The 56,533-nt window shown below is 53.5% G+C and carries 59 protein-coding genes, 2 pseudogenes and 1 riboswitch (2 of these 62 cut by a window edge); of the genes and pseudogenes, 26 read left to right on the top strand and 35 right to left on the bottom strand.

The annotated features are described in order from the left end of the window. Window positions 1–70 carry the 5' portion of an ATP-dependent DNA helicase gene (locus AAER43_RS13660; RefSeq protein WP_050861733.1) on the bottom strand. Its footprint begins 1,841 nt before the window's first position, so the window shows 70 of its 1,911 coding nt (coding positions 1–70); its start codon is at window positions 68–70; the stop codon falls past the left edge of the window. A gap of 133 nt (window positions 71–203) precedes the next feature. Here AAER43_RS13660 and AAER43_RS13665 point away from each other — a divergent pair, with 133 nt between their 5' ends. Beyond that, window positions 204–548 carry a RidA family protein gene (locus AAER43_RS13665; RefSeq protein WP_014884272.1) on the top strand — a complete coding sequence of 115 codons (345 nt, stop codon included), beginning with the start codon at window positions 204–206 and terminating at the stop codon, window positions 546–548. 6 nt (window positions 549–554) lie between these two features. Here the strand turns inward: AAER43_RS13665 and AAER43_RS13670 are convergent, their stop codons facing one another. Further along, window positions 555–749, bottom strand: coding sequence for a YoaH family protein (locus AAER43_RS13670; protein ID WP_014884273.1), 195 nt, complete (start codon window positions 747–749; stop codon window positions 555–557). 61 nt (window positions 750–810) lie between these two features. Here AAER43_RS13670 and pabB point away from each other — a divergent pair, with 61 nt between their 5' ends. The 4 genes from pabB (at window position 811) to AAER43_RS13690 (ending at window position 5,998) form a co-directional block, all read left to right on the top strand. Further along, complete coding sequence (pabB, locus tag AAER43_RS13675; RefSeq protein ID WP_014884274.1) at window positions 811–2,139, top strand: aminodeoxychorismate synthase component 1; 1,329 nt, start codon at window positions 811–813, stop codon at window positions 2,137–2,139. A gap of 2 nt (window positions 2,140–2,141) precedes the next feature. Beyond that, complete coding sequence (locus AAER43_RS13680; protein WP_014884275.1) at window positions 2,142–2,720, top strand: CoA pyrophosphatase; 579 nt, start codon at window positions 2,142–2,144, stop codon at window positions 2,718–2,720. Window positions 2,721–2,904: 184 nt separating this feature from the next. Further along, window positions 2,905–4,269 carry an L-serine ammonia-lyase gene (gene sdaA, locus AAER43_RS13685; RefSeq protein WP_023330634.1) on the top strand — a complete coding sequence of 455 codons (1,365 nt, stop codon included), beginning with the start codon at window positions 2,905–2,907 and terminating at the stop codon, window positions 4,267–4,269. Window positions 4,270–4,399: 130 nt separating this feature from the next. Then, on the top strand, window positions 4,400–5,998 hold the full coding sequence (locus AAER43_RS13690; RefSeq protein ID WP_023330635.1) for a cyclic diguanylate phosphodiesterase: 1,599 nt from the start codon (window positions 4,400–4,402) through the stop codon (window positions 5,996–5,998). Window positions 5,999–6,004: 6 nt separating this feature from the next. On the opposite strand, the gene yoaE is transcribed toward AAER43_RS13690, so the two are convergent. Beyond that, the gene (gene yoaE, locus AAER43_RS13695; RefSeq protein WP_014884278.1) at window positions 6,005–7,564 is read right to left on the bottom strand and encodes a CNNM family cation transport protein YoaE; all 1,560 of its coding nucleotides are present in this window, start codon (window positions 7,562–7,564) and stop codon (window positions 6,005–6,007) included. Between the two features lie 461 nt (window positions 7,565–8,025). Here yoaE and manX point away from each other — a divergent pair, with 461 nt between their 5' ends. The 5 genes from manX to mntP all read left to right on the top strand — a co-directional run bounded on the left by manX (window position 8,026) and on the right by mntP (window position 12,187). Beyond that, the gene (gene manX / locus AAER43_RS13700; protein WP_014884279.1) at window positions 8,026–8,988 is read left to right on the top strand and encodes a PTS mannose transporter subunit IIAB; all 963 of its coding nucleotides are present in this window, start codon (window positions 8,026–8,028) and stop codon (window positions 8,986–8,988) included. Window positions 8,989–9,035: 47 nt separating this feature from the next. Continuing rightward, window positions 9,036–9,836 (top strand): PTS mannose transporter subunit IIC, encoded by an 801-nt coding sequence (gene manY, locus AAER43_RS13705; protein ID WP_008500490.1) that lies wholly within the window; start codon window positions 9,036–9,038, stop codon window positions 9,834–9,836. Between the two features lie 12 nt (window positions 9,837–9,848). Next, a complete protein-coding gene (locus AAER43_RS13710; RefSeq protein ID WP_006810994.1) occupies window positions 9,849–10,700 on the top strand; it encodes a PTS mannose transporter subunit IID in 852 nt (283 codons plus the stop codon). A 61-nt stretch (window positions 10,701–10,761) separates the two neighbouring features. Further along, window positions 10,762–11,220 carry a DUF986 family protein gene (locus tag AAER43_RS13715; RefSeq protein ID WP_050861732.1) on the top strand — a complete coding sequence of 153 codons (459 nt, stop codon included), beginning with the start codon at window positions 10,762–10,764 and terminating at the stop codon, window positions 11,218–11,220. A 199-nt stretch (window positions 11,221–11,419) separates the two neighbouring features. Further along, a riboswitch (yybP-ykoY riboswitch) is annotated at window positions 11,420–11,610 on the top strand. A gap of 10 nt (window positions 11,611–11,620) precedes the next feature. Further along, window positions 11,621–12,187 (top strand): manganese efflux pump MntP, encoded by a 567-nt coding sequence (gene mntP / locus AAER43_RS13720; protein ID WP_014884281.1) that lies wholly within the window; start codon window positions 11,621–11,623, stop codon window positions 12,185–12,187. Here the strand turns inward: mntP and rlmA are convergent. From rlmA to mgrB, 6 genes and pseudogenes are all read right to left on the bottom strand, one after another. Then, window positions 12,184–12,999 (bottom strand): 23S rRNA (guanine(745)-N(1))-methyltransferase, encoded by an 816-nt coding sequence (rlmA, locus tag AAER43_RS13725; RefSeq protein WP_047624818.1) that lies wholly within the window; start codon window positions 12,997–12,999, stop codon window positions 12,184–12,186. The genes mntP and rlmA overlap by 4 nt on opposite strands. 67 nt (window positions 13,000–13,066) lie before the next feature. Continuing rightward, the gene (ftsI, locus tag AAER43_RS13730) at window positions 13,067–14,785 is read right to left on the bottom strand and encodes a peptidoglycan glycosyltransferase FtsI (protein WP_050861731.1); all 1,719 of its coding nucleotides are present in this window, start codon (window positions 14,783–14,785) and stop codon (window positions 13,067–13,069) included. Between the two features lie 218 nt (window positions 14,786–15,003). Then, complete coding sequence (gene cspE / locus AAER43_RS13735; RefSeq protein WP_001062678.1) at window positions 15,004–15,213, bottom strand: transcription antiterminator/RNA stability regulator CspE; 210 nt, start codon at window positions 15,211–15,213, stop codon at window positions 15,004–15,006. Window positions 15,214–15,225: 12 nt separating this feature from the next. Then, window positions 15,226–15,370 (bottom strand): annotated as a pseudogene (locus AAER43_RS13740) (DUF2627 domain-containing protein). Between the two features lie 671 nt (window positions 15,371–16,041). Beyond that, complete coding sequence (locus tag AAER43_RS13745) at window positions 16,042–16,332, bottom strand: YebO family protein (protein WP_014884285.1); 291 nt, start codon at window positions 16,330–16,332, stop codon at window positions 16,042–16,044. Window positions 16,333–16,406: 74 nt separating this feature from the next. Next, window positions 16,407–16,550 carry a PhoP/PhoQ regulator MgrB gene (gene mgrB, locus AAER43_RS13750; protein WP_014884286.1) on the bottom strand — a complete coding sequence of 48 codons (144 nt, stop codon included), beginning with the start codon at window positions 16,548–16,550 and terminating at the stop codon, window positions 16,407–16,409. Window positions 16,551–16,710: 160 nt separating this feature from the next. On the opposite strand from mgrB, the gene AAER43_RS13755 reads away from it, so the two are divergent. Next, window positions 16,711–16,950 carry a YobH family protein gene (locus AAER43_RS13755; protein WP_014884287.1) on the top strand — a complete coding sequence of 80 codons (240 nt, stop codon included), beginning with the start codon at window positions 16,711–16,713 and terminating at the stop codon, window positions 16,948–16,950. 66 nt (window positions 16,951–17,016) lie between these two features. On the opposite strand, the gene kdgR is transcribed toward AAER43_RS13755, so the two are convergent. Then, complete coding sequence (gene kdgR, locus AAER43_RS13760) at window positions 17,017–17,808, bottom strand: DNA-binding transcriptional regulator KdgR (RefSeq protein ID WP_014884288.1); 792 nt, start codon at window positions 17,806–17,808, stop codon at window positions 17,017–17,019. A 178-nt stretch (window positions 17,809–17,986) separates the two neighbouring features. On the opposite strand from kdgR, the gene AAER43_RS13765 reads away from it, so the two are divergent. Continuing rightward, a complete protein-coding gene (locus AAER43_RS13765; RefSeq protein ID WP_050861730.1) occupies window positions 17,987–19,360 on the top strand; it encodes an MFS transporter in 1,374 nt (457 codons plus the stop codon). Window positions 19,361–19,410: 50 nt separating this feature from the next. Here the strand turns inward: AAER43_RS13765 and htpX are convergent, their stop codons facing one another. The 4 genes from htpX to AAER43_RS13785 form a co-directional block, all read right to left on the bottom strand. Then, window positions 19,411–20,292, bottom strand: coding sequence for a protease HtpX (htpX, locus tag AAER43_RS13770; protein ID WP_014884290.1), 882 nt, complete (start codon window positions 20,290–20,292; stop codon window positions 19,411–19,413). 193 nt (window positions 20,293–20,485) lie between these two features. Next, complete coding sequence (gene prc, locus AAER43_RS13775; RefSeq protein ID WP_045268888.1) at window positions 20,486–22,534, bottom strand: carboxy terminal-processing peptidase; 2,049 nt, start codon at window positions 22,532–22,534, stop codon at window positions 20,486–20,488. Window positions 22,535–22,553: 19 nt separating this feature from the next. Beyond that, window positions 22,554–23,240 carry an RNA chaperone ProQ gene (gene proQ / locus AAER43_RS13780; protein ID WP_014884292.1) on the bottom strand — a complete coding sequence of 229 codons (687 nt, stop codon included), beginning with the start codon at window positions 23,238–23,240 and terminating at the stop codon, window positions 22,554–22,556. 96 nt (window positions 23,241–23,336) lie between these two features. Next, window positions 23,337–23,834: a GAF domain-containing protein gene (locus AAER43_RS13785; protein ID WP_050861729.1), complete on the bottom strand. Its 498-nt coding sequence runs from the start codon at window positions 23,832–23,834 to the stop codon at window positions 23,337–23,339. 132 nt (window positions 23,835–23,966) lie between these two features. On the opposite strand from AAER43_RS13785, the gene yebS reads away from it, so the two are divergent. The 4 genes from yebS to AAER43_RS13805 all read left to right on the top strand — a co-directional run bounded on the left by yebS (window position 23,967) and on the right by AAER43_RS13805 (window position 29,718). Then, window positions 23,967–25,250, top strand: coding sequence for a membrane integrity lipid transport subunit YebS (gene yebS, locus AAER43_RS13790; RefSeq protein ID WP_050861728.1), 1,284 nt, complete (start codon window positions 23,967–23,969; stop codon window positions 25,248–25,250). Beyond that, a complete protein-coding gene (locus AAER43_RS13795; protein ID WP_014884295.1) occupies window positions 25,219–27,852 on the top strand; it encodes a PqiB family protein in 2,634 nt (877 codons plus the stop codon). The genes yebS and AAER43_RS13795 overlap by 32 nt, the downstream gene beginning before the upstream one ends. A gap of 77 nt (window positions 27,853–27,929) precedes the next feature. Continuing rightward, the gene (gene rsmF, locus AAER43_RS13800; RefSeq protein WP_050861727.1) at window positions 27,930–29,372 is read left to right on the top strand and encodes a 16S rRNA (cytosine(1407)-C(5))-methyltransferase RsmF; all 1,443 of its coding nucleotides are present in this window, start codon (window positions 27,930–27,932) and stop codon (window positions 29,370–29,372) included. A gap of 106 nt (window positions 29,373–29,478) precedes the next feature. After that, window positions 29,479–29,718 carry a YebV family protein gene (locus tag AAER43_RS13805; RefSeq protein WP_050861726.1) on the top strand — a complete coding sequence of 80 codons (240 nt, stop codon included), beginning with the start codon at window positions 29,479–29,481 and terminating at the stop codon, window positions 29,716–29,718. Between the two features lie 34 nt (window positions 29,719–29,752). On the opposite strand, the gene pphA is transcribed toward AAER43_RS13805, so the two are convergent. Then, a complete protein-coding gene (gene pphA, locus AAER43_RS13810) occupies window positions 29,753–30,397 on the bottom strand; it encodes a protein-serine/threonine phosphatase (protein ID WP_014884297.1) in 645 nt (214 codons plus the stop codon). 167 nt (window positions 30,398–30,564) lie between these two features. Between pphA and AAER43_RS13815 the strand changes: the two genes are divergently transcribed. Then, window positions 30,565–31,506: a VirK/YbjX family protein gene (locus AAER43_RS13815; RefSeq protein WP_023338430.1), complete on the top strand. Its 942-nt coding sequence runs from the start codon at window positions 30,565–30,567 to the stop codon at window positions 31,504–31,506. A 470-nt stretch (window positions 31,507–31,976) separates the two neighbouring features. Here AAER43_RS13815 and AAER43_RS13820 read toward each other — a convergent pair whose 3' ends face one another. The 17 genes and pseudogenes from AAER43_RS13820 to AAER43_RS13900 form a co-directional block, all read right to left on the bottom strand. Then, window positions 31,977–32,366: a S24 family peptidase gene (locus AAER43_RS13820; RefSeq protein WP_342701976.1), complete on the bottom strand. Its 390-nt coding sequence runs from the start codon at window positions 32,364–32,366 to the stop codon at window positions 31,977–31,979. A gap of 76 nt (window positions 32,367–32,442) precedes the next feature. Further along, window positions 32,443–33,930, bottom strand: coding sequence for a group II intron reverse transcriptase/maturase (gene ltrA, locus AAER43_RS13825; RefSeq protein WP_342701978.1), 1,488 nt, complete (start codon window positions 33,928–33,930; stop codon window positions 32,443–32,445). Window positions 33,931–34,380: 450 nt separating this feature from the next. Further along, on the bottom strand, window positions 34,381–35,691 hold the full coding sequence (locus AAER43_RS13830) for a phage tail protein (protein ID WP_342701980.1): 1,311 nt from the start codon (window positions 35,689–35,691) through the stop codon (window positions 34,381–34,383). A gap of 688 nt (window positions 35,692–36,379) precedes the next feature. Further along, window positions 36,380–40,234 carry a DUF1983 domain-containing protein gene (locus AAER43_RS13835; protein WP_342701981.1) on the bottom strand — a complete coding sequence of 1,285 codons (3,855 nt, stop codon included), beginning with the start codon at window positions 40,232–40,234 and terminating at the stop codon, window positions 36,380–36,382. A gap of 9 nt (window positions 40,235–40,243) precedes the next feature. Then, window positions 40,244–40,771, bottom strand: coding sequence for a tail assembly protein (locus AAER43_RS13840; protein ID WP_023234680.1), 528 nt, complete (start codon window positions 40,769–40,771; stop codon window positions 40,244–40,246). Further along, window positions 40,714–41,433, bottom strand: a complete 720-nt coding sequence (locus tag AAER43_RS13845; RefSeq protein ID WP_025913433.1) for a C40 family peptidase — start codon at window positions 41,431–41,433, stop codon at window positions 40,714–40,716. The genes AAER43_RS13840 and AAER43_RS13845 overlap by 58 nt, the downstream gene beginning before the upstream one ends. After that, window positions 41,433–42,137 (bottom strand): phage minor tail protein L, encoded by a 705-nt coding sequence (locus AAER43_RS13850; RefSeq protein ID WP_039025419.1) that lies wholly within the window; start codon window positions 42,135–42,137, stop codon window positions 41,433–41,435. The genes AAER43_RS13845 and AAER43_RS13850 overlap by 1 nt, the downstream gene beginning before the upstream one ends. A 36-nt stretch (window positions 42,138–42,173) precedes the next feature. Then, entirely contained in the window at window positions 42,174–42,524 is a 351-nt protein-coding gene (locus tag AAER43_RS13855; protein WP_057058261.1) for a phage tail protein, read from the bottom strand. 2 nt (window positions 42,525–42,526) lie between these two features. Beyond that, window positions 42,527–45,949: a tape measure protein gene (locus tag AAER43_RS13860; RefSeq protein ID WP_342701985.1), complete on the bottom strand. Its 3,423-nt coding sequence runs from the start codon at window positions 45,947–45,949 to the stop codon at window positions 42,527–42,529. A gap of 63 nt (window positions 45,950–46,012) precedes the next feature. Beyond that, on the bottom strand, window positions 46,013–46,609 hold the full coding sequence (locus AAER43_RS13865) for a hypothetical protein (RefSeq protein ID WP_052135636.1): 597 nt from the start codon (window positions 46,607–46,609) through the stop codon (window positions 46,013–46,015). A 107-nt stretch (window positions 46,610–46,716) separates the two neighbouring features. Then, window positions 46,717–47,391, bottom strand: a complete 675-nt coding sequence (locus AAER43_RS13870) for a DUF6246 family protein (protein ID WP_110820191.1) — start codon at window positions 47,389–47,391, stop codon at window positions 46,717–46,719. Between the two features lie 57 nt (window positions 47,392–47,448). Further along, window positions 47,449–48,192: an Ig-like domain-containing protein gene (locus AAER43_RS13875; RefSeq protein ID WP_110820190.1), complete on the bottom strand. Its 744-nt coding sequence runs from the start codon at window positions 48,190–48,192 to the stop codon at window positions 47,449–47,451. A 63-nt stretch (window positions 48,193–48,255) separates the two neighbouring features. Continuing rightward, complete coding sequence (locus AAER43_RS13880) at window positions 48,256–48,639, bottom strand: hypothetical protein (RefSeq protein ID WP_110820189.1); 384 nt, start codon at window positions 48,637–48,639, stop codon at window positions 48,256–48,258. After that, entirely contained in the window at window positions 48,636–49,004 is a 369-nt protein-coding gene (locus AAER43_RS13885; RefSeq protein ID WP_110820188.1) for an HK97 gp10 family phage protein, read from the bottom strand. Before AAER43_RS13885 ends, AAER43_RS13880 begins: the two co-directional genes overlap by 4 nt. A gap of 2 nt (window positions 49,005–49,006) precedes the next feature. Beyond that, window positions 49,007–49,363, bottom strand: a complete 357-nt coding sequence (locus tag AAER43_RS13890; protein ID WP_023330659.1) for a hypothetical protein — start codon at window positions 49,361–49,363, stop codon at window positions 49,007–49,009. Continuing rightward, complete coding sequence (locus tag AAER43_RS13895; RefSeq protein WP_039266643.1) at window positions 49,363–49,536, bottom strand: hypothetical protein; 174 nt, start codon at window positions 49,534–49,536, stop codon at window positions 49,363–49,365. The genes AAER43_RS13890 and AAER43_RS13895 overlap by 1 nt, the downstream gene beginning before the upstream one ends. Window positions 49,537–49,799: 263 nt before the next feature. After that, a pseudogene (locus AAER43_RS13900) lies at window positions 49,800–50,399 on the bottom strand (replication protein P); the annotation flags it as partial. A 70-nt stretch (window positions 50,400–50,469) separates the two neighbouring features. On the opposite strand from AAER43_RS13900, the gene AAER43_RS13905 reads away from it, so the two are divergent. The 6 genes from AAER43_RS13905 (at window position 50,470) to AAER43_RS13930 (ending at window position 53,155) form a co-directional block, all read left to right on the top strand. Beyond that, window positions 50,470–50,691 carry a TraR/DksA family transcriptional regulator gene (locus tag AAER43_RS13905; RefSeq protein WP_342702032.1) on the top strand — a complete coding sequence of 74 codons (222 nt, stop codon included), beginning with the start codon at window positions 50,470–50,472 and terminating at the stop codon, window positions 50,689–50,691. Next, entirely contained in the window at window positions 50,691–51,146 is a 456-nt protein-coding gene (locus AAER43_RS13910; protein WP_342701986.1) for a hypothetical protein, read from the top strand. Before AAER43_RS13905 ends, AAER43_RS13910 begins: the two co-directional genes overlap by 1 nt. After that, window positions 51,109–51,348, top strand: coding sequence for a DUF4222 domain-containing protein (locus AAER43_RS13915; protein ID WP_271095241.1), 240 nt, complete (start codon window positions 51,109–51,111; stop codon window positions 51,346–51,348). The genes AAER43_RS13910 and AAER43_RS13915 overlap by 38 nt, the downstream gene beginning before the upstream one ends. Before the next feature lie 9 nt (window positions 51,349–51,357). After that, window positions 51,358–51,669: a hypothetical protein gene (locus AAER43_RS13920; RefSeq protein ID WP_045346712.1), complete on the top strand. Its 312-nt coding sequence runs from the start codon at window positions 51,358–51,360 to the stop codon at window positions 51,667–51,669. 159 nt (window positions 51,670–51,828) lie between these two features. Beyond that, on the top strand, window positions 51,829–52,101 hold the full coding sequence (locus tag AAER43_RS13925; protein ID WP_221925498.1) for an excisionase: 273 nt from the start codon (window positions 51,829–51,831) through the stop codon (window positions 52,099–52,101). Beyond that, window positions 52,070–53,155 (top strand): tyrosine-type recombinase/integrase, encoded by a 1,086-nt coding sequence (locus tag AAER43_RS13930; protein ID WP_221925499.1) that lies wholly within the window; start codon window positions 52,070–52,072, stop codon window positions 53,153–53,155. Before AAER43_RS13925 ends, AAER43_RS13930 begins: the two co-directional genes overlap by 32 nt. A gap of 319 nt (window positions 53,156–53,474) precedes the next feature. Here AAER43_RS13930 and AAER43_RS13935 read toward each other — a convergent pair whose 3' ends face one another. The 3 genes from AAER43_RS13935 to yobA are packed head-to-tail and all read right to left on the bottom strand — an operon-like array spanning window position 53,475 to window position 55,072. Continuing rightward, window positions 53,475–53,813 (bottom strand): YebY family protein, encoded by a 339-nt coding sequence (locus tag AAER43_RS13935; protein ID WP_014884299.1) that lies wholly within the window; start codon window positions 53,811–53,813, stop codon window positions 53,475–53,477. 16 nt (window positions 53,814–53,829) lie between these two features. After that, complete coding sequence (copD, locus tag AAER43_RS13940; protein WP_023330712.1) at window positions 53,830–54,699, bottom strand: copper homeostasis membrane protein CopD; 870 nt, start codon at window positions 54,697–54,699, stop codon at window positions 53,830–53,832. Window position 54,700: 1 nt separating this feature from the next. Beyond that, entirely contained in the window at window positions 54,701–55,072 is a 372-nt protein-coding gene (yobA, locus tag AAER43_RS13945; protein WP_032636204.1) for a CopC domain-containing protein YobA, read from the bottom strand. A gap of 137 nt (window positions 55,073–55,209) precedes the next feature. Between yobA and AAER43_RS13950 the strand changes: the two genes are divergently transcribed. The 3 genes from AAER43_RS13950 to exoX all read left to right on the top strand — a co-directional run. Next, window positions 55,210–55,440: a DNA polymerase III subunit theta gene (locus AAER43_RS13950; RefSeq protein ID WP_047344678.1), complete on the top strand. Its 231-nt coding sequence runs from the start codon at window positions 55,210–55,212 to the stop codon at window positions 55,438–55,440. Window positions 55,441–55,550: 110 nt separating this feature from the next. Then, window positions 55,551–56,201, top strand: coding sequence for a carbon-nitrogen hydrolase family protein (locus AAER43_RS13955; protein WP_050861725.1), 651 nt, complete (start codon window positions 55,551–55,553; stop codon window positions 56,199–56,201). Window positions 56,202–56,225: 24 nt separating this feature from the next. Further along, window positions 56,226–56,533, top strand: partial view of an exodeoxyribonuclease X gene (gene exoX, locus AAER43_RS13960; protein ID WP_050861724.1) — the 5' portion only. Its footprint extends 355 nt past the window's final position; the window shows 308 of its 663 coding nt (coding positions 1–308); the start codon lies at window positions 56,226–56,228; its stop codon lies beyond the right edge, outside the window.

The raw sequence follows: 56,533 nt of genomic DNA on the forward strand, positions 1-56,533 counted from the left end.
GAGGTTCACGCGGTTTGAAGCCGGGAATCGCTTGTGCTAACTGACCTTCAGGGGAAAAATCGTCTGCCACGGTGCTCTCTCACTGTATTTTTGCACAGGGATTATGTCAGTCCCGCCTCTCCAGTGCCACCCCAAATAGTGACGACGCCGGCACAATATGGCAGTCTTGCCGCCTGATGACGAAAAATAACGAGGAAACGTTTATGACGATTAAGCGCATTGATGCCGAAGCCCGCTGGTCTGATGTGGTGATCCACAACCAGACGCTCTACTACACTGGCGTACCGGCTAACCTGGACGCGGATGCCTTCGAGCAAACGGCCAACACGCTGGCGCAAATTGATGCCGTGCTGGAAAAACAGGGCAGCGATAAATCCCGCATTCTGGATGCGACCATTTTTCTGGCCAATAAAGATGATTTTGCGGCGATGAACAAAGCCTGGGATGCATGGGTGGTGGCGGGTCACGCGCCTGTACGCTGCACTGTACAGGCCACGCTGATGAAACCGGAGTATAAGGTCGAAATTAAGATTATCGCGGCGGTTTAAGCCCGATCACTCCTCTTGATCTTCTGGATCATCATCTTCGAATCGCGCCACAATCCGCTCGCCGGAATGACTGGCGCGAATCTCCTGAGCGACGACGGTAATCGCCTGTCCGCTGCTCATTCCCTGGGACATCAGTTCCTGAATTCGCTCAACCGCTTTCTGCTGCTGTTCATGGCTCAGAGAAGGTAAACCTGCAAACATCGTCAACTCCTGCTAAATTATTCGCGCTAATTATTTCACGCTGCCCGGTAGTATGCCACACATGAACATGCGCTTCCCCACTGTATTGACGTTGCCCTGGCGTGCTGACGCCGCGGAGTTCTGGTTTGCCCGCATAAGCCACCTTCCCTTTGCCATGCTGCTGCATTCTGGCCATGCGGATCACCCCTACAGCCGCTTTGATATTCTGGTTGCCGACCCGCTTAAAACGCTGACAACCGATGACCTGGCGCCGACGGACGATCCCCTGATGCAGCTTCAGCAAGCGCTCAACGCGTTAGGCTTATCCGCCACCCCAGACCCGGATCTCCCTTTTCAGGGTGGCGCGCTTGGTCTGTTTGGCTACGATTTGGGTCGCCGTTTCGAAACGCTGCCCGAGCATGCGCAGGCTGATATTTCCCTGCCAGACATGGCCGTGGGGCTGTATGACTGGGCGTTAATTGTCGATCACCAGAAAAAAACGGTTTCTCTGCTGAGCCATAGTGACGTGCAGGCGCGACTGGCCTGGCTTGAAGCGCAACAGCCCGCCCCGGCCCAGACGTTCAGGCTGACCTCCGGCTGGCGCTCGAATATGAGCGAGACGGAATACGCTGAAAAATTCGCGCGCGTTCAGGCGTATCTGCAAAGTGGCGACTGTTATCAGGTGAACCTTGCCCAGCGTTTCCAGGCGACTTATCACGGAGATGAGTGGCAGGCGTTTTCCCGTCTTAATGCCAGCAACAAGGCGCCGTTCAGCGCATTCGTACGTCTGCCTCAGGGCGCTATCCTCAGCCTGTCGCCAGAGCGCTTTATTCATTTGGCCGAAGGGGTCATTCAAACCCGCCCGATTAAAGGCACACTACCGCGTCTGGCGGACCCCAACGCCGATCGCCAGCAGGCGGAGAAACTCGCCGCATCGCCGAAAGATCGCGCCGAGAACCTGATGATCGTCGACCTGATGCGTAACGATATTGGCCGCGTCGCCGAACCCGGCAGCGTGCGCGTGCCGGAGCTGTTTGTCGTCGAGCCTTTCCCGGCGGTACATCATCTGGTCAGCACCATTACCGCGCGCCTGCCCGCCACGCGCACCGCCTGCGATCTGCTTCGCGCCGCGTTTCCGGGCGGCTCCATCACCGGAGCCCCCAAAATTCGCGCGATGGCGATCATCGACGAACTGGAACCGCACCGCCGCAACGCCTGGTGCGGCAGTATCGGCTATATCAGCCTGTGCGGCACCATGGATACCAGCATCACCATTCGTACCCTGACGGCCTGCGACGGCAATCTGTACTGCTCTGCAGGCGGTGGCATTGTGGCGGATAGCCAGGTCGAGGCGGAATATCAGGAAACCTTTGATAAAGTTAACCGTATCCTGAAACAACTGGAGAACTAACGGTGGAGAAAGAGAACCTGACGCTGGATGATTTTCTGTCGCGCTTTCAGCTTTTGCGACCGCAGGTCAACCGCGCCACGCTGAATCAACGTCAGGCGGCGGTGCTGATCCCGGTGGTGCGCCGGGAGCAGCCGGGGCTGTTGCTGACGCAGCGCTCGCCGCATATGCGTAAACACGCCGGTCAGGTTGCCTTTCCCGGAGGCGCGGTGGACAGCACCGATGCGTCGCTGATCGCCGCCGCGCTGCGGGAAGCCCAGGAAGAAGTGGCCATCCCACCTGAGGCGGTCGAGGTGATAGGCGTGCTGCCGCCGGTCGACAGCGTGACCGGTTTTCAGGTCACGCCCGTGGTGGGGATTATCCCGCCGGGCCTGCAGTATCACGCCAGCGTCGATGAAGTGTCAGCCGTGTTTGAGATGCCGCTTGAAGAGGCGCTCCGGCTTAGCCGTTATCATCCGCTGGATATTCAGCGTCGAGGGCATGATCATCGGGTCTGGTTGTCGTGGTATCAGCATTATTTTGTCTGGGGCATGACGGCGGGGATCATTCGTGAACTGGCGCTGCAAATCGGCCTGAAACCTTGACTATACTTTACATTCCATCCTTTTTTGCAGGTTTGCGATCCGCGTCGCGCTATTAGCAAAACCCATCGTTAACCATTAGTTTAATTCATGTGAATAGTTAAGCCGAGGTCGGTGTTCCCTCTTACACTATGCGCAGTTATAACATCGTTACTGGAACCCCGGTAACCCTGTCAGGAGTGTGAAAGTGATTAGTATATTCGACATGTTTAAAGTGGGAATTGGCCCTTCGTCTTCCCATACTGTTGGGCCTATGAAGGCCGGTAAACAGTTCGTCGATGATCTGGTCGAAAAAGGATTACTGGAAAGCGTTACCCGTGTCGCCGTAGACGTTTACGGATCACTGTCATTAACGGGTAAAGGCCACCACACCGATATCGCCATTATTATGGGTCTGGCAGGCAATATGCCGGACACTGTTGATATTGATGCCATCCCGGCATTTATCCGCGACGTGGAAACGCGCGGACGCCTGCTGCTGGCTAACGGCCAGCATGAAGTGGATTTCCCGCAGGATGACGGCATGCGTTTTCGCAGCGACAACCTGCCGCTGCATGAAAACGGCATGACTATTCATGCCTGGAGCGGTGAAAAAGAGATTTACAGCAAAACGTACTACTCCATCGGCGGTGGCTTCATCGTCGATGAAGAGCATTTTGGCAAAGACAGCGTTGGTGACGTCAGCGTCCCGTATCCGTTTAAGTCGGCTACCGAGATGTTGGGGTACTGCAAAGAGACCGGTCTTTCTCTGTCCGGTATGGTGATGCAGAACGAACTGGCGCTGCACAGCAAAAAAGAGATTGAAGACTATTTTGCTAACGTGTGGCAAACCATGCGCGCCTGTATTGACCGCGGGATGAACACCGAAGGCGTATTGCCTGGGCCACTGCGCGTGCCGCGTCGTGCCTCTGCCCTGCGCCGTATGCTGGTGACCACGGATAAATTCTCGAATGACCCGATGAACGTGGTCGACTGGGTAAACATGTTTGCCCTGGCGGTTAACGAAGAGAACGCCGCCGGTGGCCGTGTCGTGACGGCGCCAACCAACGGTGCCTGCGGTATCGTTCCAGCGGTACTGGCCTACTACGATCACTTTATTGAGCCTGTCACGCCCGATATCTATATCCGCTATTTCCTCGCGGCAGGGGCCATCGGCGCGCTGTACAAGATGAACGCGTCCATCTCCGGTGCGGAAGTGGGCTGTCAGGGTGAAGTGGGCGTTGCCTGCTCGATGGCTGCCGCCGGTCTGGCTGAACTGTTGGGTGCAAGCCCTGAACAGGTTTGCGTGGCGGCAGAGATTGGTATGGAGCATAACCTCGGTCTGACCTGTGACCCTGTCGCGGGCCAGGTACAGGTACCGTGCATTGAGCGTAACGCGATTGCCTCTGTCAAAGCGATCAACGCCTCACGCATGGCGATGCGCCGTACCAGCGAACCGCGCGTGTCGCTGGATAAGGTCATCGAAACCATGTACGAAACCGGCAAAGACATGAACGCGAAGTACCGTGAGACGTCGCGTGGTGGTCTGGCTATTAAGGTGCAGTGCGACTAATACTCGCTTTCGCCCATCTGCAACGGATGGGCGAATTTCCCCCCTCTTTCTCGTCTCCTTTCGCTTTCCCCACTACACTTTTACTGTTGCGTCCGGCTTTTGGGGCTGGTGGCTTATCAGGCGACCGTTCATGCAAACTGCACAAACGATCATTAAACATTACCGCCGAAAACGCGTTATCGTCTGTGTGACGGTTGCGATCCTTACGCTCATTCTGACCCTGGGCGCTCGCTTTATTTCTCAGCGCAACGTTAACCAGCAGCGGGTACTCGACTTCAGCAGCCATACCGTTCGCTCTCTGGATAATCTTCTCCTTTCGCTGGAAAAACGCCGCAGCGTGTTCCAGCAGCTGGTGGGTCAGCCCTGCCCTCAGGCACATTTGGCCCTGCGAAAACAGGCGGCCATTTTGCAAACGGTACGCTCCATTGCCCTGATTAAAGACGGTATCCTGTATTGCTCCAGTGTTTTCGGCAGCCGTAATATTCCCATCCGCGACTTTCTCCCGGAATTACCCGCCAGCACGCCGAAGCTGATTTTATCGACCGATCGGTGGCTGATGAAGGGCAGTCCGATCTTGATCCAGTGGAACCCGGTGTCCCAGGACGGGGAAGATGGCGTCATTGAGATCATTAATATTGATTTGATCACCAGAATGATACTGGAGCCCGAGCGTCCACTTATTGATGATGTGGCGTTATCCGTGGGCGATCGTTTTTTGCGCTATGGTCAACGGGTCACCGATAGCCTGACTTTCGGAAAGGCTGGCGCGCTTGTTCAGCTGTCATCCACCCACAACCCCTTCTCCATCATCGTCAGCGGGCCAGGTCCAGGAGAGCTGGCCCTGAAGACCCTGCCCGCGCAGCTTCCGTTGGGTCTTATGCTGAGCCTGCTGCTGGGCTATCTCGCCTGGCTGGCGACGGCGAACAGGATGAGTTTCACGTGGGAGATTGATATGGGCATTGCGGCCCGGGAATTCGAGCTTTTCTGCCAGCCGCTGGTGAATGCCCGTACTCAGGCGTGCGTCGGCGTTGAAATTCTGCTGCGCTGGAATAACCCGCGACAGGGGTGGATCTCCCCGGAAGTGTTTATTCCTCTGGCGGAAGAACATAATCTGATTGTCCCTCTGACACGCTATGTCCTCGCCGAAACCGTACGTCAGATAGGCTACTTTCCTTCCAGCGCCGGTTTTCACATCGGCATTAACGTCGCTGCCAGCCATTTCCGTCACGCGGTGTTGTTACAGGACCTGAACCGCCTCTGGTTCAGCGCTAACCCGCGTCAGCAGCTGGTGATTGAATTAACGGAACGGGATGCCCTTCCGGATGCGGAATATCGTATTGTGCGCGAACTGCATCGCAAAGGGGTGAAGCTTGCCATCGACGATTTTGGTACCGGAAACAGCTCCCTCTCCTGGCTTGAAAAGCTGCACCCGGACGTACTAAAAATCGACCAGTCGTTTATCACCGCCATTGGCACCGACGCCGTGAATTCAACGGTGACGGATATCATCATTGCACTGGGTCAGCGACTCAATATCGAACTGGTGGCTGAAGGGGTCGAAACAGAGGAGCAGGCGCGATATCTGCGCCGCCATGGCGTATCGGTCCTGCAGGGATTTTACTATGCGCGGCCGATGCCGCTGAGAGACTTTCCACAATGGCTGGCGGGAAGTGCTCCCCCGCCAGCACAGCATAACGGACACATTGTGCCCTTAATGCCCCTGCGTTAAGCAGAGCTATTCTTCTTCATCGTGGACAGATTGTTCTTTAACAATACGGACCATATCAACGCGATAGTCGTTGGCTTCAACAATGGTAATGTGCAGCGGCGGCAACTCAATCACATCCCCGATACGCGGGATTTGCCCGTTCACGGCGATAACCAGACCGGCAACGGTCGCGATGTCTTCTTCATCGTTGACCACGTTTTCCACCCCGAGCGTGTGCGAGAGCGCGTGCAGGTCGGTCGTGCCTTTAACCAGCCAGCCTTCGCCGTCGGCGACGATCTCAGGCGTTTCGTCGGCATCCGGGAACTCACCGGCAATCGCTTCCAGCACGTCCAGCGGCGTGACCAGCCCCTGCACCACACCGAACTCGTTGGTGACGATAACGAAGCTGCCGCGTGCGCGTCGCAACACGCCCAGCAGGTTGATCGGATCCAGCGTTTCCGGCACGACAATCGCAGGCGATGCAGCCGCAATGGCTTCGACGTTGACGCCCTCTTCCAGGGCCACCAGCATCTCTTTCGCGCGCACGACGCCGATGATCTCATCCAGTTCACCGCGACACACCGGGAACAGGCTGTGCGGTGAAGAGAGCAACTGCTGACGAATTTCATCCACGCTCAGGTTCGCATCGACCCAGCTGATTTCCCCGCGCGGGGTCATGATTCCGCGCAGCGAACGGGAAGCAAGGGAGAGCACGCCGTTGATCATGTAACGCTCTTCTTCTACAAACGCCCCTTCCGGAACCGGCACCGGATTACGGTTTTCAGTATCAGACTGAACGTTCACCTGGCGACGACCGCCCATCAGACGCAGAATGGCATCCGCGGTACGGGCACGCAGCGGCTGATTCGACTGCTGCTTAATAAAGTTCCGGCGCGCAATCTGGTTGAACAGTTCAATCAGGATCGAGAAGCCAATTGCGGCGTACAGATAACCTTTCGGAATATGGAAGCCAAAACCTTCCGCTACCAGGCTCAGACCAATCATCAGCAGGAAGCTCAAACAGAGCACAACCACCGTCGGATGTTGGTTGACGAAACGCGTCAGCGGTTTCGACGCCAGCAGCATGACCGCCATAGCAATGACCACAGCCGCCATCATCACCGGGAGATGGTTCACCATGCCGACCGCCGTGATTACCGCATCCAGCGAGAAGACCGCATCCAGCACGACGATCTGCAGCACCACCACCCAGAAACTGGCGTAGCCCTTACCGTGTCCATCGTCGTGCTGACGGTTTTCCAGCCGCTCGTGGAGTTCCGTGGTCGCTTTAAAGAGCAGGAATATCCCCCCGATCAGCATGATTAAATCACGCCCGGAGAAGGTGTAATCCATGACGGAGAACAGCGGTTTTGTCAGCGTGACCATCCAGGAAATGACGGAAAGCAGTCCCAGTCGCATGACCAGCGCCAGCGAGAGGCCAATCAGACGCGCTTTATCACGCTGTTTTGGCGGCAGCTTATCCGCAAGGATGGCGATAAACACCAGGTTATCGATGCCGAGAACGATCTCCAGCACCACCAGCGTGAGCAATCCCACCCAGATTGACGGGTCCATTAAGAATTCCATGACAAGCTCCTGCTAAAGGAATGACGAAACGGTGCCCCACTCAACGTGGGCAAAACAGAGGAAGACAGAGTCGGTACATGGCGAGGATCGCCGGTGAAAAAGGCGCAAATTGGCCTGAAAGATGACTGACGTCGGTGACGGTCCATATAGTGGGCTGTAGCCCTATACTCCTGAACAGGTAAACGGAGGCTAAACATATCAGAGACACCAGGTTTTAAGCAAAGATTTACGTTCTTTTGCAAAAACGCAATAAGACTAAATTTGTGTTGAGAATTTTCTCGATCGGGAAAGCTAAATTACGGATCTTCATCACATAAATTATTTTTTCACTGTCTAAAATAATTCGCGGAAGTCTTAGTTTTTTGAACTCTAACCCTTATCTGAATCGATTCGGTTCGCCAATACGATTCTCAGTACGTCTGCCCGGCAGGCGTATTAATGATAATAAAAGGAGGTAGCAAGTGACCATTGCTATTGTCATAGGCACACATGGTTGGGCTGCTGAGCAGCTACTCAAAACGGCAGAGATGCTGTTGGGCGAGCAGGAAAACGTCGGCTGGATCGATTTCGTTCCCGGTGAAAACGCCGAGACGCTGATTGAGAAGTACAACGCTCAACTCTCGAAGCTGGATACCAGCAAAGGCGTGCTGTTTCTCGTTGATACATGGGGCGGCAGCCCGTTCAATGCTGCCAGCCGTATTGTCGTCGATAAAGAGCATTATGAAGTCGTCGCCGGCGTTAACATTCCCATGCTGGTGGAAACCTTTATGGCGCGCGACGACAACCCGACTTTTGATGAGCTTGTCGCCCTGGCGGTTGAAACGGGCCGTGAAGGCGTGAAAGCCCTGAAAGCACAGCCGGTTGAGAAACCCGCTCCCGCGGCAGCAGCACCGAAAGTGGCTACACCGGCAAAACCCATGGGTCCGAATGATTATATGGTCATCGGCCTTGCACGTATTGATGACCGCTTAATCCACGGCCAGGTGGCAACGCGCTGGACTAAAGAGACCAACGTTCGCCGCATTATCGTCGTCAGCGACGAAGTTGCCGCCGACACCGTACGTAAAACCCTTCTGACTCAGGTTGCTCCTCCTGGCGTCACCGCGCACGTGGTGGATGTCGCCAAGATGATCCGCGTTTACAACAACCCGAAATACGCGGGTGAACGCGTAATGCTGCTGTTTACTAACCCGACAGACGTTGAGCGCATTGTTGAAGGCGGCGTGAAAATCACCTCCGTGAACATTGGGGGTATGGCGTTCCGTCAGGGCAAAACGCAGGTCAACAACGCCATTTCAGTCGATGCGAAAGATATCGAGGCATTCAACAAGCTGAATGCACGCGGTATTGAGCTGGAAGCCCGTAAAGTTTCCACTGACCAGAAACTGAAAATGATGGATTTGATCGGTAAAGTTGGGAAATAAGCCCGCGCCGGTTTTTCACATAAAGCTTATGTAATAGGAGAAGTACAATGGAGATTACCACTCTTCAGATTGTGCTGGTGTTCGTCGTCGCATGTATTGCGGGTATGGAATCCGTACTTGATGAATTTCAGTTCCACCGTCCTCTGGTGGCCTGTACGTTGATTGGTGCCGTTCTGGGTGATATGAAAACCGGTATCATCATCGGGGGTACGCTGGAAATGATAGCCCTCGGCTGGATGAACATCGGTGCTGCCGTTGCGCCAGATGCCGCGCTGGCCTCCATCATTTCGACCGTTCTGGTTATTGCCGGTCATCAGAGTATCGGTGCAGGTATCGCTTTGGCCATTCCTCTGGCCGCAGCAGGCCAGGTTCTGACCATTATCGTACGTACCATCACCGTTGCTTTCCAGCACGCGGCGGATAAGGCGGCCGAAAACGGCAACCTCACGGCACTCTCCTGGATCCACGTTTCATCCCTGTTCCTGCAGGCGATGCGTATCGCCATTCCGGCGGTTATCGTTGCGATCTCAGTCGGTACCAGTGAAGTCCAGAGCATGCTGAACGCCATTCCAGAAGTGGTCACCGGCGGTCTGAACATCGCGGGCGGTATGATCGTGGTCGTTGGTTATGCGATGGTCATTAACATGATGCGCGCAGGCTACCTGATGCCGTTCTTCTACCTCGGCTTCGTCACCGCAGCATTCACCAACTTCAACCTGGTTGCACTGGGTGTCATTGGTGCCGTAATGGCAATTCTCTACATCCAGCTCAGCCCGAAATATAACCGCGTTGCGGGTGCCCCAGCGCAGGCTGCTGGTAACAACGATCTCGATAACGAACTGGACTAACAGGTGAGCGAAATGGTTGATATGACAAAAACTACCACCGAGAAAAAACTCACTCCGGGTGATATTCGTGGCGTGTTCATCCGTTCTAACCTGTTTCAGGGTTCATGGAACTTCGAACGTATGCAGGCGCTGGGCTTCTGCTTCTCCATGGTACCGGCGATCAAGCGCCTGTACCCGGAAAATAACGAAGCACGACGTCAGGCGATTAAGCGTCACCTGGAATTCTTCAACACCCATCCATATGTAGCCGCGCCGGTTCTGGGCGTAACGCTAGCGATGGAAGAGCAGCGTGCCAACGGCGCAGAGATTGACGATGGTGCGATCAACGGTATCAAAGTCGGTCTGATGGGTCCTCTGGCCGGTGTAGGTGACCCTATCTTCTGGGGTACGGTTCGTCCGGTCTTTGCCGCGCTGGGGGCGGGGATCGCCATGAGCGGCAGCCTGCTCGGTCCTCTGCTGTTCTTTATCCTGTTCAACGCTGTGCGCCTGCTGACCCGTTACTACGGCGTGGCCTACGGCTACCGCAAGGGCGTGGATATTGTTAAGGATATGGGCGGCGGCTTCCTGCAGAAACTGACCGAGGGGGCGTCAATCCTCGGCCTGTTTGTGATGGGGGCACTGGTGAACAAGTGGACGCACGTGAACATCCCGCTGGTGGTATCGACCATCACCGGCCAGGATGGTCAGACCCGCGTCACCACCGTGCAGACTATCCTGGATCAGCTGATGCCGGGCCTGGTACCGCTGCTGTTGACCTTCGCCTGTATGTGGCTGCTGCGTAAGAAGGTGAACCCGCTGTGGATCATCGTTGGCTTCTTCGTCATCGGTATCGCGGGCTACGCCGTCGGCCTGCTGGGTCTGTAAAGCAGTAACGTGAGACGCCGGGGGCTTGCCCCCGGTTTTTTATCGGTTATCCGGAGGATGAATGACTGTCACGGACATCGTACTGGTTTTATTTATTGTTGCCCTTCTGGCTTACGCTATCTATGACGAGTTAATTATGCCTCGCCGCCACGGCGAGACGCTACTGACCCTTCCCCTCTTACGCCGCGGACGTATTGATGCGTTTATCTTCGCGGGTCTGGTGGTCATTCTGATCTACAATAACGTCACCAGCCACGGTGCAATATTAACCACATGGTTATTATGTGCGCTGGCATTAATGGCGATTTACCTTTTCTGGATCCGTTCGCCAAAACTCATTTTTAAAAAACACGGATTCTTCTTCGCCAACGTATGGATAGAATATAACCGCATTAAAGAGATGAATTTATCCGAAGACGGTGTGTTAGTGATGCAATTAGAACAACGCCGCCTGCTCATCCGGGTCAAGAATATTGATGACCTTGAAAAAATCTACACATTACTCCTTAAAACTCAATAAGTTAAATTTATAGCATCGGCTATATATTACGCTATTTTCTCACCCTGAATATAGCCGTTGCTATATCTGCCATCCTCTTTTGACTTATATTCATTAACGATATTTTCACGCATAAACCTAAATGAAAATCGTTATCAAGAAAGCGAGTAAATTAAGCCTTCCTTGATGTTGTTTTATATTCTCAAAATATGTTAAGGTTGCGCCCGTCGTTGGGGAGTAGCCGATTTCCTGCACGCAGGAAATGTACGTGTCAACATACTCGTTGAAAAACGTGGCACGTACGGATCGCTTTCAGCACGCTTACGGTGCAAAAGAGATCAGGCGAGACCATAGATACATCAACTGCTGTTTACTGGGGGCAGTGATGTGTCATATGGATATCCCCGGTCTGGACGCTGTTATGAATATCTCCGCTACGATCCTTCTCGCTTTTGGCATGTCCATGGACGCTTTTGCTGCCTCCATTGGCAAGGGTGCCACGCTCCACAAACCTAAATTCTCAGAAGCACTGCGTACCGGGCTGATTTTTGGCGCCATCGAAACGCTGACACCGCTCATCGGTTGGGGTCTGGGTATGCTCGCCAGCCAGTTCGTGCTCGAGTGGAATCACTGGATCGCGTTCGTTCTGCTGGTGTTTCTCGGTGGCAGAATGGTCATCGAGGGTTTTCGCGGCGGGGATGATGAAGGTGCGGAACCGCAATACCGCCATGGATTCTGGCTGCTGGTGACAACCGCTATCGCCACAAGCCTTGACGCCATGGCCGTCGGGGTGGGTCTGGCTTTCCTGCAGGTTAACATTATCGCCACTGCGCTGGCCATTGGCTGTGCAACACTGATTATGTCCACGCTGGGCATAATGGTCGGACGCTTTATCGGCCCGCTACTGGGTAAACGCGCCGAGATCTTAGGCGGTATCGTTTTGATCGGCATTGGTGCCCAGATCCTCTGGGCACACTTCGCGGGTTAAGCGTCGCGCTGCCAGACATGGATACTGAAATCTGTCTGGCAGCTAAACGTCGTCCGGGCCGCTAGCGCCGCCCAAACTTCCGGTTTTGCCCGCCACGCGAACGGCGTCATCTGCAACAGTGCTACCGCCTCCTGCCCCTCCAGATCCATTTGATACGCCACTGACTTCTCCTGCTTCAGCGTAAAACCGGCCAGCTGTTCAGAATGGGGGGCATGCAGACGCACGTCATCATAGATAAGCCCTTTCAGTTCCATCAGATGACGCGGGCCGGGTGTGACGGTGATGACCCATCCGCCGGGTTTCACCACCCGTGCAAGCTCTTGCGCTTTACAGGGAGCATAGATGCGGATGATAGCGTCCATACTGGCATCTTCGAACGGCAACCGGTGGCTTGAAGCCACGCAGTACGTCACGTCAGCGTAGCGTTTAGCCGCCGCGCGAATGGCCACTTTCGACACGTCGAGACCGAATGTTACGGCCCCCTTCTCACGCACCACTTCCGCAAACCGCGCGGTGTAGTATCCTTCTCCACAACCGATATCCAGCATGGCGGACGCCGAATCAGGCAACATATCATCCAGCATCTGCGCAACTGTCTCCCGCAGCGGCAGATAGTGTCCGGCATCGAGAAATGCACGACGTGCCTGCATCATCTCCGCACTATCACCCGGATCGCGGGAGCGCTTATGCTGCACCGGCAGAAGATTCACATATCCTTCTTTCGCCATATCAAACTGATGTCCCTGCGGACAACGATAACTTTTATCTGAGCGCATCAGCGACGCATGACAAAGGGGGCAACTGAAGGACATGGCAACTCCGGGGCATAAACCAAAGGGCGAAGTGTACCGCTATTCGCCCCGCTATAAAACGGCTGGATTACCGCATGACGATAAGGTGGTCAGAACCGGCCGGGAGGCCATCAGGTTTTATATTCTCCAGGCGCAGCACGTTGCCCATGATTTCGCTGAAAACCGGCGCTGAAACCGCCCCACCGTAGTACGCCCCGTTTTGAGGCTCGTTAATCACCACGACCAACGCAAAACGCGGATCGCTCGCAGGCGCGACGCCCGCGGTATAGGCGACATATTTATCGACATATTTGCCGCTGTCATCAATCTTCTTCGCCGTACCGGTTTTTACCGCCACGCGGTAATCACGCACCGCGGCCTTAACGCCACCGCCACCGGGTAGCGCAACGCTCTCCATCATATGCTCCACGTCATGCGCGATCTCCTCCGGCATAACGCGGTGCCCGATAACGGGGGGATCGATGCGGGTGATCGACAGGGGACGCTCCAGTCCAAATCCGCCAATCGTCGCATAGACGTGGGCAAGCTGGAGCGGCGTCACCATCAGGCCATAGCCGAAGGCAAAGGTCGCGCGGTCGAGCTGGCTCCAGTACTTACGCTGTGGCAACAGGCCCGCGCTCTCCCCCGTTAAGCCAAGACCCGTGTTCGTGCCAAAACCAAAGTTCCGGTAGGTATCAAGAAGGTGCTGTATGGGCATTGCCAGCGAGAGCCGGGAGACTCCGGTATCGCTCGATTTCTGCAGGATCCCGGTCATCGTCAGCTCCGGGTAGTAGCCCACGTCGCGAATACGGTGTCCATCAAGTGTATAAGGATGGGTGTCAATCACGCTGTCCGGCTGGACCAGCCCCTGCTGCAGCGCCGTCATCAGCACCAGCGGTTTAACGGTCGAACCGGGTTCGAACGTATCGCTAATAGCCCGGTTACGAAAATCGTTAATTGTCGCGCCTTCCCGGTTATTGGGGTTGAAGTCCGGGTAACTCGCCATGGCGAGTATTTCGCCGGTTGGGATATTGATCAATACCGATGCCCCTGACTCGGCCTTATTCCAGGCCACGGCATTATCCAGCGCGTCTTCGGTAATGGTCTGTAGCCGCTCGTCGATGCTGAGCTGAATGTTATGCGCTGGCGTGGGCGCAACTTCCGTCAGGTTTTCAACCACCCGGCCGTAGCGATCCTCCCTTACCTGTCGGACACCCGCTTTACCCGTCAGCTGAGTATTAAAGCTTTTTTCCACCCCTTCAATGCCCTGCCCGTCAATATTGGTGAAGCCAATCAGATTGGCCGCCACGTGGCCTGCCGGGTAAAAACGGCGCGATTCATCACGCAGGTTAATTCCCGGCAAATTCAGTTTATCAATCCATTTGGCCTGCGCAGGATCAACCTGACGAGCCAGGTAAATGAACCGGCCCCTGGGATTGGCGTTAATGCGCGAAGAGAGGGTATTCAGGGAGAGATGAAGCGCGCTCGCCAGCGCCTGCCAGCGATCGTCAAAACCAACGCCCCCTTTTGCGAGTACCGTTTTAGGGTCGGCCCATACGGCTCTGACGGGCACGCTGACCGCCAGAGGTCGGCCTTCACGATCCGTGATCATCCCTCGTGGAGCATCAATCGTCAGCTGACGCAGCGATCGCATATCTTCCTGCTTCACCAGGTTGTCTGGTTTGATGATTTGTAGCCAGGCAACACGACCCAGCAAAAAAGCCAGACTGCAGAAAATAGCAAAACAGAGCAGCGCAAAACGCGCTGGTGTGAAATTGCCAGCGCTCATAATTAATTTCTTTTTCACCTGAACCCCAGAGCTGTTAAACAACGCTCTGATTTAACGGGAAAAGATGCGCTGAGGGAGGCGAAACTGTGCTTCTAACCTCGCAGCTTTGCAACAAGTTGCTAACGAGACAGAGGATAGTCATATTTTGAAAGATAAGGGCATAAAAAAGCCCCGCATTGTGCGAGGCTTTATGTCTGAGATTGAAGTGCTACGCGCTTCAGTCAGCAGCGGTTCGATCAGATAGCAGTTACGTTAACTGCAGCTGGGCCTTTCTGGCCGTCCTGAATTTCGAACTCAACGTTCTGGCCTTCAGCCAGAGTTTTGAAGCCGTTACCCTGGATTGCAGAGAAGTGTACGAACACGTCTTTGCTGCCGTCAGCAGGAGTAATGAAACCAAAACCTTTAGACTCGTTGAACCACTTAACTTGACCTTTAATCTTTGCCATTTGCAAAATTCCTTAGAGTGTTTTCTTAGCCCGCAGGCATTGACTGAGATAAAACTGAGACATTACTGCATGAGGCACTAATATAAGGTTCGGCAGAGAAGCGGTATTCAACGACAACGTGTTTACTCAGGACTTCTTTACTGAAAATGCCACACATAAACAGAACTGTACCTCGTTTGACCCAAAACGTGTTATCACACACTATGTTTAATATGGCAAGCCATTTTTAAACATGTCTCGATCCGCCGCACAAATTCGAACACTGTCTGTAAGGATTTGCACAATTATGCGCGATACACACAGACAGCTTAACGCTTTTACACAGGCTCTACGGTGCTTTCGCAAGCACTGTAATCTAAGACTTTTTTAACATAGCTCAATCATTACAATGCGTCCAGCAACCGTGAAAAGAAATCTTCGGAATTGATTGAGTTAGAACAAATTGTGAAAACTTATGCTTAAATCATTGCAACGGGGGCGTATTGTTTCAGGAAAAACTCAATGTTAATAATCCGCACCGAACTGTATTAAAATGCAGCAGGTAATAAGGAGGGTTATGCACCAAAATAATGAAATTTTTATGACGCTGCATCAAAACAAGGCAAGCAAAACGTTTCGATAAAAATAAAACATTTTTGAGCGTAGATACATACAGAATATATGCAACAATTCATCGCTTCGTTTATAAGGATAAATAATCGCCAGTTTTCAGTATCCTGAAAGTACTATTAACTGGTGCTAAATTATCTGCCTTACTACTTAACGCGTTTTCAGGGAGGGATTACACCTGGACTGAACCAGACCACAGTCCCTCCCGGGACACGGCAATCAGCGCTCAGCCACCAGACGGATAAAATCGTCCTGATCCTGGTTGTTTTCAGCGACAGCCTCTTTTGACTCGTCTTTCCCTTCCGGTTCGTTAGCCTCGCACAGACGACGCAGCAGCGCATTCTGACGCTTTTGCTGATCGAGCAGCGCTTCCAGCAGTTCAATCTGCTCGTTTGTACGGGAACTGGCACGGTTCACGAAAAACCAAATGACTAGACCCACCAGCAGAACAACCAAAGAGATCATCAGGGATGCTACATTCAGCAACCCTGAGTTCAGTAACTCACCCATTTCACCACCTCAATAAAAACGCCTATTTTACCACTGGTGCGAAGGAAGGAAATCACCTTAAGAAAAAATGCGTGCTACCACGGGATAAACTTATTGATTGCGCAAACGCCGCTAAAAAACTGTACATCCTGATCGCACATCACATTGATCGTCTGCGTCCATAACACCACGCACGCTATCAGTACGACAATCAGAATCACCCAGCGTATTTTTTTCACTCCACACTCCGTCTAAAGACCTGATACAACCAGGTTATCACGGTGACCTTAAACAAGGACTAACTGTACCAACATCAGGTCTTTTTCAGAATCCTGCACTTGTTTCATTACGTAAACCGTTTAGGCTAGCCTCATGATAACAACGATAAAAGAGGTAACAATGCGCGTAATCATTCGAACGATTATAGTACTGGCGATACTCTGGATTGGACTTTTGTTAACCGGCTACGGTGTGCTTGTGGGAAGCACCGAAAATGCAGCAGGCTTAGGTATTCAGTGTAAGTACGTAACAGCACAAGGCGTAAGCACGGCGCAGTATCTCCATTCTGACAGCGGCATCATTGGTTTAACCAACTGCCCGGTACTGAGGAAGATGTCCGTCGTGGTTGATAATGGCTAACTGGCCTGGTTAACCACTGACGAAAAACGCCGCAAAAGATGCGGCGTTTTTTTATGCTAAAACGCGTTAAAAGGGATAGTCGTGATAGCCCATCTGCTCGGAAATCTTACGCGCGGCAGTGTGCAGAATAGCCACATACTCGTGCAGACGCTCTTCTGAGAAGCGCAGGGTTGGGAAAGAGATACTTAAACCCGCGATCACCACGCCAAACCGGTCAAACACCGGAACGCCGATGCAGCGCAGCCCTTCTTCCTGCTCTTCGTTATCTTCGCCGTATCCTTGTTCACGCACCTTGTCGAGTACCGTTAACAGTTCATCAGTATTGGTAATGGTTCGTTCCGTACTGCGTTTATATTCCACACCATCAAGGATCTGCTTCACCTCTTCGCGATCGCGCCACGCCAGCAGAACCTTGCCAATTGCCGTGCTATAAAGCGGGTTGCGGCGGCCAATGCGCGAATACATACGCAGGTTGTACATGGAGTCGATTTTATGGATGTAAACAATGCTGTCTTCATCCAGTGCACCCAGGTGGATGGTCTCTTTGGTCAGACGGGAGATCTCACGCATCTGAATGTCCGCGCTGCGGATCAAATCAACGTTTTGCAGCGCCCGGGCCCCCAGTTCGAACAGCTTTAGCGTCAGAGAGTATTTTTCAGACTCTCCTTCCTGCGCTACATAACCCAGTGACTTCATGGTTTGCAAAAAGCGGTAAACGGTGCTTTTCGACATCATCACACGCTGCGACAACTCTGTAATACCAATTTCACGCTCTTCTCCGAGCGCCTGTAAGATGCCAAACACCTTCAGCACGGAAGAAACAGAATCTGGCTGTTTATCCAAATCCGCAATTGCCATTTACCACCTCATAGAGAGTGTTTTATAAAAATCAGAACCGGTTTTTATTATAAATTCCTGTGATGTTACCTGCAATCAATGCGCGTTTGTTTCGTTACAAATCTGCGACATATAACGGCGTTAACAGTGCTAAAATCGTTACCCTGAGAATAATTTCACCCTGAGCTTTTTATCCCCGATGGAAAAGAACCTTTCCGATGGTCTGCCTTTGCCCCTGCGGTATGGCGCCATTGCTACGATTATTATTGGGATCTCAATGGCCGTCCTCGATGGCGCGATTGCGAACGTTGCCCTGCCCACTATCGCCAGCGACCTCCAGGCATCCCCGGCCAGCTCGATATGGATTGTTAACGCCTATCAGATTGCGATTGTGATTTCCCTGCTCTCCTTCTCTTTCCTCGGCGACATGTTCGGCCACCGTCGGGTCTATCAGTGCGGCCTGGTGGTGTTCACCTTTACCTCGCTGTTATGCGCCCTGTCTGACTCATTGCACACGCTGACGCTGGCGCGCATAGCGCAGGGCTTTGGCGGTGCGGCGCTGATGAGTGTAAATACGGCATTGATCCGCTTGATCTATCCGCAACGCCACCTTGGACGCGGGATGGGAATAAACTCGTTTATTGTCGCGGTTTCCTCCGCCGCCGGACCAACAATTGCAGCAGCCATACTTTCTGTCGCCTCATGGCAATGGCTCTTTGCCATAAACGTGCCGCTGGGTATCGTGGCTATCTTCTTTGCCCTGCGTTTTCTTCCTGCTAATGGCCCCAAAAGTACCATGCCGCGTTTTGACGTCCCCAGCGCAGTGATGAATGCACTGACCTTTGGTCTGCTGATTACAGCCCTGAGCGGCTTTGCTCAGGGGCAATCCATGGCGCTTACCGGCATCGAGCTTATCGCCCTGCTGGTAACAGGATTCTTCTTTGTTCGCCGTCAGCTCGCCCTGCCCGTTCCTTTGCTGCCGGTAGATCTGCTGCGTATCCCCCTCTTTTCGCTCTCCATCTGTACGTCCATTTGCTCGTTCTGCGCTCAGATGCTGGCGCTGGTTTCTTTGCCCTTCTTTCTGCAAAGCGTGGTAGGACGTTCGGAGGTGGAGACCGGGCTGCTGCTAACGCCCTGGCCACTGGCGACGATGGTGATGGCGCCGCTGGCGGGTTACTTAATTGAACGTATCCATGCCGGTTTGTTGGGTGCGGTGGGACTGGCCGTCATGGCAACCGGCCTTTTCGCGCTGGCACTGTTACCGTCATCACCCAGCGATCTGGACATCGTCTGGCGCATGATCCTCTGTGGTGCGGGGTTCGGCCTGTTTCAGTCCCCCAATAATCACACCATCATCACCTCTGCGCCCCGTCACCGCAGTGGCGGCGCCAGCGGGATGTTGGGAACTGCGCGCCTTCTGGGGCAAAGCAGCGGCGCGGCGCTGGTTGCCCTGATGTTTAACCTTGCCGGGCAAAACGGTAACCACCTTGCGCTGCTCACCGCCGGCGCGCTTGCCACCCTCGCGGCCATCGTCAGCGGTCTGCGCGTTACCCAGCCCAGGGTTCAGGCATAAAAAAAGCCGGGCGGAGAATACGCCTGCCCGGCTTATTGTGACGTTTCGCGTTACTTCAGGTATTCCCCACTGCGCAGCGCTTCAATACGTTTATCCAGCGGCGGGTGAGACATAAACAGCTCACTGAGCGACTTTGATTTACCGTTGATGCAGAAGGCCATCATGCTGTTCGCTTCCTGCGGCTCGTAGCTGGTTTTCAGGCGCTGCAGGGCAGCAATCATCTTCTCGCGTCCCACCAGTTTCGCAGAGCCGGCATCCGCGTGGAATTCACGGTGGCGCGAGAACCACATGGTGATAATACTCGCCAGAATACCGAACACCAGTTCCAGCACCATCGACACGGCGAAGTAGATCAGCGGGTTACCGTTGCTCTCTTCACCTTCATCACGGTTGCCGCCCATAAAGCCCGCCGCAATCTGCGCCAGGATACGGGAGATAAAGATAACGAAGGTGTTCACCACGCCCTGAATCAGCGTCATGGTCACCATGTCGCCGTTGGCAATATGGCTGATTTCGTGAGCGATGACCGCTTCGGCTTCGTCACGGCTCATGTTTTGCAGCAACCCGGTGCTGACAGCAACCAGCGATGCATCACGACGGGCACCCGTGGCAAACGCGTTAATATCGGGCGCATGATAAATGGCCACCTGCGGCATGGCGATCCCGGCCTGACGGGATTGCTGAGCCACCGTATTCATCAGCCACTGTTCCATATCGTTACGCGGCTGCTCAATCACCTCACCGCCGACGGATTTCAGCGCCATCCACTTTGACATCAGCAGGGAAATGAACGAGCCACCAAAACCAAACAGCAGCGCCATAATCAACAGACCCTGAACGCTGCTCGACTGAATTCCTGTCAGGCTTAGCACGAGCCCGAAAACCACCATCACCGCCAGGTTGGTGAGCAGGAAGAGCGCGATTCGCATCATAATTTTCTTTTAACCTCAGTTTAACAAAGCGCACTATGCGATTACCCACATCGTATGGGTATTGCGGCTATTTTCAAGCATCCGGAGGGCGTAAGTCACCAGAAAGACACAACTTTACACAATTGGAAATCTGCCTGACGGAAGGATGCGGAACAAAAAGAAACAGGCACAATTTCTTGTGCCTGTTGGGGGATTATTTCGCCGGAACGGGTTGCTCGGCAGGCTTATCTTTTTCCAGATTCGCCAGGTCGAGGGCGATATGCACCGTCTCGTCCAGGTAAGGATCCGGCTCCTGGTAATCTTTTGGCAGATCGTCCAGTTTCTTGAGCAGAGGCTTACCTTCACGCTTGAAGCGGTCGTTGATACGGGCCAGACGCGTGGCATCGTCTTCGTTGTTCTCTTTCTCACGCTGGGCGTAGTTCAGAGAAACAATATTCCGTTTATCCTTCAGGGCATTGAAACGCGCAATGTCCTTCATGATGTACTGGAATTCCGGATCTTTCGCGATGCGGTCGTTATGCGCTTTCAGCAGTTCAGGGCCAAATTGCGTCATATCACCCGCTTTCACATAGGTCGCAGCATTGATGCTGTCCCACGGTAACGCGTTATCTTCAAACTTCTCGCCAGTTTCGGTCTCTTCCGTACCTGTCGGCATCATGATGTCCGGCGTGACGCCTTTACGCTGCGTACTGCCGCCGTTGACGCGGTAGAACTTCTGAATGGTGTACTGCACTGAACCCAGGGCAGGCCATTCCGGACGCAGCATCTGATCGTAGATACGGTTCAGCGATCGATACTGCTGAACGGTGCCTTTACCAAAGGTTGGCTCACCCACGATCAGCGCACGGCCGTAGTCCTGCATTGCCGCGGCAAAGATCTCAGACGCGGACGCACTGAAGCGGTCGACCAGCACGACCAGCGGGCCTTTGTAGTAGACCACACCGTCGTTGTCGGCATCTTCACGGACTTTACCGTTGTTATCACGCACCTGAACCACAGGGCCAGACGGGATGAAGAGGCCAGAGAGCGATACCGCTTCTGTCAGCGCACCACCGCCGTTGCTGCGCAGGTCAATGATGACGCTGCTGACGTTCTGTTTCTCAAGTTTCTGCAGCTGAACCTTCACATCGTCGGTCAGCCCTACGTAGAAGCCAGGGATATCCAGGACACCCACCTTCTCTTTACCCACGGTTTTCACCGACATTTTCACCGCGCGGTCTTCCAGACGGATACGCTCACGGGTCAGGGTAACGATACGGGTTTTAGTGCCTTTACCCGCTGGTAGAATTTCCAGACGAACTTTGCTGCCTTTCGGACCTTTAATCAGCGCAACCACGTCGTCAAGACGCCAGCCAATGACATCGACCATGCCTTTACCGGTTTGTCCGACCCCGACAATGCGGTCACCTACGCTGATCGCTTTGCTTTTGGAGGCCGGGCCACCCGCCACCATGGAATTGATCACGGTGTAATCATCGTCCATCTGCAGTACCGCACCGATACCTTCCAGAGACAGGCTCATTTCGGTATTGAACTGTTCGGTGTTGCGCGGGGAGAGATAGTTGGTGTGCGGATCGATTTCGTGCGCAAAGGCCGTCATTGCCAGAGAGAAGACATCCTCACTGTTGGTCTGCGCCAGACGACGAATGGCAAATTTGTAACGACGCGTCAGCGTGTCACGGATCTCTTTTTCATCTTTGCCGGTCAGCTTGAGACTCAGTTCGTCGTATTTGACCTTTCCGTCCCACAGCGCATTCAACTCGGCTTCATCTTTCGGCCACGGCGCTTTGCTGCGATCAAGATTGAAATTGTCGTTGCCGGTGAAGTCCATCGGACGTTCGAGCACTTTCAGGGCGTACTGATAGCGTTCAAAGCGGCGCTTTTGCGACAGGTTGTAGAGATCGTAGAAAAGATCCAGCTTGCCTGACCGCAACTCATCACCCACCTCGGATTTGCGCTTAGCGAACTGCTCGACATCACTGGCGAGCAAAACGTTATGGCTGTAATCCAGCAAGTTCAGATAGCGGTCAAAGATTTTGGCCGAAAAGGCCTGATCGAGATCGAACTGACGATAGTGCGAGCGGGTGAAACGAGACGTCACGCGCTCGCTCACCGTCGCATGCTGCGTCTCTTCCTTGAGTACCGGAATTTGATCAACACGCGTGATATCGTCCACTGCGAAAGCATGGCCTGTTATAGCAAACAGACCCGCCAGCGCGGTGAGCTTAAAAAAAGTGTTCATGCCAGGCTTGGCCTCCGTTTCAGAACAACAAGTGTTCTGCGCGTACAATCATTGACATACCAGAAGTCAGCTGTACACGAACGCCATCTTTGGTGATTTCCAGTACGGTGGCGTCCATAGCATTGTTGCCCGCTTTGACCTTCAGCGCCTGACCCACGCTCAGCGCGTTGATGTCAGAAACCGGGGTATGTCGCGGCTCTTCACGAGGCGCACGTGGGGCTTTGGCTGCTGGTTTGTCTGCACGCGGTTTGCGATCGTTATTATCGTGACGACGCGGCGCAGGGCGCGGTTTACGCTCACGACGAGGCGCTTCTTCCTGGCCGTTTGCCGCTGCGGCTTCGCGTTTTTTCGCTTGCTGTTCTGCACGTTGTGCCTGAACGCGTGCTTTGGCTTCTTCAAGCTGCTTGCGTGCGTGTTCAACGTGCTGCTCGTCCAGCTCACCACAAGGGTTGCCGTCGAGATCCACGCGAGTCGCGCCCGGTTTGATACCGTACAGGTAACGCCAGCTCGAAGTATAAAGACGTAAGGCAGAACGCAACTGAGTTTTGCTGAGGTTCATTTCCCCCTCAACGCGCGCTACCAGATCCTGAAAAATACCGACTTTCAGGGGACGAGCTTCACCTTCCGCGCTGAAGCACTGCGGGAAACGCTCGGCCAGAAATGCGATAACTTCTTTACTGCTATTCAACTTAGGTTGATTTTCCATGAAATTTCCTGATTACAACGGACGTTGCCAACAAGCGCAGGCATGAACAGGCGTCATTATAATGACGCTATCAGTAAATGCTACGTTATCCGTTGATTATCCTGCGACGCTCGCAAAGAATTTTTGATAATCGGTGCCGGCAAGGACGTTTTCCAGATTCGCCACCAGCTCGCGCAGCCCTTGCTCGTCCTCGGTTGTGAAGCGACTGAAGACGGTGCTGTCGATATCCAAAACGCCAATAATCTGATTTCTTACCACCAGCGGCAGTACGATCTCAGAATTACTGGCGGTATCACAGGCGATATGCCCGTCAAACGCATGAACATCTTCCACACGCTGTACCTGATTCTCGGCCACCGCAGTACCGCATACACCGCGCCCGACCGGAATACGCACGCAAGCCAGTTTGCCCTGGAACGGGCCAAGTACCAGCGTGTCACCTTCCAGGAGGTAAAAGCCAGCCCAGTTCACGTCAGAGAGACGTTCGAACAACAATGCGCTAGTATTTGCCAGAGTGGCTAAGAAGCTGGTCTCACCCGCCATCAATGCCTTAAAATCGCGGTTCAGATCCGCGTAGAATTCTGTTTTGTTCATTATTCAATCACTTAGTTGTCTTACAAAATTACCGCATAGCCTATTAAAATAAGCATTAAATGCGCTCATGCTCAAGATGAATCCGTTCATGAGTTAATATAACGTTCAACAATACTTATTTGTGCGCAGCTGATGGCCTTAAAAACAACCAAAATTACGCCGACAAAAAAGATAACGGTCCATACGGTAAGAGACGCTTTGCCTCGTGCACATTATCAGCGTTGCCCCCAGTGCGATACGCTTTTTATGTTGCCGAAGATGAAATCGCACCAAAGTGCCTTTTGCCCCCGATGTGACGCGAAAATTCGTGACGGCCGAGACTGGTCGTTAACCCGTCTGGCCGCCATGGCCGTCACCATGCTGCTGCTGATGCCCTTCGCCTGGACCGAGCCCCTGCTGAAGCTCTACCTGCTTGGCGTACGCATTGATGCCAACGTGCTGCAGGGGATCTGGCAGATGACCCGCCAGGGCGATCCGATTACCGCTGCCATGGTGCTGTTTTGCTCCGTTGGCGCGCCACTGGTGCTGGTTGCAGCCATTGCCTATCTGTGGTTTGGCAACATCCTGGGGATGAATCTTCGCCCGGTGCTGCTGATGCTGGATAAACTCAAAGAGTGGGTGATGCTGGATATCTATCTTGTCGGTGTGGGCGTGGCATCAATTAAAGTGCAGGATTATGCTTTTCTGCAGCCGGGCGTCGGGCTTTTTGCCTTTATCTGCCTGGTGCTGCTCAGCATCCTGACGCTGATCCACCTGAACGTTGAGCAACTCTGGGAGCGTTTTTACCCTCAGCGCCCTGCCACCCGTCCGGATGAGAATCTCCGCGTCTGTCTGGGATGCCATTACACCGGGTTGCCCGATCCCCGTGGGCGCTGTCCGCGCTGCCACATACCCTTGCTGCATCGACGCAATAACAGTCTGCAAAAATGCTGGGCGGCACTGATTGCCTCCCTGGTGTTCTTGATCCCCGCCAATATGCTGCCGATTTCCATCATTTACGTGAATGGTGCCCGTCAGGAGGATACAATCCTCTCCGGCATTATCTCCCTGGCACACAGCAACGTTGGGGTGGCGGCCATCGTCTTTATCGCCAGTATCCTGGTTCCTTTTATCAAAGTCGTGGTGATGTTCACCCTGCTCATCAGCATTCACTTTAAGTGTGAACAAGGATTACGAACCCGAATACTGCTTCTGCGATTTGTCACCTGGATTGGCCGCTGGTCCATGTTGGATCTGTTTGTGATTTCGCTGATGATGTCGCTAATAAATCGCGACCAGTTACTTGCTTTTACTATGGGACCCGCAGCTTTTTATTTCGGCTCTGCGGTGATATTGACTATTCTTGCTGTGGAATGGCTGGATAGCCGCTTACTTTGGGATGCACATGAGTCAGGAAACCCCCGCTTCGCCGACTGAAGCGAGAATTAAAACTAAACGCCGCATTTCGCCATTCTGGTTGCTGCCTGTCATCGCCCTGATGATTGCTGGCTGGCTTATCTGGACGAGCTATGAAGATCGCGGAAGTACCGTCACCATTGATTTCCAGACCGCCGACGGCATCGTCGCCGGACGAACCCCCGTTCGTTTTCAGGGGGTTGAAGTCGGTACGGTTCAGGACATCTCACTCGGAAAAGGGCTGAACAAAATTCAGGTGCGGGTCAGCATTAAATCGGACATGCAGGACGCGCTGCGCAGCGAAACGCAGTTCTGGCTGGTTACGCCGAAGGCGTCTTTGGCGGGTGTCTCGGGGCTGGATGCGCTGGTTGGCGGTAACTACATCGGTATGATGCCAGGCAAGGGCGAACCGCAGGATCACTTTGTCGCGCTGGATACGCAGCCAAAATACCGTCTCAATAACGGCGATCTGATGATCCATCTGCAGGCGCCGGATCTCGGCTCACTGAACAGTGGCTCGCTGGTCTATTTCCGAAAAATTCCGGTGGGTCGCGTTTACGATTACGCCATCAATCCGAACAAACAGGGCGTGACCATCGATGTGCTGATCGAACGCCGATTCACCAACCTGGTGAAAAAAGGCAGCCGCTTCTGGAACGTGTCTGGCGTAGATGCCGACCTCAGCCTGAGCGGTGCTAAAGTGAAGCTGGAGAGCCTGGCCGCGCTGGTAAACGGGGCGATTGCCTTTGACTCCCCGGAGAACTCCAGCCCTGCTGCCGCCGATGATACGTTCGGGTTGTACGCTGATCTGGCGCACAGCCAGCGAGGGGTGATCGTCAAACTTGTTCTGCCCGATGCGAAAGGTCTGAAAGCCGGATCAACACCGCTGATGTATCAGGGTCTGCAGGTAGGTCAGCTCACCAAAATGACGCTCAACCCTGGCGGCTCGGTGACGGGCGAAATGACCGTCGACCCCAGCGTGGTCGATCTCCTGCGCGAGAAAACGCGTATCGAGATGCGCAGTCCGAAGCTCTCTCTGAACGATGCCAGTCTCAGCACTTTGCTGACCGGCAACACGTTTGAACTGATCCCCGGAGAAGGAAAGCCAAGCAACAACTTCGTGATCGCCCCGGCGGATAAAGCCCTGCTGCAAAAACCGGGCGTTGTGACGGTTACGCTAAATGCCCCCGAAAGTTATGGTATTGAAGCCGGTCAGCCGCTGATCCTCCACGGTGTCCAGGTGGGTCAGGTTCTGGAGCGAACGCTTTCCGAAAACGGCGTGAGCTTCTCGGTAGCGATCGATCCGCAATACAGCAACCTCGTCCATGGCGACAGTAAATTCGTGGTGAACAGCCGCGTCGATGTGAAGGTAGGCCTGGACGGCGTAGAGTTCCTTGGTGCCAGTGCCAGCGAATGGGTTAACGGCGGCATTCGCATTTTGCCGGGCGATAAAGGCCCCATCCGCGAAAATTACCCGCTGTATGCCAACCTGGACAAAGCGATTGAAAACAGCCTGAGCGATCTGCCGACGACCACGCTGACCTTGAGCGCCGAGACGCTACCGGACGTCCAGGCGGGTTCTGTGGTGCTGTATCGCAAGTTTGAAGTCGGGGAAGTGATCGCCGTTCGCCCGCGTGCGGACGCGTTTGATATCGAACTGCATATCAAGCCGGAGTATCGCAAGCTGCTGACGCCAAACAGCGTCTTCTGGGCCGAAGGCGGCGCGAAAGTTCAGCTTAACGGTAACGGGCTGACCGTGCAGGCCTCCCCGCTCTCACGCGCGCTGCGCGGCGCCATTAGCTTCGATAACCTCAGCGGTGCAGGCGCAAACCTGCGTAAGGGCGATAAGCGTATTCTCTTCCCGTCCGAAACCGCCGCGCGTGCCGTGGGTGGGCAGATTACCCTGCATGCGTTTGATGCCGGTAAGCTGGCGGAAGGCATGCCGATTCGCTACCTGGGCATTGATATCGGCCAGATCCAGAAGCTGACGCTGATCACCTCCCGCAACGAGGTACAGGCCACCGCGGTGCTCTACCCGGAATATGTGCAGACCTTCGCCCGCACCGGTTCCCGCTTCTCGGTGGTGACGCCGCAGATTTCGGCCGCAGGCGTTGAACATCTCGACACTATTCTGCAGCCCTATATCAACGTCGAACCCGGCCAGGGCAATGCACGGCGTGATTTCGAACTGCAGGAAGCCACCATCACCGATTCGCGCTACCTCGGTGGCCTGAGCATTGTGGTGGAAGTCCCGGAAGCAGGCTCACTTGGCATCGGCACGCCGGTTCTGTTCCGCGGTATTGAGGTAGGTACGGTAACGGGTCTGACGCTTGGTACGCTCTCCGATCGTGTGATGGTGGCGTTACGTATCAGCGACCGTTACCAGCACCTGGTACGAAATAACTCGGTATTCTGGCTGGCCTCTGGCTACTCACTGGACTTCGGCCTGACGGGGGGCGTGGTGAAAACCGGTACCTTCAACCAGTTCATCCGTGGCGGTATTGCGTTTGCCACCCCGCCGGGCACGCCACTGGCGCCAAAAGCGCAGTCAGGGAAACACTTCCTGCTGCTCGAAAGCGAACCGAAAGAGTGGCGTGAATGGGGAACGGCCCTGCCGCGTTAATCTGAAAGGCTCCGGTGTCAACGCGCCGGAGCCTTTATGTTACACTGCGCACCTGAACTTTTCCCTGTGGTGTGCACGTGGCTCAAAACTCCGTATTTCTTCCTGAACAATTCCTTGCGCAAATGCGCGAGGCGCTCCCCTCTCACCTGTCGTTAGATGATTTTATCGCCGCCTGCCAGCGTCCGTTACGCCGGAGCATTCGCGTCAACACGCTGAAAATCAGCATTGATGATTTTCTGACGCTGGTTTCCCCCTACAACTGGCAGCTTACGCCGGTGCCCTGGTGTGCAGAGGGGTTTTGGATCGAGCGCGATGACGAAGATGCCGTGCCGCTGGGAAGTACCGCAGAACATCTGAGCGGTCTGTTTTATATTCAGGAAGCCAGTTCGATGCTACCGGTTGCCGCCCTGTTCGCAGAGGGCAACGCACCTGAATGCGTGATGGACGTTGCCGCTGCGCCCGGCTCGAAAACCACACAAATTGCCGCCCGGATGGGTAATCACGGGGCGATTCTTGCCAACGAATTTTCCGCCAGCCGCGTGAAAGTCTTGCATGCCAACATCAGCCGCTGCGGTATTCAGAATGTCGCCCTGACGCATTTTGACGGACGCGTGTTTGGCGCCGCCTTGCCGGAAGCGTTCGATGCCATTCTGCTCGACGCCCCCTGCTCCGGCGAGGGGGTGGTGCGTAAAGATCCCGATGCGTTAAAGAACTGGTCTGTGGAAAGCAATCTTGAGATCGCTGCCACGCAGCGCGAACTGATCGACAGCGCCTTTCACGCCCTGCGCCCCGGCGGCACGCTGGTATACTCCACCTGTACCCTCAACCGCGATGAAAACGAAGACGTCTGTCTGTGGTTGAAAGAGCAATACCCGGATGCCGTTGAGTTCCTGCCACTTAACGATCTGTTTGCCACGGCAGATGAGGCCGCCACGCCGGAAGGTTTCCTGCACGTGTTCCCACAGATTTACGACTGCGAAGGGTTCTTTGTGGCTCGTCTGCGCAAAACTCAGGCGGTGGCTCCCCTGCCAGCCCCGAAATTTAAGGTCGGCAATTTCCCGTTCGCCCCGCTGAAAGGCCGCGATGCTGTGCAACTTAAAGCCGCCGCCAATAAGGTTGGGCTGATCTGGGATGAGAATCTGCACCTCTGGATGCGTGATAAAGAGATATGGCTGTTCCCGGCACCCATTGAGCCGCTTATTGGTAAAGTCCGTTTTTCACGTATCGGGATCCGCCTGGCGGAAGTGCATAATAAAGGGTACCGCTGGCAGCACGAAGCGGTCATCGCCCTGGCGGACAGCGATAACACGTTTGAACTGACGCATCAGGAAGCCGAAGAGTGGTATCGTGGTCGCGACGTTTACCCGGAAACTACCCCGTCTCAGGATGAGGTTATTGTGACGTATCAGGGCTTCCCGTTGGGTCTGGCGAAAAAGGTCGGCTCGCGGCTGAAAAATAGTTATCCGCGGGAGTTGGTCCGCGATGGCCGGTTGTTTACGGGTAACAGTCCCACCGACTAAAAAAAAGCGCATTTTTTTACTGGCGATTTTGCTCTCCTTGTCTACGATCAAAAATGGATGCCCATACTGGTCATACCAGATTCTGAAAACCGACCCGGAGAGCACTATGACGAAAACCAGCGTGCGTATTGGCGCTTTTGAGATCGACGACGCAGAGCTGCGCGGCGAAACACAAGGCGATCGAACGTTAAGTATTCCCTGCAAGTCCGACCCGGATTTGTGCATGCAACTCGACGCATGGGATGCGGATACCAGCGTCCCGGCGATACTTGATGGCGAACACTCTGTTCTTTACCGTGAGCATTACGATAGCAAAACCGATGCCTGGGTCATGCGCCTTGCCTGACCTAAAGAGAACCCGCCCGAAGGCGGGTTATTTATTACTGTAGCTGTGCCAGCGTGAAGTAACCGTCGAACACCGCTCCGGTATCAATATAGTGCAGGTTATCAAAATCATACCGCCTGTCGACGGGCGTATGCCCGAACCAGAAATGATCCGCACCGCTAATCCCCTGCCCTTTGCCCACCATAAAGCCCATCAACCTGTCGCGATCCCACAGCACGCGCTGGGCGCTCACCGGTTTTTGCCAGCGATATTCCGCGGCGGGGTAATCTGCGTGCGCAATAACATTGAGACCGTTTGCGCAGGTTATCTCGATAATATGCGGCAATTCGCGGCAGGCGTTTAGTAACGTTCGCGCCAGCGCCTGCTGCTCGCGATCAAGGCGCGTAAACCACACTCCACCATTCATCGCCCACAGCGCAGAATCGTTATTGTCCAGACTATCCATTGCCATTTGCTCATGGTTACCCCGCACGGCTCTGAACCATTTCTCATTGATGAGCTGCAGTGTTTTTACGCTGTCAGGACCGCGATCGATCAAATCGCCAACGGAAATAAGCAAATCCTCATACGGATTAAAATGGCGGCGTTTCAGTTCGTCCATAAGCCACTGATAACAGCCATGTATATCGCTGACAACCCAGACGTGACGCCACATCCCACCCTCTATTCGCTGATACATAAGGCCTCCTTTAAACAGTATAGCCGCCGTATAAAAAGCAAAAGACGGGAGCGGTCCTGACAAAGTCAAACAAACGGTAAACCAACCAGAAATAAAGATCCTCACGCTATTAATCCCTTATTCCTGGCTCCTTAGAATAGAGGCAGAAAAAAACGAGGGATCTTCACGTGTCTAATACACACCTGCATAACGATGTGTTCTACCCACATCGCACAAATATAATTTCCGAGCTGGTGAACGGCGAACGTGTCCCGGGACCCATCTGGCGGAAACGCGATTATCGGCTGAAGTTCCTTTTACGTTCGCTTCTGTTCTGGTCTTCCACCCGTCGCATGCTGGAAGCCCTTTCAGGGCGTGACGATTTCGACAAACTGCTCGCCGCTCAAATTACATTGCCCAGCAAGACCCATCGGCAGTATCTGATGCGTGGCCTGACCGCGAACGATCGCGCCGACGCTATCGTTAACCATTATTACTGGATCGATAGCCTGAAAGAGCGCACCCTCGCCCAGGCGCTGACCAGCCCGCAGGAACAAACCGTTGTTCAGTTCCATGCAAAAGAGGGCGTGATCTATACGGTTAATGCATCCTCTGCCGGGAAAGCCGAGCGCGAAGGTGAGAGCACGCTGTGGCTGCGCGATAACGAGGATACGCTGCTTGCCAGCCTGACCTTTAGCGTAGCCCGCAGCAACGGACAACGCGTAATAGTAATTGGCGGGCTTCAGGGCCCCCGCCGCTGCGTGTCGCGGGACGTCATTAAACAATCCACCCGCGCCTGTCACGGCCTGTTCCCTAAACGCGTGCTGATGGAAGTTCTTTTCCAGCTGGCCTTACAGTCATCTGTTAAGGCGATTTTTGCCGTCAGCGACGAGGGACACGTTTTCCGCGCATTGCGCTATCGCCTCAGCAAAGGCCGCCATTTCCACGCCAGCTATGACGAATTCTGGGATTCTCTGGGCGGTAAAAAGGTCTCCGGCTTCTGCTGGCAACTCCCGCTGCAGATGGAACGCAAATCTCTCGACGAGATCGCGAGCAAGAAGCGTGCGGAATACCGCCGTCGTTTTGAATTGCTTGATGAAATTGAGGCGTCGGTAAAATCCCGCTTTTAAGCACGGCGCTGACTTTCCTTAATTGCTCACAAAAATTTAACAAAACAGGCAAAAAGGGCTGGACTTCCGCCTGCGGTGTTGTGATATGTTTTACGAAGTCGCACGGGATGCATCCGCTGCATAAAGATGATAAAAGGCGTAACGTATTGTCTTTCATACAGATAAAAAGAGACCGAATACGATTCCTGTTTCCGTCACAACCAGCCTTTTTTGATTTAATTCAACCGTTTACACTTCAGAAACCCGTTAAATTCGGGTTTCAATGCTTACCAATACATCCATTCAAGATCAAACCGTTGCCATCTTTTTCGTGTGGTCGACGAGTGAACTTCGGGATCGCTTCGATCCGAAATCTCCCAAATTTTGCGTAGCTCCTTCCAGTTTCGCAACACGCAGCTTTACGCCTACCTCAGCCATCAGCATAATCCCCACCGATCCGTTTGTAAGACTTATCAGGTGCTCACTTATTCTTACATCACCGGGCGGTCGTCGAACTCACCAGAACGCGCATCGTTGATGCTGTAGGTGATCACCCCAAACACCGGACGCGATGTATCCGACACATCGTCTTTCAACGGTAACGACTCCCTCCTTCCATTTTCAGGGTTTTCCAGACAAGGCTGCGGATGCGTCCTGTAACGCATAATCCTGAACTCACCGTCTATAGCGCACACCAGAAGAGAACCGTCTTTTGGTGTCAGCGACGAGTCGACGATAAGCATTGCGCCCTTCATTATGCCAGCTCGCAGGTATGTAGAGCCCGCTATCATCATGTACGTGGCTGCCGGATGCGCGATAAGCCGCTTGTCTAGCGATATGCGCTCTTCTACATAGTCTGCTGCTGGAGATGGGAATCCCATGTTCTGCACCTCTTTAGTGTCGCGGTAGGGATACCCGTTACCGGATACCCCCCGCACAGATCCCGGCGTGCGCGATTTACGCACCGGGCTCCTGCCTCGGGTGTCTGGCGGTGAACCGCTCCACAGGCCATGGATGAAGAACCCGAACCCTTGGTAGCCATGCGGCTGCCAGTTTGTTTGCTTTCGTCCAGGTCGTATCATCCTTCTGGCTCCTGCGCCTGAGCGCCCGGCGCCAGAGGTTTGTTACGTGTGTCCTGAACTTCTGCATGGTGGGGAAGTTGCCCGGTACCGAGTGATAGTTCAGGTATCCCTGAACCACTCTCCTGAGCCATTTTCCCTGTTCGGGGATTGAGTAATGCCAGCGCCTTCGCAGACCGTCTTTGATGGCTTTCAGAGTTGCCGTCATCCGATCCCGGCGGGTCTTTCGTATCAGCATGAACCTGCCGTTGCGATCTTTCCCGCTGATGTGCGTGAACCCGAGGAAGTTGAACGTTTCTGGTTTGCCTTTTCCCCTGATGGCACGGTTTTCGGCAGCGAAGCGGCCGAACTCCATCAGACGGGTTTTCTCCGGGTGAACCGTGAGTCCGAACTCCCTCAGTCTGCGCTGCATGGCTATACGGAAGCGCCGGGCATCGTATCGTTTGTCGAACCCGATGACGATGTCATCGGCGTATCTGACCATTACCACATTGCCTGTGGCATAGCGACGTCGCCACTGATGCGCCCACAGATCGAAGATGTAGTGGAGGTATATGTTTGCCAGCAGCGGTGAGATGACCGCACCCTGTGGGGTGCCTTCCTCCGTTGCTCGCCATTGACCCTCCTCCGACGTCCCGGCTGTGAGCCACTTACGTATGAGCCTGATTACCCTCCGGTCGCCGATCCGATGCTCTGTGAACCTGATCAGCCATTCGTGGCTCACCCTGTCGAAGAACTGACTGATGTCGGCATCCAGTACCCAGTTTACGTTAGTGCGTACCAGCCCTGTGGCCAGTGCGTCCAGTGCATCGTGCTGGTTTCGCCCGGGTCTGAACCCGTATGAGAACCCCATAAAGTCGTTTTCATAGACTGCGTTCAGGATTTTCACCAGCGCATACTGGACGATCTTGTCCTCCAGCGAGGCGATGCCGAGCGGGCGTTGTTTTCCATCCGCTTTTGGGATGTAGTGACGCCTGCCGGGCTGCGCCCTGTAGCTGCCCTGATGTAGCCTCCGGTGCAGATCTGTTATGTTGTTCTTCATGTTTCCGGCGTAGTCCATCCACCTGATGCCATCCACTCCGGCGGCCGCTTTCCTGCTCAGGGAGAGGAATGCGGCTTCCAGTGCTTCGACTGTCAGCAGGTGGAACAATGCTGTAAACCGTTCTTTCTTCCGCTGCTTCGCAGCTTCCCGCACGCGTGACAGCCTCTGTGACATGCTTTCCCGGCTCTGTGTCCGGCGCATGTGTGGCTGTTCCGCGTTCCCCTTGGCCCCGCTCCTTCGCTCCACTGACTCCGCTCCTTTCGGGTTGTTCGCCTGCTTCGCCGCTACTATGAGCGAGTCCGACTTCTCCTCTCCGTACATCACCGGCTATGACTCCTCGTCTTCCCGGTGCGGGCCATCTCCGACACTGGCAGATGGTCAGAGGGGAGATCTCCCGGTTCCCGCGTAGAGATCGTATTGACATGCCAGGGTCTCAGACCCCGCCGGGTCCATGTGGCACTCGCAGTATCGCACCCTATGATGTTGCCTTCCGTTAACAGTACAACGTCGGCACCCGGTAATTTAATATACATTTCGTGGCTCAATGGCTGGCCTGTCAACACCCCTGTCAACGCTTCGCCCCATACCTCGCGGTATGCAACGCATGACTCGGGGACCTTGTGGATTGCTGGTCCTTCAATGGTCGGGGACTTTCACCCCTTGATCTCTACCGGTCTCCCGGCGCACACTGTTTATACATACAGTACTATTAAAGGAGGTGTAGATCTATTTGGGTTCGCCTATTAATTTTTAAGGCTGAATTTCGGCAGGTTGTCACTGGAGTTCGAGAGAAGAACCGGAAACTTTGGTGTTCCAGATGCTATCCGCTGGCATATCCAGACGAACATCGATCCAGCTGTTCGCCGGGACGTCAATCGGTTCACCTTTGGTTTTGATGACCTCACCTTCATCGCTCAGGATATATTTTCGCTTGAAAAGACGGATTGTCAGCTCGCCGCTATCGGTTTGTTCTGCCTCAACCACTCCCAACTCTCCCATGCCGCTAGGGTCAATTGGCGGCAGTAATTGCCAGCCTGATGAGGCAAGACCAGCCGAACCGGTGAGCATGTAAACCCCAACATCGAGGCGGGAAATGGTTATTCCCTCCGCCTCGGCGTTCGCCGTACCACAGCCGCACCAGACAAAGCCTGGTTCATCAATATCAGTGCGCTGGTTTTCCTCCTTGGTTTTCACGATTCTGGCGACTGGTGAGGCCGCTTTCAGAGTACCGTCTGATGCTTTAGTGGTGTTAGCCTCTGTATACACTTTCACCCATGAAAAAGTATTATTAGCGGTCCCGCTTTTTATATAAGCGCTCCCTATTCTACTCCATACAAAGGCAGTAACTGACGGAGAACCATCATATGCAGCCTGGATTCCTACCCCTCCCTGAGTATCAGGTGCATATTGAGTTCCGCCAGTGTAGCGAAAAACACCTGTTGTCATACTGGCAAAGGAAGATAAGTGCCTTGCTGAAGCAAATCCTAACGAACCGGCATCAAGAAGCTTTCCTCCATCCATACCGGGAAGCATCTGCTCTGATGTTGCAACATCACGTGTAGCGCTACTTCCTAAACCGAGGTTTGTGCGACTGCCTTCTGCCGTTGTTGCCCCGGTGCCACCCTGCGCAATAGAAAGCGCAGTAGTGAGCCCTTTCAGCTCCGTGATATCGCTATTTGCCCCCTTTCTGGCAAGTGCACCTATGCCCGGAATATTTACGGAAGAGCCGTTGATAGTAACGGTGATAGTCTGGTTTGCGGATGTGGTAGCGAACGTCTCCCAGGCGCCGATATTCTCATCATACTCTTTGATGAGCTGCGACATCGCCTGCGCCAGGCCGTCGACAGAGATATTGTCTGATATCAGAATGCCATACTTCTGGCCGCTCAGCGCCGGGGAAGCGGTAGGCGTAACCGTCATTGACGTGGCGCTGTTCACGGATGAAATCTGGAACAGCTGCACCGGGTTAGACATGACAATAATCGTCTGGCCAGCGCGAACCTGGCTGGCGGGTGCCGTCCAGTTTGTACCCGTCCCGGTGGCGGTATTTCCATTAATGGCGATGGTGCCGGTGTTATAAATCATATTTTCTCCAGGTAATAAAAAACCCCGCAGGAGCGAGGTTGATTTAATTAGGCAGTGTATTCAGACGTACATATCGGGGATAACTGGAAGCGAAATAGGCGTAACGCCTTCGTTTGCCAGCTGACGATCAGACCATCCAACATAAGCCCCCCTCCCAGCCCTAAGAGAACCGTTCTGCATAACCAAGCCGTAATGGTAGTGATAAATACGACCACCACTGTAGCTGGGAACCCTCATACCAAATCGGCCAACTGGGATATATCCCCCACCAGGTACCGCTTGTAATGTTGTAGAAGGTACAAAATTAACACCAAGATAAACGAACGGGCGGCGCGAAGTTGAGAAGGTACATTGCCCAGCCGCATTATATATATTAAGACCTGGATTTGCAGGAACCGGTGAGATACCTCCAGCAAATATAACAACATCGACAGTTCCGCTCATAGGCTGATCACCAGTGTTTGATCCGTCATTCAAAAATAGAAGTCGGTTTCCGTCATAATCTAATGTATAAGGGCTGTTCCACTTACAACAGACTAGATATTTTTTGCGATCAAATCCTCCAATGGCGGGGCAGTGGTGCCATGAACTTGACCACAAACTTCAGCGAATTGGTTCTCCTTCGAACTGTGTAGCTAACTATTAAAAATAACAGCAGGCAAGTAGCTTACCCGCCTGCTGTTACAAATCAAGAGAATGCGCCGCTACCACGAGACACTAAGATCGTCACTGATGACATGTTAGCGGTTACTACGTTGTTACCGCTAATACTAATTGTTATTGTGACAACACCTGAATAAACTGACCCTCCGACAGTTATCGTTTGAAGTGCGTTTGTACCTTGATTATATCCAGCGACGTTTGCATTGGCTCCATTAATTGTCACAATAGGTATTGAAGACGACTGACAGTTAATAAAAAGTAAAACGTTGCGCTTATGGTAAAGAGTAGACGTATCTTTGTATGTATAAGTAAATGTCCGCGATCCTTGCTGCCAACTCTGGTTGACAACGTAGGTATTCATATTTGCAACGTCGCCAACAAAATTTTTCGCTTCAATAGTACCAGAAAACTGACCGTCTGTGGCATATACAGTACCTTTAAACTCCCCGTTGGTTGCGTATACGGTCCCACGAACAGTTACGTTGTTGAACGTCGCGTAGCCTGACTTGTTGATGTGCCAGCCAACGTTCCCCGTGCCGTCCCAGGTTGTGGACTGGATGTAGCTGCCGATTTTGGCGTTCTCAATGGTGCCGTCCTGGATGAAGCTGGCCCGGATGAATGTCTGCCCGTTCTGGATCACGAACGGCAAGGCCACGCTGTTACCGGCTGCCGTGGTGACGGCGAAGCGATCAGCCAGGAAGATAACCTGCGACTGCATACCAGAAGGAGTGTTCTCTACTCCGATCCCCATCCCTGCGGCGTAATACTGCCCGTTAGCGGCCACGCCAACTTTGATGTTATACATCGCGCTGATGTTGCCGTTGATGTCAGCCACCGCATTAGCGGTTTGCGTGATAGCAGCGGTCTGTCCATTCACCGTTACGGTCAAAGAATTGATTTTTGTTGCAGATGCCTGAGTGAAGTCAGCCAGGGTTTCGGTGAGATCAGTTGCGTTGGAAATATTGCCACCGGCAGATGCATCCAGCGTAACAAGAGCACGGGCAACTGCCGAGCTGCTATCAGCAATCGTTGTGTCGATGCGGTCGATGCTTGCGCTGTTTCCGGCATTAGTCACGGTTTGAGAACGGCGGGAAGTGACCTGCGCCAGTCCGTTTTGGATTATGGCGATAGCCGAGTTTTTCACTCCTCCTGTCATGCCGTCCATAGATACACTGATGCTGTCGATTCTCTGGCCAAGCGCGGTATCAGCCGTCGCCACGGTCTGCTCAAGCTCAGAGAGAGAAGACGACACTTCACCAACCGTGCTCGAAAGTTCATTAACGCTGGTCTGAACCTGCCCGATGTCCTGCGCGTTTTGGGCTATTTCCTGCGCCTGCAGCTCAAGGTTGTCGGCATTCTGTTTGATGTCGTCAGCCATGCCAGCAATTTTTTCATTGCTGTCCACCGCGTTCTCGATCAGATCTTTGAACGTATCGGAGCCTTTCATGTCCTCCAGGATTGCATCGGTGATATCACTGAAGTCGTCTGTTGGTTTTCCAGAAGCCTCTACAAATCCTGAAACGCCAAATGCATTACGAGTTCGAACATAAACGTAATAAACATGGTCAAACTTAAGTTTTTGGATGGTCCACTGATTGCCACGGCCAAGGAATTGAGCTTTATTCTCAATGTCGTCGGACAATGGAATCGGAGTCTCACCTGCGTACCAAAATTCAAAAGAAGTATCAGATGTGGCAGTAACAGACATGACCGGAACTAAAGTGGCCTGAAGTGGGCCAGGTATCCACTGAACCGAGTTCGGGGGCTTAGGCGCTCCGATAATCAGGCTTACCTGAGTCTCGGCACCTTTCATTCCGTTTTCATTTCGACCGCGAACGCCCAGCGTATAGCTGCCAGCACTCAGACCATAAAACTCATACCGGAACTGGTCAGTTTCGTACTGAGATACCAGCTTCCCATCAGCACTGTAGATGTACAGCTCAAACACCAGTTTTTTAGTAGTGGTTGCCGTCCCCCACGTTGCTGTAACCTGGACGGTCTCGGTGTTTGTGTTCAGGATTCGCAGGTTTTCCACGTTAGGCACGCGGTAGCCGTTCAGCGTATCGCTGGGAACTTCAAACACTGCACCCTCGTCAACAATGGCCTGCTTATTTGGATCGTGCTGGGAGGCGCTAATGCTGTAGACAGAGTTATTTTCTGTTTCGGCAACGCTCAGAATCCTGAAAAGGCGGATCGCCACGCTCGCGGTGGAAATGGCAAATACGGTGCCTGTCCTGACCCAGTCCGGGGTTGTTTTTAGGGTAACACTATTCCCTGCAACACCATCAATTTCGTAGCGTACAAACTTACCATCTCTCCCCATAATCGACATAGTGGAGCCGTCTGTTACTACCGAGGAATCAACCGCGTCAACCGTTATCACCCTCCCGGAATGAGAAACAATTCTCCCCCCGAGGCGAGTTCCTGCGTAGTCATTATCCATGACCTCAACGATATCACCCGGCGTGAAGTGGATGGCATCGCGTGCCATCTGGAAAGACAGTCTGCTGCTTTCACGCTTTGCTGTTTCCAGCAGCCATTTACCTGCCCGCCATGCCTGTCCGCGAGAGGTGCAGCCAAACGCCTCCAGAGTGGTTTCGTTGTAGTTCCCTTTGGCTATCATCTCATCGTCGGAAACGTACTCTTTCACCTGCTCCCATCCGTTGTCGGGGTCAGTCCAGGACACTACAACCGCATTGTATTTCTCTGAACGCTTTACAGAGCTTCGTTTGAACTCGCCATTCACAACGTTGGCGTTCGTGATTGTCGCAATCGGATCCTGTGGAGCGTCCAGCATTACGGACAGGCGCAGGCCGTCCCACAGCGCAATGCCACGGAACATGCTCGCTATCTTGTCGAGAATGTCTCGCGCGCTCGCCTGCTCTGTGATGTAGGCGTTGAGCGTCATGCGTGGCTCTTTGCCGCCATACCCATCATCTACAAGCTGATCGCAATATTGCGACAGAATGTAGAGTGCGCCATCGTCAACATCGATGTATCCGGCGCGTTTCGCCAGGCCAAATCGGGTGTTTTTCGCCAGCTCACGGAACAGCCACGCCGGGTTGTTAGTCCATGCCTTTTTGAAGCCCCCCGTCCACAGCCCGGAGTAAGTTCTGGCAATTGGCTCGTAGTTATCCGGTACGTCAACGATCAGCCCGCGAAGATGATATGTGCGGCTCGGCGTGTCGGTGTACTGGTCACGGTCGATGACTGAGCCGGCAACAGCAGAGAACGGATAGCTAAGGTTGTCGTCGGTGATCTCGCTGTAGCTGTTCCAAACAGTCCCGTTTGACAGCAAATCGCTGCTGCTGTCAGGCGTAATGCGGCGAACGCGGATATCAAACGGTTTGGTGTCGGGGGCATCAATGACGTGCGCCTCAAGGTACTCGCCAGAGATTTTCCCTGTAATCGTCACCGTCTTCTCCATGACCCAGCCCGACGAGCCAGTTCTGGTCTCGATAACCATCGTTACAGAGGTGTTTTTCTGGTTACCCTTGGAGTCCTGCTCCATGAGCCCGGTGACGCCGATGTTAAAACGAACGCGGGTCACGTCCTGATCTGTCACGGTTCTAACCAGCGGGGTATCGTAAGTGACCTCAGTGTTAACAATGGTCGTCGCTTCGATTGCAGAGAAGCCGTTGATTGGCTCCTGAGTTTCCGATCCAGGTCGCCAGGCAACACTAATGCCGTTCACGTTGACATTGCCGTTCGAGTCAGTGATAGGCGTCTTATTCAGCTTGAATGAAGACAGGTGCTCCTGATCCACCGGGCCAGCGATTGGCCCCTCAGATATCAGATCCAGTACCCGATAGAATTGTTTTGATTTGAGGTTATCGTCGAGGAGTTTGGGGGTTGATGCTTTGCCGCCACCTGAAGACATAATGCCACCTTAGCTAATAGATTCCGTCCAGTCCTGGTTGTTGCTTGTGTCGATACCGAGTGAAATTACGTTCGAACCGACCTCCATTTCTCCCAGTAGGAGTGGCACCGCGCGCCCCTGCCCCACTCGGTTCTCAGCACTGGTAAATGAGTTATTTGTGAGCGTATTGGTCTCTGCGGCTTCTGCGGAGGTTTTGGTCTTCATGTTGCGTGACATGTAAACCGAATAAGCTATAGACGCTACGCTAACGGCAACCGCAATCCATGCGGCCGCAGCGGCGGTGATCGCCCCCTCCACTACCGGCACGAACAGGACCACTGAGCCATCTTTAAGGTGGCGGTCCATATGCCATTGCATCGCAGATGCCTCAATATCCTCGCCCGCTACCCGCACACGCAGCTTTGTATTGAGAAAGGCTTTTTTGAATTCGAAATCCTGCGCCAATAGGAGGCGTAATCCCTGCGCGGGAGTATCAACGTTCAGGGATATCTGGCGGTAAAATCGGCGTAGACTGCCTGCAAATTTAAAGATGAGCACTGTTCGTGTCTCCAGATTGAGTGCGTCTGCTTGATGTATGCCGGGCGCATTTGTTCTCGTCTGCTGAGGTGTCCGGCATGGTCATGGTGAAGAACCAGGTTGTCATGAAGGAGAATCATTGAGTGGCATGGGTCGGCGCCGGGGAATGGCTGCCTGATAATGACGTCGCCTGGTTGTGCATCCTGCATGGACACCTGATAGAAGCCATTGACCGCCATATTGGCGATATATAGATTCTCTCCTCTCAGCCACCATCCATTAGTCCTCACGAAGTCCGGCAGATCGATGCCGCAAAGGTGGTATGCGTCCCGGAAAAGCGTGTAACAGTCCATAATGCCATGCTCGAACTTGCGCCCCAGCAGATGCGGAACAGGCCTGAATTTCCTCAGTTGCCCGCCAGATGCGAGCCACCATGGCAGCCCCGTCATCAGCTGCATCTGCCGATCGGCACCAGAAAGCGCTAGCTGGCTTTGCGGGTGCGAATGGAAGACCGCTGTAATTTCCCCTTCTTCCTCCGCTGCAAGCCAGTCATCGTCACGTATGCGGAAGTGATGCCAGGGCTCCGGATGCACATTCCGACAGCGAAACACTTGCACGTCATTCAGGATTAGCGCACACACTTCATCCTGCGACGATGCCGCATAATCGAGTAATTCCTGCATCAGGAGACCTTTTGAGAGCCAGGGAAACTGCTTATAGGCATTGGTTCAGGGCGGGGATAGCGGAACCGGCAACCGGTACGACGGTGAGAGCACTTGTCTTTCGCAGGGTCAGTGGTTGGGTTGTCGCGTTCATCTGCAACAGGCGGTCCGTCATAGCCGCACCCGACGCCGCGATACTGCCACTGGCACACATCGGCGAGAATGGTACGGGCCGGGATGATGGCGTTGTCGCAGTCAATCGGTGTCGCCAGCGTGTATGTCACCTGCTCGAAAGTCTCCTCTGTCATCTCCTCGACAACGTAGCGGGACACCGCCTCCTGTGTCGGGTCCGCGTCAGGGTTCCCGTTCGGGAAATTTACCGCGTCCAGGTACTTCACCGGAACCTGTCTTCGGGTGATGACTACTCCCAGCATGTCATCAAAGTCATGGTTGATGCCAGTCAGTAAACCGGTAACGTTCGCCACCGCCATAGACGGGCGGGCGTAGGTGCCTTCGTTCTTTGACTCGAATCCCTCCACCGCTATCGGATATGCCTGGTACTGGTTACCTTTCCAGATAACGTTGCCGTAGTAGCCGTTCGTTCCAGAATGGAAGCGGATAAGGTCACCGCCGTATGGCTGCAGGTCTGCTTCAAAAAGGTCGATGAAAGCCCCGACTCCCGCATCGACACTATCGATAATTAAATTCACTGGTATGTCGCGCACGGCAAACTCCCATTTAAAAAGCCACCCTTGGGTGGCTTATCTTGGCACTTGTTCAAATGTGGCCGTTAGTTCGTATAGCGGCCCGGTCTTTGTCATGCTCCATGATCGGCAGACAAATAGCTTCCGTACTCCAGTATCAGATGGCGTCCAGTAGAACGCTTCAACGGCCATTCGCGCTATAAGGAAAGCATTGGCCTCCTTAGCCGCATTTGGCCGATTGCAGCTACCGTCTACCCCCTTGAACGTCAGAGAATACTTGGCCATTAGTGTGTTTATACCCTTCGTTTGGCGCTGCTCATAACCATCACCAAGCTTAACAACAGCGACATTAGGCGTCCGTTCTGCCGAGTAGCCTTTCTGTGGTGACCAGGTAAATATCTCTGGCACGATTACCTCCGTAGTAATCCATTCGGACGCTGCTGGTCTCGGATGGTGTTCAGGCTTACCTGCTTCATCATCTGCGACATCTTCGCCATGGTGGCATCATCAATGCCACCAGTTGTGTTTATTTCAAAGGTGATGTGCTGGACGAAGCTACCGCCATCACTGCCACCACCGCCCATATCCCGGTTGCTAATCACCCGCCCATTGTCACCCGGTATCATGTACTGACTGCCGTTGCTGGCCTGGTAGATTTCTGGCTTCCCGCCTTCACCCACTCGGTACATTGAGTTGGCGCTGACGGGTCCGCCGTGCTCGCGGGCGCCAGCAACCGCCATCCCTTTAGCTGCCAGGAGTGAGCCAGCATAGGCCGTCTGACCAACAGCAGCAGCACTCCCCATTGTTGCAATAGAAGCACTCATTGCCGCAGGAGCCCATGCCGAAGCAGCAACAGTGGCCTGAGCCATCGTGGATGCAAGTGATGCAGTCGCAGCGGCCTGCCCCATTAACTGACTCTTGGCCCACTCGATCCCCATCTGAACCAGACTACCGACAACGCTGTTGAGAATTGTCGTGCCAATGTTGGCGAAGGACTCCTGCAGGCTTTGGGTGCCGTTAATCAGACCGGTAATGGCATTAGTTGCGCCACTCTGAAGGGAGTCTACAGCGTCAGCAATGAGCTGGTTGGTGGTGCTCTGATTGCGATAGATTTCCCATTGGGCAGCGATACGGGCCTGCTCGTATTGTGTATTGGCAGCATTCATCAGTTCGAGGCCACGTTGAGTGATTTGGCCCTTTTGCGTTTCAAACTGTTGAATGAGAGCCAATTGCTGGGCATGCTGGTTTTCCAGCTGCTGAACAGGATCAATCTCACCCAAGGCTGATTGTTGCGGAGTAACTACCTGTTGAGCTCGAATCTTAGCCAGATTTACCTGGTGATTTTCCTCCAAACGTTCGGCAGTTTTATTGTACTGATCCTGGTTAATCTTCTTGGCTGCCAAGGCTGTTTTAAGGTCCTCAACATCCTGCTTATAGCTGGCGTTTTCGCGCGCTTCCGGCAGGAGTTTCTCGGCGGCGGCCTGAGCCTTGAGAGCGTTTGCGGTATCCCATTTTGCAGCGGCATACTGCCCGGCCAACTCGAGATCTTTTTGAGTTGCTGCTGCACCCAGGGATTGCTGGGCAGTAAGGATGGTCTGCTCACGACTGAGTTGTTGCGTAGAACCGGCTGCCAGTTCTGCTTGCTGCTTTAGGTTCGCCAGCTTCTGAGCAACAGATTCAGCAGAAGACGCTGATTTTTTCCCCTGCTGCTCACTCTCTTGTTGAGATTTTTTTCTGGCTTCTTCTGACTTCTCTAAATCATAATTTTCAGCAGCCAGCCTGCCAGCTGCAGAGATTTGATTCTGATTGTCAGTGACCTTGGCAGCCTGCATCCTGGCTTTGGCTATCGCCCGCTCTCTCTCGTCCTGAATTTTAAGTAATTCATTCTGCTCTTCCAGAGTAGCGATAACTTTATCGCCCTCCTTGGTCGCGGGAGATATCTGCAGCGCTTTGGGGTCGAAGCTTTTTCCGGCCTGATTGGCTCGGTTTATTTCATCAGCCGTCTCCCCAAAGGCTTTCGCTACCGCACCCTGAACTTGCTCAAGAGACCAGGATTTTTCGATGAGTTGATCATGAACGCCCATCGCCGTAAGCATGTTGTTCGTGAGTGTGCGAGTCGCCTCAGACGCGGTTTCTTCTGTCCGGGATAATTTATCCTTTGCGGCCTCAAGATCTCGCGTCTTGCGAGCCAGTTCATCAGACACCTCCGCCTGTTGACGGGCGAAATCCGCACCTTGCCCCATAGATTCAGCAACTTCCTGCGCTGCCGGGGTAAAGTTCTGATATCTGTCTCTCAGCGAGTCAACTTCACTCTGCAGATCTGCTACATCCTCTTTCTGAGCTCGAATAGAATTATTGGCATCTGCAATAGCCCCACGCAGCTGCGTGTTCGACATTGCATTCATGGCGGCGTTGAGCTTATCCAGACCATCGGCGAAGGCGATAGCCTCCTCTTTTGCCTGCTGGGCTTTCTGCCAGAAATAGAAGATCGCTCCGGCAGCGAGCATAGCCGCCCCCGCTGGACCACCTATGAGGGCAAGAGCATTACGAGCAAGTCCAATACCAGCAGATGCTGCACGTGCCGCCGCCGCCGCCCTTGCTGATGCGGCAGCCTGGACTGTTTCAGCCTCAGTAAGAGCGAGAGATACGGTAGTTGCCCGAGTTTTTGCAGCTATTAGGGCATCAAGCGCTAACATTTCAGCAGCGCTACCTTTGGCCACGTTATATTCAGCCTGGGCCAGAGCGAGAGACGAAAGAGCAGCCTCTTTATCAGCCAGAGCCTTACGCTGAGCAGAATTAGCGGCAACCAAAGCTGCTTGTGCCGCCTGACTCTCTGCAACAGCCTGCTTACGAGATGCTGCGATATCAGCGATTTTCGCGGAGGTAGCCATGGTCAGAGCGCCGACATACCGCGCGCCCATTACGCCAGCAACAATCGTGAGCGTAGTGCTGAGAGCGTCCAGGTTTTCACTGAGATAAATTACTGAATCACTGAATATTTTTACGCCAGTTTTTACTGTGGCATTCTCGCCAAAGAATTTCGTGATATTGTTGTTGGCAATTTCAAGAGACTGGCTGATCGTCGCAGTAGTTTTAGCGAACTCCTGTCCAATTTTATCGCCCTGAGAGAGCAGGCCATTAACGATCACCTCAGTGGTTAACTTGCCCTCTGCAGCCATGTTTCTGAGCGCCCCGATGCTGACATTCATAGAGTCAGCCAGAGCAATCATGAGCCGGTTCCCCTGCTCGTTCACAGAGTTAAATTCATCACCCCTCAATGCTCCGGACGCCAGCCCCTGAGCAAGCTGAATGATTGCATTGCTTGCCTCCTCGGCTGTTGACCCTGACACCACGAAACCCTGGTTAATAATGGTTGTCAGCCTGGTAATGTCCTCTACACTGACGCCATAACTTCTTGTTGAACGCTCCAGACGCGCATAGAGTGTGGCCGTGGCATCAAGACCTGAGCGAGTCTTTTGAGAGATGTCAAAAACACGCTCTGTGACATCAGCCAGCGTTTCAAACGGCGGTACGGAATCCCTGACGGCATTTGCCAGTTTATTGCTGAGGTCCTGCCATGCCTGAGCATATGCGCCAACCTGCTGGACAGAAAGAGCGGCAATGAGCGCTTTCGCGACGCCAGTTAAGCTGGACATAGTGCCTTCAATCGAAGACAGAGAGCGTTCGGTGCGGTTTAAACCAGCCTCAAGACGGCCCATACTCCCATTGAGGCCATTCAGCGCATCATCAATATCCCGACGACCTTGAAGAAGGCGAGCCGTGTCCATATCCACTTCGTAAACGATCGTTCCAGCGCTGACGGTACCAGCCATATTGTTTTCTCCTGGCAATAAAAAACCTCGCCTGAGCGAGGTTTGATATGGTTTTATTGTTGGTTAGTTGCAGGTGTTTTCCCATGAGTCATTAAACTCCTGGCTATCGTCATCTATTACGGAGTGCCCGTTGGTAGATATATACCTTGAATTACCTGCATAAGCGCCGAAACTATTTTTTGCATTTACGTACCCACAAACTGCACCACCCTTGCCGATCTTCTCCCCAGAGAACTCAGCAGATGATGAGTCTTTGAGCAATCCCTTCACTGACTCTTTTGCATCGTAGTATCGGATTGCACGCCCCTCCTCCTGAGCTGTTTCTTGTTTTTTTAAGTCGCTCTTCAGGTCTTCATATTGCTTTCTTTCCGCGTAAGCATCACCAAAAATAGGGGTTTGGGAGTTGACCCAAAAAAGAAATCCCACATTGGCAGCTAATGATACAGCCAAAAAACCAACGGCGCAGAATCGTAAAGTTCCACGCCTCTCCGCCTGTGTAAGACGGGAATTAAACGCCGCCTTCTCGCCTATTTTTCCAAATCCAAAGCCAATGATAATGAAAGTTGCAATTATGAAGACGAGAGATAGTGGCTCTCTTGCTGCGAAGGTGCATGTAATTACTAATGCAATAAAACCCAGCGCCACAAATATCTTGTTCATATCCCTATTACCCTTTGGTAAAAATGAACATCCTACCCAGGAATAGCACAGGCGCAACGGAAAAGGATGATTTATTGTTCTCAGGGTATCGTTGTATAGAAGGTCGGTTACTTCTTTTTCGCATTCTCGCGTCGAACTGCCTGTTTAGCCAGATATTCGTCGGCGATGCTGTCGTACTCTTCGCGAGTAAAGCCTTTCTGGTCAGGATATTTAGCCGCCAGCAGCATCTGAAATTCGGTCATCGTTAACTGAGAGGCTTCAGTGCGGTTCATTCCGAAGTGGCTGCGAGCTGCGCTGATGTAGTCGAATGCTTTAAACTCTGTAGTGCGCTTGCCTGTTTCATGGCGCTGCAACTGGCGAACCTTGGCTTTTCCGACGATGCCGTGCTGCATGAGGTGCTGCGCCAGCACGATGATGTCGTTCTTCGGCATCTGTCCCGGTCGGTATACGACGCAATGCCGCCATCCCTTCCATTCGCCGATCATAGGCGTCAGGTCTTCCTCGCAGCACGCCTGAAGCACCAACATGCACGTTGATAAAAGCTTCTCAGTAGCGCGGTTGAATGATGGAGATAGCCATTCAGGAAATCCTCCCAGCGTGCCAGCGCACACATCAATTAGCTGAGCGACATCATTGCCGTGTATGGTGGCGTACGCCTGCACAATCTCTTCCGGAGTGCCGATCCTCGTCATAGCCTCGAATGAAGGCCGTAGCAGGTAATCTTTCCCGCCTTCTCGGCTGTCGCTGATGGAGAGTTCGCCAATATCGGTTAAAGCGGTCATAAGCCTTCCAGTAAACGGTCATTATCAAGGGCAGCACGCCGCCCTTTGTAATGTCCGTTAGGAAACGGTAACCGTATGCACGGCCACAAAATTGCCGTCTACAGTGTTGATGATGATCTGCGCGCTGCCGGTGGCGACACGCGTCACGGTAACGGTGTTGCCGGATGCGGTAGCCGTTGCCTTTGTCGCATCGGTAGTCGCTACAGTGAAGTCTTTGTTGGTTGCGCCTGTTGGTGCGATATTCACCGTGAAGGTACTGGTGCCGCCTGCAGTGCCAGTGCTGGTTGTCGGCGTTACCGTCACGCCAGTCACGGCAACCGCAGTGATTTCGTTCACTTCGATGGTGCTTGCATCGCCGACTTTGAACTCGGTAGAGAACGTGACGATATCGTTGGTACCACCGTCAGAACTCAGCGCGTTAATGTTCATGTAGCCGATAAATTCGATCGGGCCGTAGTCCATGCGCACCCAGATGCCAGGCTGGCGCTTGGCCTTCAGCTCGTCAGCGAAATACTTGATGAACTTGCCGACACCGTACTGGTCCAGCTTGTCCTTCTTACGCACTTCACCTTCAAAGCTCAGGGTAAAGTCACTGTTGGTGATGATGGTCTCGACATAGCCGCCGCCGTCATCCGCATCAGAGGTAACCGAGTTCGGGTTGAAGTCGAAGCCCTTCGACGTACCAGCGGCCAGCGCCATCCACTCACCTTCGAGTGGCTTGACGTCCGGGCAGCCATCGGCGACTTCCAGCACGACCGCACCGCCGAACAGGCGCTCGTTCGAGTTCTGGCAATTAGCCATGTGAAACTCCTCTTTGACGTATAAAAGAAAAACCGCCGGAGCGGGTTATTTGGTTGGGAATGGCTAGTCGCCAAACGTGCATGCAAATTGCAATCGGAAGACTATTCGCCCTTCTTCTGTGAGCACCGGCGCGGGAATTGCGCCCATGTTCTGGATGTAGCCGACACACTCGTCAGCCATGGGGTTGGCCTGGATGTAATCGACGATGCGCTGCACGGCATTGAGCGCGTCTTTGCGCTTGTCCTTCGCGCCTACGACATCAACCAGGACGTGATACTCAGAGCCGAGGTCAGTACGGATATTCGAGCCGCCGTTTGGCCTGAACACCATGATCGCTTTCGACAGGTCGCCGGGGTCATCGTACATCAGCTGCTGCACTGTGAAACCCGCAGTTAGCCCGGCATCGACGAACATGTTTCTGACCCGCTCATGCATCATTGGTGTCATAGTGAAAGCTCCTTACGCACAACATCATCGATGGCAGAGCGCTCCTCTTCAAATCCAAGGGTGAGGAATTCTTTTTTAGCAGTTGAGCGACGGAACCTCTGCGGGTTGCCAGGGTCATGAACATAAACGGCATAGTTGGTCGAGTAACCAACCCTGCCTGTGATTACAGCTCCGTCAGTTACTATTTCGCGAAACTGGCTATTCAAAAGTGCTGAGGTATCGATCGGCGTGTAAAGTGCCGCTCTAGCCGCCCCAAGAATCATCGCAGACTGGAGCGCTCGAATGATTTTCCTACCCTGAATATCATTCAGAATTCGGTCAATATTGAGCTCAACACGTGCCGCGCCGCGAACTTTTATGCCCATGGCTACACTCCCGTAATTATCGCCCAGTCATCTTCGAGACCGTCGAGAGTATCGTTCCAGCGCGTCACGTGACGCACTTCATCGGCACCGGCCACGACCGGGTCTGGTTCAGTGCTCACACCAATAAGAATGTAATCGCCCTCATCGGCCAGCGCATAAGCTGTAAAGAAGGTGTTTTTTACGACAACCTCTTTACCGATTGATCCGAGCTTTGCTGACAGGCCGCCGATGTAGTCGCACATGATGGTTTCAGGTGGTTCGTATGGGTCGACAGGATCGCCCCACTCGTCATTACCACCTGCACCTTTGCGCCATATCGTGCACGGCTTGTTGTATGACCATGAAGCAGTAGACGACATCAGCCCTCCTTCCAGCGCAGCACCTTTGCGCCTGTCGCCCGGATGCGCGGGCAGTTGATGAACCACTCGCCGTCCGATTTCACGTAGCCGGTAGTCTCCCGCCCGGTGTCGGTCATCACCCAGACGCGGGTGAATGAGCGTGGCAGGCCGTGCTTAACTGATTTCCAGTTCATGAATTGCGCCCAATAAAAAACCGCCCGGAGGCGGTTGGTCGTTTGAAGTCTTGTTATCTGCCATGGTTTCGGTGATAACCGAACCTCACCTCTGCTGATTTTCTTGCCGCAGCGGCATCAAGAAGGTTATCGAATGAGCCAAGAGACACATCCTCTCCTTCATCGCCAATGGTGCTTTTCCAGGTTCCATATCGCTTATCCCACCTAACGCCGATAATCCCAGATGAATTTGACGAAGGAGTTTTACGATTTCTGGCATTACCCTCAGCATCGACGAGACGCAGATTGGATATCCTGTTATCCCGCTTATCACCGTTAATGTGGTCGATAAAGATTTCTGGGTGCTCATTGTAGTGAATCGCCCAGACAACACGATGAAGCCTGTAGCATCGCTTATTAAGCTTGAATACCAGGTATCCCCTGCGATTCTGAACCCCTACAACAGTGCCAGCATAGCGAGTGTTCCAAATTTTAGAATCTCGCTCGCTTTTGAAATGCTCTAAAGCGCGGGGCTTCCATTTAACAACGCCAGTAAGTGCATCGTAATCAAGCAGCTTTCGCAGGTAGTCCACAGGAAGATTTTTTTCTGTGCAGATACCTGCATCAACCTGCGCCATGGTGTGGATCCCGTTCTCCTGAAACGCCAGCAGCCACTGACGTCGGAATTCGTTCAGGTCATCCTGGGTGCGGAAGTTCGCCATGCTGGCCGGGAACGCGGCGCGCAGCTGGTTGAACAGGCCGTTGAATACCTGAGCTACCTGCTCAACTGGAGCGCGCTCCTGGTACTGCTCTGGCAGGTTATGGGCCATGCGGCTCATCTGCTCGCGGTCGTGGTTACGCATCTGCTCTGCAAGAGATTTCATCGCATCACCTCATAGGCCCAGTCAGTGTTGTTGAAGTCCAGATCCGGCTTAGCGGCCGGTTTGCCGCGTACTGCCGCCTGCTTGTTCTGATACCGCAGCAGAGATTGAAGAGCTTCAGCGTAACGCTGCCCTTTCCGCTCACCGAGTAAACCGCAACGCCGTATCAGCTGAGCGTTGTGAAGAATGCGACGAACCAATCCCCGAGCCGCGGCACGCTGCCGTTCCCGGCTGTCAGACCTGCGCGGAGTGCCAGATCGTGAAAGAACTAAAGAAAAAACAGAGGGGGCTGTAATGTTGCAGCATCAACAACAACCAACCTTCAATACCTGCATGGCTACATGCGTAGCTATGGTTGCTGGTCAGCCAGTCGATGAAGTTGTGGCTCGTTGGCAGCAGGCATTCCACGACAAAACAGACTGGCTCGACGATGCGCTGGACTATTACAAAATCCCGTATTTCTATGGCAGCCAGCGCAAGGCTGAATTGCTTTATGGTTTTATTTATTTCCTTACGGTTCCATCACTAAACATAACTGGTGGGCTACATCAGATTCTCATCTCGCTGACGGCGGAGCGGGGAATTGAAGTTTTCGACCCCGTAAAAGGCAGACCAGGAGCTAAAAGCTACGTTTACGGTGAGACGGAATCAGAAGATGAGGTTTCACTGATTTCCTGGTGTATTGACCTTTCAATACCGGTGGTACAACAAAATGTTCCAGCTAATTCAACGGGGTCAGATTTACGCTGACCAGCACGGTTGGCCCGTCATCATCCACAGCTGCACTTCACAGATAGTCCGCTACTGGCGACAGGGCCGGATCAACACCTCTTCAATCGACCGTTTTAACAATGATTTTGAGCACCTCGATCACCGTGAGGCGGCGCAGATACGTGCCGAACTGGAGACGAGCGAGCACATAAAATCGCTGCGTGCCAAACGCGCGGCATGAGGAGAGATTATGAAGGAATTACGTTTTTATGGTGCAAGCGATGACCTTTTCGAATGTAAAGGCGCTATTCGCGAGGAAATTGGCTGCCTTAACAAGCCTGCCATATATCACCTGAAATCTGCTGAGGGTGAAATGCAAGTAGTCGGCTATTACCTTGACTCCGGTTTGTGGAGCGTGGGTGTCAGCCAAATTGCAGAAGACGTGCCGCTGCCAGCATGGCCAGTGCAATATCAGGTTTATGAGCATGGGTATAGCCCATTGCTCACCCTTCATGTTCCTGATGACACAGCCCTCGTTCAAGACGATGAAGAAGGCGACTGACGTAACTGATAGCCAGTTATGAGCTGGCTATTGGGTGCGAAAGCACTGCTCCGTTATCCCTTTTGCCCAGCCCCGCGCCGGGCTTCTTTTTACCTGATTTCGATTAATCAACACGTCAACGCGGCCTCGCTTATAATGCCTGGCAGCTAAGGAGTTCTCATGGCTAAGCTTCTCAACTTGCAGGAATGGGCTGCTGAGGTCTACACGACTCCACCCTCCCTTTCTACTCTGCGTCGATGGACGCGGGAGGGGCGAATTTATCCCGCGCCGGAGCTGCACGGAAAGGAATATAAGGTTCAGCCTGACGCTATCTACGTGGATCCGCGCAAGAATAATCTGCGCGCTAAACCGAAACACACCAAACTGCCGTCCGGCGGCACTTTACTGGAGAGACTGACTCATGGCGAAAAGGCCAGTACGTTACGACGCTAACCTGCCCCGTAACCTGACCTACCGTAAAAGAGACAGACTTTACAGCTGGCGCAATCCGGTGACCGGGCAGGAGATATCTCTTGGCCGAATTGATCGCAAGGACGCCGTTGCCCAGGCCATTGAGGCCAACAACTACATCGACCAGAATTACCTTCCCTCTTCTCTCCTGGATCGCATAAAAGATGTGCCCACTTTCACAGTGGCCGCATGGCTGGAGCGTTACGAGGTGATTCTCGAGCGGCGCGAGCTGAAACCAAATACGATGAAGGTCAGACGAAACCAGATCGCCACCATTAAGGAAGAGTTCGGCAAAATACCCCTCGCTTCTGTCACGACAAAGGACATCGCCTCATTTCTTGAAGCGTACATTCTCTGCGATAAAAAAAGCATGGCTTCCGGGCTGCGGTCTGTTCTGATGGACATCTTCAGGGAGGCGATTGTGGAAGGACATGTCGACAGGAACCCGGCAGAACCGACGCGAACGCCGACACCGAAAGTCAAGCGAGAACGCTTGCTGCTCGAACAATTCACGGTCATCCGTCAGGCAGCGTTAACTCATTCTGAATGGGCACCTAACGCATGCGATCTGGCACTGGTCACCGGCCAGCGGCGGGAGGATATCTCACTGTTCAGGTTCAGTGACGTTAAAGACGGGAGGCTTTTCGTTACTCAGGAGAAAACAGGTCACAAACTGGCACTTCCCCTTGATTTGAGGCTGGACGTCGCCGGGCTTGTGTTGCAGGATGTCATTGATCGATGCCGGGTGAACAACCCTTCCGACTTCATGCTTTACTCTCCGGTCCGCCGCGGGGGAAGAAAGCCGGGGCCGCTAACGCCTGACGGGCTCACCCAGGCCTTTGCAGAGATAAGGGATTCGACCGGGTTAAAATTCGGACCTAACCCACCTCCTTTCCATGAGATCAGAAGTCTGGCGAGCAGGCTCTATGAAAAGGAGCGCGGGGAGGAATTTGCTCAGCGCTTACTCGGCCACAAAAATTTAACAATGACCAAAAAATACCTGGACGCACGCGGTGCAGAGTATGTTATGGTTTAGACAGGATATGGAATATTCGAGTAATTTTCGGGGAATTTCGTGTTAATACAGAAAAAACCTTTGAAAAACAAATAGATAAAAAGAGACCGAATACGATTCCTGTATTCGGTCCAGGGAAATGGCTCTTGGGAGAGAGCCGTGCGCTAAAAGTTGGCATTAATGCAGGCTAAGTCGCCTTGCCTTTTAAGAATAGATGACGACGCCAGGTTTTCCAGTCCACAGTTAAAGCGGCCAGAAAAAAAGCGTTAAATCATCATCAAAAACAAAAAACCGCAGTGCTTTCGCGAGCATCTGCGGTTTTTTATTGGAAACCTGAACGCTAGCAGAGCTTGTCAGCGCGTTCGATAAACGGTGTCAGGCTCATCTTCTGCCCTGGGTGAGCCGGGTCATCAATCTGGATCACGCTGATGGGCTGGCCGCTGCTCTTGCCGCTGGCCACCTGCTGCTCTGCAACCTCATTCAACGGGTATTGCACCAGCGTACTCGGGTTGATCGCGTATAACGCATGTCCCGGACGACAGGTCAGCATCACCTCTTCGCGATTAAACGCCCACTTGTCTTTACCCACTTCAAAACGGCTGACGGTGATCACCTGCGGCGCGGCCAGAGCGCTCCCCGTGCAGGCCAGCAATAAGAGCGAAAGTACTGTTTTTTTCATATATTAGTTAACCTTGTCAGAAGGGTTCCCAGGTGGCGAACAGGCTGACCGCTGCCAGAACCAGCGCTCCCAGAACCACTTCTGCCTGTGTCATCCTGATAAAAAGCTGTTGTGCCCACCCGGAATCCGGACGAAACCGTGGCACCAGAAAATACCGATTTGCCAGCGCAATTGCCACCATCAACGCCACCAGCGCACATTTGAACAATAAAAGCTGCACGTAGCCAGCCTGCCAGGGAATATGGACGCCCAGAATCAAGAGCGAATTGATCGTCCCTGTGAGCAGCACGCCCGCGACGGCATAGTGGCCTACGCGTGAGAAACGCATCATGGTGTAGATGGCCGCGTTCTGCCAGCGCCCTTTTGCCAGATGCATGCAGAACAGCAGCGGCAGTAATCCGCCGAGCCAGGTTGCGGCACATAACAGATGAACGGCATGATTGAGACGCTGCACAGCCCCCAACGGACCTTCGTTCATCGTCGCGTGGCCTACCCCTGCCAGCAGGACAAACTGCCCCATTGCGAGCAGTAGTAGCCGGGAGCCTTTCAGCGGCGCAAGCCACGCGGCAGCAACCGTAATGGAAGCCAGGATAATTTGCCACAGCCAGACGCTGCCAAACTGCGTCCCCAGTACGCCGTGCCAGACTTGCGGGTTAAACACATCTCCCCAGCCGTCGCCCATTAATCCGCCCTGAAGCATGAACATCAGAAGCGCAGCGGCCAGGCTGATTAAAGATGCCACCCGCTGCTGCAGCGCGAAACGCAGAGCCATCAGACGGTGGAGAGAGGAAGGCGCCAACCAAACGCTGTATAGCGCATTACCAAAAACGAGCATCAGCGCCGCGAAATGGATAAAGCGCAACCCAACATAGACCAGTGCCAGCATGCTATTTCACGCTAAAGTGATAGCTGCCTTTGGTTTTGTGGCCGTCGACGGAAACCACATGCCAGTCCACCCGGTAGGTTCCGGTCGCCAGCGTTTGCGCCAGCGGAACGATCAGTTGAGCCTTGTTCTTTTCGTCTCGCGTTACGGCTCCCGTTTTGACGACCTGCTTGTGCGCATCCGTCACCACCACACCGCTAAATCCCGGTTCGATACCTTCCGAAAAATTCAGCGTCAGTGACTGCGGAGCGCTCACCACGCTGTCTGCTGCCGGGCTCTGCTGTTTAAGATGCGCATGCGCCAGCACAGTAGGTGAGATAACGACTGATGCCAGAAAAACCAGCGCGCATACCGTGCGGGAAGTGGATAACCCCATCGCGATCATTCCTTTTTGTTATGTCTGTATGCTAAAGAATAACGCTGTATAATAGACGAGTCGAGGATCATCCCACCTCCGCTTGTCATCGTCGCGCAATCGCGGTAACGTTGCCGCCGCATAAACAGGAGAAGGAAATGAAAATCAATCTGGCCGCCCTTCCTCAGGACGAGATGGATAAAGTGAATGTCGATCTCGCAGCCGCTGGCGTTGCGTTCAAAGAGCGTTACAACATGCCCATCGTGGCTGAAGTTGTGGAACGGGAACAACCCGCCCATTTGCGCGTCTGGTTCCGGGAAAGATTAATTGCTCACCGTCTCGCTTCGGTCAACCTCTCTCGTCTGCCGTACGAGCCTAAAGTTAAATAAGCTTAACGAGTCGTTACACTTCCTTACGCGAAATCTGGCAGGATAAGAAAACCCTGATCAAATTAGGTGTATTCTTAAATCCCTGCGACTCAGTGTATAAGGAAGTCACGATGTCACAATGGAATATAGCGGCAGCCCAGTATGGCGGGCAGTATCACAGTGTTGATGAGCACGTTACCCATCACCTACGCTTCATTGCCGAAGCGGCACAGCAGCAGTGCGATCTGCTGGTCTTCCCGGAACTCTCCTTAACCGGCTCAGGCACAACGACGTTACCTCCCCCACCGTGCGACGCGCAGCTGGAACCCTTGCTTGATGCGGCACATTTGTACCAGATTAGCGTTATTGCCGGGCTTCCCCTTGAGCGGAATGGCCAGCGTCAGAAAGGTCTCGTGCTCTTTACGCCCTCTCGGCCGAGCATCGTGCGCTATCCGCAAGGCGGCGGTGCGAGCCTGGTTCCGGGGGATAAACAGCTCACCATCATTGATGCGCAGGGCGATTCCCCCAATCTCGATCCGCAGGCAACGCTGTTCACCAGCAGCCAGTCGGTAAGGGACAACCGCTGGCGGCAGTCCATCAGCACCCTGCAACGCTTTGCACACAAATATGCCATTGCGGTATTAATGGCGAACGCCAGCACCGGCAGCGCATTATGGGATGAAAAAGGCCAGTTGATCGTGCGGGCGGATAAAGGCGAGCTGCTGTTGACCGGCACGCTTAACCGACAGGGTTGGCAAGGCGATATCATTCCTTTAGGCTAAGCGTTTTAAGCTCAGGAGATTTTCATGCTGCGCGTCATTGATACCGAAACTTGCGATCTTCAGGGCGGAATTGTGGAGGTGGCCTCGGTCGACGTCGTTGACGGAAAAATAGTCAACCCGATGAGCCATCTGGTGCGGCCCGATCGCCCTATTAGCCCGCAGGCCATGGCTATCCATCGCATCACTGAATCAATGGTGGCGGATAAACCCTGGATAGAAGACGTTATCCCGCACTACTATGGCAGCCCGTGGTATGTCGCCCACAATGCCAGCTTCGACCGTCGGGTTCTCCCCGACATGCCCGGGGAGTGGATTTGCACCATGAAGCTGGC

Source organism: Enterobacter sp. FUJ80071, assembly GCF_038739915.1.
Lineage (GTDB): Bacteria > Pseudomonadota > Gammaproteobacteria > Enterobacterales > Enterobacteriaceae > Enterobacter > Enterobacter kobei.

Bases quoted from the DNA above. Each gene is read 5' to 3' on its own strand.
- AAER43_RS13665 (WP_014884272.1), top strand. From the start codon at position 204: ATGACGATTAAGCGCATTGATGCCGAAGCCCGCTGGTCTGATGTGGTG.
- AAER43_RS13670 (WP_014884273.1), bottom strand. From the start codon at position 749: ATGTTTGCAGGTTTACCTTCTCTGAGCCATGAACAGCAGCAGAAAGCG.
- pabB (WP_014884274.1), top strand. From the start codon at position 811: ATGAACATGCGCTTCCCCACTGTATTGACGTTGCCCTGGCGTGCTGAC.
- AAER43_RS13690 (WP_023330635.1), top strand. From the start codon at position 4,400: ATGCAAACTGCACAAACGATCATTAAACATTACCGCCGAAAACGCGTT.
- yoaE (WP_014884278.1), bottom strand. From the start codon at position 7,564: ATGGAATTCTTAATGGACCCGTCAATCTGGGTGGGATTGCTCACGCTG.
- manY (WP_008500490.1), top strand. From the start codon at position 9,036: ATGGAGATTACCACTCTTCAGATTGTGCTGGTGTTCGTCGTCGCATGT.
- AAER43_RS13710 (WP_006810994.1), top strand. From the start codon at position 9,849: ATGGTTGATATGACAAAAACTACCACCGAGAAAAAACTCACTCCGGGT.
- AAER43_RS13715 (WP_050861732.1), top strand. From the start codon at position 10,762: ATGACTGTCACGGACATCGTACTGGTTTTATTTATTGTTGCCCTTCTG.
- mntP (WP_014884281.1), top strand. From the start codon at position 11,621: ATGAATATCTCCGCTACGATCCTTCTCGCTTTTGGCATGTCCATGGAC.
- rlmA (WP_047624818.1), bottom strand. From the start codon at position 12,999: ATGTCCTTCAGTTGCCCCCTTTGTCATGCGTCGCTGATGCGCTCAGAT.
- cspE (WP_001062678.1), bottom strand. From the start codon at position 15,213: ATGGCAAAGATTAAAGGTCAAGTTAAGTGGTTCAACGAGTCTAAAGGT.
- AAER43_RS13745 (WP_014884285.1), bottom strand. From the start codon at position 16,332: ATGGGTGAGTTACTGAACTCAGGGTTGCTGAATGTAGCATCCCTGATG.
- AAER43_RS13755 (WP_014884287.1), top strand. From the start codon at position 16,711: ATGCGCGTAATCATTCGAACGATTATAGTACTGGCGATACTCTGGATT.
- kdgR (WP_014884288.1), bottom strand. From the start codon at position 17,808: ATGGCAATTGCGGATTTGGATAAACAGCCAGATTCTGTTTCTTCCGTG.
- AAER43_RS13765 (WP_050861730.1), top strand. From the start codon at position 17,987: ATGGAAAAGAACCTTTCCGATGGTCTGCCTTTGCCCCTGCGGTATGGC.
- htpX (WP_014884290.1), bottom strand. From the start codon at position 20,292: ATGATGCGAATCGCGCTCTTCCTGCTCACCAACCTGGCGGTGATGGTG.
- prc (WP_045268888.1), bottom strand. From the start codon at position 22,534: ATGAACACTTTTTTTAAGCTCACCGCGCTGGCGGGTCTGTTTGCTATA.
- proQ (WP_014884292.1), bottom strand. From the start codon at position 23,240: ATGGAAAATCAACCTAAGTTGAATAGCAGTAAAGAAGTTATCGCATTT.
- AAER43_RS13785 (WP_050861729.1), bottom strand. From the start codon at position 23,834: ATGAACAAAACAGAATTCTACGCGGATCTGAACCGCGATTTTAAGGCA.
- yebS (WP_050861728.1), top strand. From the start codon at position 23,967: ATGGCCTTAAAAACAACCAAAATTACGCCGACAAAAAAGATAACGGTC.
- AAER43_RS13795 (WP_014884295.1), top strand. From the start codon at position 25,219: ATGAGTCAGGAAACCCCCGCTTCGCCGACTGAAGCGAGAATTAAAACT.
- AAER43_RS13805 (WP_050861726.1), top strand. From the start codon at position 29,479: ATGACGAAAACCAGCGTGCGTATTGGCGCTTTTGAGATCGACGACGCA.
- pphA (WP_014884297.1), bottom strand. From the start codon at position 30,397: ATGTATCAGCGAATAGAGGGTGGGATGTGGCGTCACGTCTGGGTTGTC.
- AAER43_RS13820 (WP_342701976.1), bottom strand. From the start codon at position 32,366: ATGGGATTCCCATCTCCAGCAGCAGACTATGTAGAAGAGCGCATATCG.
- AAER43_RS13830 (WP_342701980.1), bottom strand. From the start codon at position 35,691: ATGATTTATAACACCGGCACCATCGCCATTAATGGAAATACCGCCACC.
- AAER43_RS13835 (WP_342701981.1), bottom strand. From the start codon at position 40,234: ATGTCTTCAGGTGGCGGCAAAGCATCAACCCCCAAACTCCTCGACGAT.
- AAER43_RS13845 (WP_025913433.1), bottom strand. From the start codon at position 41,433: ATGCAGGAATTACTCGATTATGCGGCATCGTCGCAGGATGAAGTGTGT.
- AAER43_RS13860 (WP_342701985.1), bottom strand. From the start codon at position 45,949: ATGGCTGGTACCGTCAGCGCTGGAACGATCGTTTACGAAGTGGATATG.
- AAER43_RS13865 (WP_052135636.1), bottom strand. From the start codon at position 46,609: ATGAACAAGATATTTGTGGCGCTGGGTTTTATTGCATTAGTAATTACA.
- AAER43_RS13870 (WP_110820191.1), bottom strand. From the start codon at position 47,391: ATGACCGCTTTAACCGATATTGGCGAACTCTCCATCAGCGACAGCCGA.
- AAER43_RS13875 (WP_110820190.1), bottom strand. From the start codon at position 48,192: ATGGCTAATTGCCAGAACTCGAACGAGCGCCTGTTCGGCGGTGCGGTC.
- AAER43_RS13880 (WP_110820189.1), bottom strand. From the start codon at position 48,639: ATGACACCAATGATGCATGAGCGGGTCAGAAACATGTTCGTCGATGCC.
- AAER43_RS13885 (WP_110820188.1), bottom strand. From the start codon at position 49,004: ATGGGCATAAAAGTTCGCGGCGCGGCACGTGTTGAGCTCAATATTGAC.
- AAER43_RS13890 (WP_023330659.1), bottom strand. From the start codon at position 49,363: ATGTCGTCTACTGCTTCATGGTCATACAACAAGCCGTGCACGATATGG.
- AAER43_RS13895 (WP_039266643.1), bottom strand. From the start codon at position 49,536: ATGAACTGGAAATCAGTTAAGCACGGCCTGCCACGCTCATTCACCCGC.
- AAER43_RS13910 (WP_342701986.1), top strand. From the start codon at position 50,691: ATGTTGCAGCATCAACAACAACCAACCTTCAATACCTGCATGGCTACA.
- AAER43_RS13915 (WP_271095241.1), top strand. From the start codon at position 51,109: ATGTTCCAGCTAATTCAACGGGGTCAGATTTACGCTGACCAGCACGGT.
- AAER43_RS13920 (WP_045346712.1), top strand. From the start codon at position 51,358: ATGAAGGAATTACGTTTTTATGGTGCAAGCGATGACCTTTTCGAATGT.
- AAER43_RS13925 (WP_221925498.1), top strand. From the start codon at position 51,829: ATGGCTAAGCTTCTCAACTTGCAGGAATGGGCTGCTGAGGTCTACACG.
- AAER43_RS13930 (WP_221925499.1), top strand. From the start codon at position 52,070: ATGGCGAAAAGGCCAGTACGTTACGACGCTAACCTGCCCCGTAACCTG.
- AAER43_RS13935 (WP_014884299.1), bottom strand. From the start codon at position 53,813: ATGAAAAAAACAGTACTTTCGCTCTTATTGCTGGCCTGCACGGGGAGC.
- copD (WP_023330712.1), bottom strand. From the start codon at position 54,699: ATGCTGGCACTGGTCTATGTTGGGTTGCGCTTTATCCATTTCGCGGCG.
- yobA (WP_032636204.1), bottom strand. From the start codon at position 55,072: ATGGGGTTATCCACTTCCCGCACGGTATGCGCGCTGGTTTTTCTGGCA.
- AAER43_RS13950 (WP_047344678.1), top strand. From the start codon at position 55,210: ATGAAAATCAATCTGGCCGCCCTTCCTCAGGACGAGATGGATAAAGTG.
- AAER43_RS13955 (WP_050861725.1), top strand. From the start codon at position 55,551: ATGTCACAATGGAATATAGCGGCAGCCCAGTATGGCGGGCAGTATCAC.